Genomic DNA, 57,671 nt, shown 5'->3' with positions numbered 1-57,671 from the left:
TCAGGTCGAGGCGATGACGCTCGGCGACCGGATCGCGGTGTTCAACGGCGGGCGCATCGAGCAGGTCGGCTCGCCGCTGGCGCTGTACGAGCAGCCGGCGAACCATTTCGTCGCGTCGTTCCTCGGCTCGCCGTCGATGAACTTCCTGCCGTGCCGCGCGCACGGCGGCGCCGATGCGACGCGTTTCGACGTGCCGGGCGGCTCGCTCGCCGCGGCGCCGGACGCTGCACGTGCGTGGCCGTCGGGTTCGCTGCAGCTCGGCATCCGGCCCGAGAACCTCGTGGTCGGCGCGCCCGGCACGGGGCTCGACGGCCGCGTCACGCACGCCGAGCACCTGGGCGACGCGACGATCGTCTATGTCGAACTCGCGGGCCACGACCGGCCGCTGTCGGTGCGGCAGAACCGCGACGCGTACACGGTCGCGGCCGGGCAGCCGGTCGGCGTGCGCTTTGACATGCGGCACGCGCACTTCTTCGACGACGCGGGCCGCGCGCTCTGAGCCCGGCTCGCCGGCAGTTCCGCCCGCCGTACCGGCGGGCGGCCGAACGCATGCATAACAACAGAATTTCGATGACGACAGTAAAACTGGTACAGGGCGCGAACGCGATCCTGGGAGAGGGCCCGCTCTGGTGCGAACGCTCGGCGTCGCTCTACTGGATCGACATCAAGCGCACCGCGCTCTATCGCTACACGCCCGGCCACGGGCAGACCGGTTTCTGGCTGTTGCCGGAGCTGGCCGGCTGCGTCGCGGGCGTCGACGACGGGCGGCTGCTGGTCGCGTTGAAGAGCGGCCTGCACCTGTTCGACCCCGCGCACGGCACGCTCGAACGGCTGGCCGATGCCGCGCATGCGCGGCCATCGCTGCGCTACAACGACGGCGCGGTCGATGCGCGCGGCCGCTTCTGGGTCGGCACGATGGCCGACGACGGTGACGGCCCCGGCGATCTGCATTGCTTCGAGCATGCGCGTGCTTCGCGCGTCGCGGTGGCCGGCTTCGCGTGCGCGAACGGGATGGGCTGGAGCCCGGACGGCACGACGATGTACGTGACGGATTCCGGCCGCCGCACGATCTTCGCGTACGACTTCGACGTGGATGCCGGGCGGTTATCGAATGCGCGGCCGTTCGCGACGTTCGGCGACGCGCGCGGCGTGCCGGACGGGCTCGCGGTCGATGCGGAAGGCGGCGTGTGGTCGGCGATCTGGGACGGCTGGCGGCTGCATCGCTATGCGCCGGACGGGGCGCTCGACAAGGTCGTCGAAATGCCGGTGCAGCGGCCGACCAGCGTCGCGTTCGGCGGCGCCGATCGCGCGACGCTGTTCGTGACGTCCGCGTCGGTCAACGTGAGTGCGGACGGATTGCTGCGCGGGCCGCTCGCGGGCAGCCTGTTCGAGACGCGCCCGGGCGTGGCCGGGCTCGAGCAGCATTGCGTCGCGCGCGCGTGGCTGGGTGACGCGGTTGCGGCCGTGCCGCGTTGATCGAGCGGTAAGCAGTAAGCGGCGAGCGCTCAGCGGCGGCGCGCGTCGCGCGGCCGCACCGTCGATTCGCGCACGACGAGCCGCGATTCGAGCATCGTATGCGGGGCCGGCGACTTGCCCGCGAGCGCATCGAGCAGCGTCGTCATCGCGACTTCGCCCGCGCGCTCGGTTTCGGTGTCGATCGACGTCAGCGTGGGCGACGTGAGCTTGCCGAGTTCGAGGTTGTCGAAGCCGCACACGGCGACGTCGTGCGGGATCGCGATGCCGAGCCGTTCGGCCTCCTTGATGAAGCCGGCCGCGATCATGTCGTTGTAGCAGATCACCGCATCGGGCGGTTCGGCCGACAGCATCACCGACGCGCACACGCGCTCGCCGTCGGCCACCGTCGCGCGCGGCACGCTGAAGGTGCGCAGCGGCAGGCCGGCACGCGCGAGCACCTGCTCGGCGCCGGCGCGGCGTTCGTCGTCGCCGCGCGCGTTGGGCAGGCTGATGTACGCGAAGCGCTGGTACTTCTCCATCAGCAGGTGCTGCGCGAGCATTTCGCCCGCGCGGACCGGATCGGAGTACAGCGTGAGCAGGCCGTCGCGCGGCGCGGAGCCGACCGCGACCACCGGCTTGCCGAGGCTCGCGGTCCAGCGCAGGTCGTCGTCGGGCATGCTGGTGTTCAGGATCAGCCCGTCGACGCGCCGGCTCAGCTTGGTCAGCGCGGGCCGCTCGCCCTTGCGGTTCTCGTCGGCATCGACGATCAGGACGACGAAGTCGTTGCGCTGCGCGATCCGGTTCACGCCCTTGACCATCGCGGTGAAGTACGGGTTGAGAATGTCCTGGATCACGACGCCGACCGCGCCGGTCTGGCCGGTGGCCATCGAGCGTGCGAGCGGGTTCGACTCGTAGCCGAGCTGCTCGATCGCCTCGGCAATGCGGCGCTCGACGTCGGGCGAGAAGCGCTTCGTCTTGTTGATGAACTTCGAGACGGTTCCGATGGAGACGCCTGCGGCGGCGGCGACTTCGTTGATCTTGGCCACGATGAAAGTGAGTGTCAGTGCATTTTGCCGGCGAGCATAGCATGCGCGCCGGCGGCGGCGACCGTGCGGCGGCATCGCAGGCGTGCCGCGCGATCGGACTCGGTAGTATCCCTTGGAGGGCCAGAATTTTCTTGAAAAAGCGCAACCGCGCGCCGACAATGAAAACGCTTTCCCAATTCGCGAGCATAGCACGCGCGCATTCCGTCAGAGACATAGCGGAAAACGATGCGCGACAACCGCCGCGAAATTTTTTTGCTGTCGAGGGAAAGCGCTTTCCCCAATCAAACGAGACGTGAACGAAAAGAAGGAGGAGATCTAGATGCGACAGTATGGGTGGATCGCGGCGCTGGCCCTGGCGGTGCCGGCGGTGGCGCAGGCGCAATCGAGCGTCACCGTGTGGGGGCGTGTGGGCGGCGACGTGCAGTACCTGAGCGGTGTGCAGAACGGCCCGCATTCGACGGGCTCGCGCATTTCGGAAGGCAACGACTGGGGGACGAGCATCCTCGGCATCACCGGCAAGGAGGATCTCGGCGGCGGCAACCAGGCGGTGTTCTGGCTCGAATCGTCGATCAACGCGGCGAACGGCAACTACGGCGGCGGCGTGCTGTTCCAGCGCGGCGCGTGGGTCGGCTTCAAGAACGAGCGCTACGGCTTCCTCCGGCTCGGCCAGGGTTCGTTCATCAACAGCTATATCTGGTCGTACGATCCGCTGCTCGAGGAAAACTATTCGGTCGAGTCGCTGACGTCGTACCGGAACGGCCCGAAGCTGTCGAACGGGATCCGCTATGAATCGCCGAAGTTCGGCGGCTTCTCGTTCGCGCTGCAGGCGAACCTCGGCAACAGCTCGAACGGCTGGCTGCGCGGCTCGCCGAACAACGTGGGCGCGACGGGCCTGTCCGACGGCGCGACAGTCGCCTACACGCACGGCGACTTCGAAGTGCGCGCCATCTGGAACGAGATCCGCAACCAGTACGGCCGCGAAGACAACCTGTTCACCGCATCGCAGGAAGCGTTCATCGGCGTGCGCGAGCGCTTCGGCCCCGCGCTGGTGCAGCTCGGCTATACGCGCTACAGCGCGCCCGACACGCCGGCCGGCCTGTCGCGCACCGCGAACTACTACTGGGGCGGCGTGACGTACGACGCGACGCCGTTCCTGCATCTGCAGAGTGCCGTCTATTCGATGAAGATCGACGCGGGCCAGTGGACCGCCGACCACAGCGGCGAGGGGCGTTCGACGATCATCGGCCTCGGCGCGATGTACGACCTGTCGAAGCGCACGTTCCTGTATGCGACGGCCGCGCACGTGTTCAACAGCGCGGGGGCGAACCTGGGCGTGAACCCGCAGTCGCCGGGGCTGGGCAATGGCAACGGGCTCGGTGCGTCGCCGATGCCGGGGCACGGGCAGACGGGCGTCTACGCTGGTATCGAGACGCTCTTCTGATACCGGCGTGACGAAGCCGCGAGCCACAACCGTCAAACAGAGGAATCCTATGCAAGATGTAATGCCATGGCCCGGTGGCGAAGCGCCGGTGCCGCGCCTGATCGCGCTCGACTGGGGCACCACGTCGCTGCGCGCGTACCTGATGGCGGATGCGCGGACCGTGCTCGACGAGCGGGCCGCGCCGAAGGGCGTGATGCAGCTGGGTGTCGCGGGCGCCGCGATCGCCGACGCATGCGATGCGGCCTTCGAGGACGTGTGCGGCGCATGGCTCGATGCGTGGCCGGCGCTGCCGGTCGTCGCGGCCGGCATGGTCGGCAGCACGCAGGGCTGGCGCGACGCACCGTATGCGGACGTGCCGATCGACGCGGCGCGGCTTGGCGCGTCGCTGCAGACGGTGCGTGCGCGGCGCGGCGTGACCGTGCACATCGTGCCGGGGCTGATCCAGCGCGGCGAGCTGGCGAACGTGATGCGCGGCGAGGAGACGCAGATCGTCGGCGCGCTGCACGCGAGCGGCGCGACGCACGGTTCGGCGCTGCCGCGATGGATCGGGTTGCCGGGCACGCATTCGAAGTGGGTCGCCGTGCGGGGCTCGCGCATCGAGCGCTTCCGCACGTTCATGACGGGCGAACTGTACGCGCTGCTGTGCACGCACAGCCTGCTCGGCCGCACGATGCAGCCGTCGGCCGGGTTTGCGTGCGACGCCTTCGAGCGCGGCGTGCGCGCCGCGCAGGCCGGCCATGCGACGGGGCTGCTCGCGACGATCTTCGGCAGCCGCGCGCGGCTGCTGGCCGGCGATCTGGCGCCCGACGAGCAGGCCGACTACCTGTCCGGCGTGCTGATCGGTCATGAGCTTGCGGGGCTGGCGGCCGAAGACGGTGGGCCGGGCGGTGCGGCCCGCGATGAGGCGCCGCGACCGATGCTGATCGGCGACGCCGCGTTGTGCGCGCGTTACCGGCATGCGGCATCGCTGTTCGGCTGGCCGCCCGTCGACACGATCGACGGCGCGGCGGCAGCCGGCCTGTGGGTGCTGGCCGAGCGGGCGGAACTGCTGCCCGCGGCAAGCGAGGAGGGGGCGCCGGTTCGTGTCGACGAACCGGCTGCCGGAATGAGCGGCCGGCGCACGGATCGACCTGCGGTCGACCCGGTGCCGGATCACGAATGCCCTATTTCGGGAGACTGACTTTGAAACACTGGAAGATTGTCGCAGCGCCGCTGATCGGCGCACTCGCAGCATGCGGTGGCGGTGAATCGGCGGACGGCGTCGCGGCCGGGCAGCAGCTGGCTGCCGCGCCCGCTGCCGGAAAGACTGCCGATGAGGTGCCCGGCACGCTGCATGTCGACTGCTCGCTCGGCGCGAACGGAACGGGCTCGCCCGCGACGCTCGGCTCCGCCGCGAATCCGATTCACGATCTCGCGACGCTGAACCGGATCGTGCTCGCGCCCGGCATGCACGTGCGCTTCAAGCGCGGCACGACCTGCGACGGCAGCTTTACGCCCGCACCGGGCAGCACCGGCGCGGCCGGCGCGCCGATCGTCGTCGACGCATACGGCGACCCGAAGGCCCCGCGTCCCGTGATCGCGGCCGGCTGCGCCGATGCGACGGCGGACCCCGACCAGTCGATCACCGAGCAGCACAAGACGCCGGGCGGGTTCAGCGGCTATTACTCGCTGTGCAAGTCGGACAATCCCGCCGTGAACCGTGCGGCCATCTATCTGTACAACACCCAGTACTGGGAAATCCGCTCGCTCGAGCTGACCAACGATGCGACGACGCCCGGCGGGCGCCTCGGGCTGTATGTGCGGCTCGAGGATTACGGCACGGGCAGCCACTATCACGTCGACGACGTGTACGTGCATCACGTGCGCGGCTATCTGAAAGACGTCGCCGGCAATACGGTCGGGTCGTACAAGACGACCGGCGGGATGCTGTTCGAGGTGACCCGCGACAACGAGGTCGTCGGCACGAAGGAGAAGCGGACCGGCTTCGACGATATCGCGGTCGAGAACAGCGAGATCTACAACGTCGACGCGGTGGCGCTGTCGACCCGCTCCGCGTGGATGTGCCGGGAAGGCGGCGCACCGTGCGGCGACTATCCGCCGTACAAGGGCAATTCGGCCTACCTGACGAATCCGGCCACGCAGGCCGCGACGGACTATTTCCCGATGACGCGCGTCGTGTTCCGCAACAACCTGATCCACAACGTCGGCGGCGACGGGATCATCGTCCGCACGGCTACCGCGCCGCAGGTTGAAGCGAATCACCTGTACGACATCTGGATGCGCGCGCCGGGCAACAGCGCCGGTGCCTGGGCGATCAACACGGACGATGCGCTGTTCCGCTACAACGAAGTCAACGGCGTGCGGCTGCAGAACAATATCGAGGCCGGCGACGGGATGGCGTTCGACGCCGATCTCGGTACGCGCAACACGCGCGTGGCCGCGAACTTCAGCCACGACAACGACGGCGGGCTGATGCTGTTCTGCGGATGCGGTTCCGACGGGCTGGGCCACGTCGCGCAGGAAACCGGCGCGATCGTCGAGAACAACCTGAGCCTGAACGACAAGCGGCGGATCGTGTCTGCCGCGGGCTCGGCTGATTCGGTCGTGCGCGACAACGTCGTGATCACGCGCACGCCGGGCCTGGTCACGCCGATCGTCGAAAACCTGAGCTATGCGAACGCGTTCGAGGTGACGGGCAACCGCTTCTACAACGCATCGGACAGCGGCGCGATCTTCCGGACGAAGAATCCGCAAGGCAGTTACGCCAACATCGTGTGGAGCGGCAACACGTACTTCGGCTACGCGACGGATCCCGAATTCACCGGGCCGAACTATCGTCACGGCGCCCAGCCCGATACGGTCCTGCCGTTCGCGGGGCAGGACGTGGACGCGGTCGCCAGCACATGGTCGCGTGCCAGCGGGTTCGACGAGCACAAGTACCGCGCGCCGCACGCACGATGACGGACAGGCCGCCGGCGCGGGGCGGCGCCCTGCGTCGGCCGGTCGCAGCGTGAATGCCGGCCCGACTTGATCGCCGTCAACATTCGAACCCGCCATCCGCCGATGATGGTGACAGGGCCGCGCGATCAGACGCGCGGCCCATCACCCCAACGAGGTTCGCATGTACGAGAAGATCATGGTGGCCGTCGACGGCAGCGTTTCGTCGAAACAGGCGCTTGCCGAGGCAGTGAAGGTCGCGCTGGCAGGCGACGCGCATGTCAGCGTCGTGTACGTGGTGGACAAGTCGGTGCTGTTCACTTACGCGGGCCGTTTCGACCCGCACGCGCTGGTCGAGGAAATCCGCGACGACGGGCGCAAGGTGTTGCGCGAAGCGGAGCAGATCATCGCGCTGGCCGGTGCGAAGGGCGAGGCCGAACTCGTCGAGACCGAGAGCATCGGCGAGGACATCGCGGAGCGCCTGCAGCGCTACGTGAAGGAATGCGGGATCGATCTCGCGGTGGTCGGTACGCACGGGCGGCGCGGCATCCGGCGCGTGCTGCTCGGCAGTGTCGCCGAGCGCTTCGTGCGCGGCTCGAAATGCCCGGTGCTGCTGATCCGCGGCGACGATGACGACGCAGCGGCCGCCGCTGCCGCTGCTTAACGCGGCGGGGGCGAGATGATACGCCGCCAGTCCCGGATCGTCGTTGCGGCGATCGCCGTGTTCGTGTCGCTCGCGGGGATGATGGCCGTCGTGTCGGGGCTGTTGTTCGACAACGCGATGGCGCTGCGCGGCGGTGCGGTCGCGCTGGTCGTCGGCGTGGCCGGCTTCGTCGTGATGCTCAATCCCGGCGCGAAAGGCGAGGAGTGACGGACGCGAGCGGGGCCGGCCTCGTCCGGTAGGGGCCGGTGCCGGTGCCGGTGCCGGACAAGGCCGGCAGCCGCTTTCCACCCGTCCGGCCACAGCCGTTGCGGCGCCAGGCGTCCGCTTGCCTGTCCGCTCGCGTCGCCGGTTACTCGCTTGCCGTACCCGGCGCCTTCGCGCCATCCTGCCCGAGCGGTATCGCCAGCCGCTTCAACGTCTCCGCCAGATCCGCGCTCTCCGGCTGAACCTTCCGCGCCTGCGCGAACGCATCCTGCGCGGCATCCTCGCGGCCCAGCTTCCACAGCACCTCACCCTTGTGCGTCAGCCCGCTCGCATAGGCTTCGCGCGCGCCCTTGTCCGTATCGTCGTCCTTCGCGAAGATCGCGAGCGACCGGTCGAACCACGTCAGCGCTTCGTCGTTGCGACCGAGGCGATACAGTGCCCAGCCCTTGCTGTCGAGCGCATACGCGTCGTTCGGTGACTTCGCCAGGCGCGCATCGATCATCGCCATCGCACGATCGATCTTCAGGCCGGCATTGACGAGGTCGTACCCGACGCTGTTCAACATCTGATCCGAGAAATTGCCGACCTCGAGCGCGGTGTCGATGCGGCTTTCGTCCCGCTCGGCTATCGCCAGCGCGACCATCTTGGCCGCGATTTGTTGCCGGAGTGCGTGGCCGAGGTGCTGGCCGTCGGCGACCAGGCTGCCGAGATACTGCGTATAGAGATCGGGCACGCCCGGATTGCCGGCACTGTTGGCGATGTCCGTGGCGGGCCCTGCACACCAGTCGGTGTCCGCTGGCACGCGCAATACCGTGGGGTGCAACCAGAGCTTGCCGTCCCCCTGCGATTGCGCGAAGACGGTATATCCGTTGGCATCGATGTGCCCGCAGGCCAGGTATGCGCCCGTCACGTCGAGTACGTACGAGTAACGACCGTAGGGTCGCCCCGTATCGATGTCGATCACCTGAAACGTCCCGCCAATGTCGCCTTCGCCCACGACAGGCTGAAGCGCCCACTCACGCTCGGGATGACGGGCGGGCAGGCGAATCCGTACCGTGCGTCCGGCGGCATCGGTCGTGCCGAACACGACGCTTTCGCTGCTTTCCTCATGGGGAGGCAGCCCCGCGATCACCTGCCCGGGCAGCAGCAGCCGGTAGCGTGCATTCGGCAGCGGCCGGTGCGTGACGGGGTCGCGCAGCACGAACTGATGAACGTAAGCCCCTTTGCCGAACGACGCGGTCGGCGGGATATAGGTGCGTGCGTGGGCAGCGGGCAGGACGGCGCAGCTCAAGGCCGCGGCAGCGAGCGCGGCAAGAAGTCGGGATGTCATGAAATTGCGGTGCTTGTTGGTATGGGTTTTATTGTTCGACGGCCGGAAATGGAAATGCACTGAACCCGTTGCGCAACCGTCGACCAGCAACCGGCTGCGGCCTGCGAATCCCGTTACGAATGGCAGGGGCGTTCAACGCATTTCAATGCGGCACCCGCACGCCGCTACGCGATGCACGGAAGCGGCGGACGGATGACGCGCGAATGCAGTGCGCAGCATAGCAGGCCGTGCCGCGCGCTCGCGCCCCAGTGGTTTTTGCCGTTGCGCGCGGATCAACGATATCGTGATTTGTATCAAATCATGATATGTCGTTCCGCCCGACAATCGATTCGACCAGGGAAAAAAGGGCGAACGATTGCCATCTGATCGACCTTTACTTCCGCTATTTCACCTCCTTAAATAATCAGGGTCTGCCAAAAGACCGGAAAAACGAGATCCCCATGAGCCATTTCCTGGACAGATTGCGTTATTTCTCCACCACGAGGCCACGCTTTTCCGACGGACACGGTGCCGTCACGGACGAGGACCGAAAATGGGAAGACGGCTACCGGATGCGCTGGCAGCACGACAAGATCGTCCGCTCGACCCACGGCGTGAACTGCACGGGCTCGTGCTCGTGGAAGGTCTATGTGAAAGGCGGGATCGTCACCTGGGAAACCCAGCAGACCGACTATCCGCGCACGCGTCCCGACATGCCGAACCACGAGCCGCGCGGCTGCTCGCGCGGCGCGTCGTACTCCTGGTACCTGTATAGCGCGAACCGCCTCAAGCATCCGATGGTGCGCAGCGCGCTCGTGAAGCTGTGGCGCGAACGCCGCCGCACGCTGGGGCCCGTCGAAGCGTGGCGCTCGATCGTCGAAGACGACGAAGCACGCCGTTCGTACCAGAGCCGGCGCGGGCTCGGCGGCTTCGTGCGCGCGAGCTGGGACGAGGTCAACGAGATCGTCGCGGCCGCGAATGTCCACACTGTGAAGCAGCACGGCCCCGATCGCGTGGTCGGCTTCTCGCCGATTCCGGCGATGTCGATGGTGTCGTATGCGGCGGGCTCCCGCTACCTGTCGCTGATCGGCGGCGTGTGCCTGAGCTTCTACGACTGGTATTGCGACCTGCCGCCCGCGTCGCCGCAGACCTGGGGCGAGCAGACCGACGTGCCGGAATCGGCCGACTGGTACAACTCGACGTTCATCATGATGTGGGGCTCGAATGTCCCGCAGACGCGCACGCCGGACGCGCACTTCCTCGTCGAGGCGCGCTATCGCGGCACCAAGGTCGTGTCGGTGTTCCCCGACTACTCGGAAGGCGCGAAATTCGGCGACCTGTGGCTGCACCCGAAGCAGGGCACCGACGCGGCGCTCGCGCTCGCGATGGGGCACGTGATCCTCAAGGAATTCCATCTGGCGGGGAAGAGCGACTACTTCACCGACTACTGCAAGCGCTACACCGACATGCCATGCCTCGTGCGCCTCGTGCCGCACGGCGACGGCTACGTGCCCGAACGCCTCGTGCGCGCTTCCGACTTCGACGATGCGCTCGACGAGGCCGCCCACCCGGACTGGAAGACCGTGATGATCGACGATGCGAACGGCGAGTTCGTCGTGCCGGTCGGCTCGGTCGGGTTCCGCTGGGGGCAGCAGGACGAAGCCGACAAGGGCAAGTGGAACCTGCGCGGCGAGACGTCGAAGGGCGCGGCGCTCGCGCCGCGGCTGTCGTGCACGGCCGCGCATGACGACGTGGTCGACGTGCTGTTCCCGTATTTCGGCAACCAGCCGCATGCGCATTTCAATTCGACGCAGCACACGTCCGAGCTGTCGCGCCGGATCGGCGTGCGGCGCATCGCGACGCGCAACGGCGACCTGCTGGTCGCGACCGTCTACGACCTGTTCGTCGCGAACTACGGGCTCGACCAGGGCCTCGGCGGCCGCGACGTGGCCGCGAGCTACGACGACGACCTGCCGTACACGCCCGCCTGGCAGGAAGCGATCACCGGCGTGAAGCGCGCGGACGTGATCTCGGTCGCGCGGCAGTTCGCGGAGAACGCGCACAAGACGCAAGGCAAGTCGATGGTGATCATCGGCGCCGGGATCAACCACTGGTTCCACATGGACATGTCGTACCGCGCGATCATGAACATGCTGATCATGTGCGGCTGCGTCGGCAAGCCGGGCGGCGGCTGGTCGCACTACGTGGGCCAGGAGAAGCTGCGCCCGCAGACGGGCTGGACGGCGCTGTCGGGCGCGCTCGACTGGAGCCGCCCGCCGCGCCAGATGAATTCGACGTCGTTCTTCTACGCGCACACCGACCAGTGGCGCTACGACCCGATGGACCCGGCCACGCTGCTGTCGCCGCTCGCGGACAAGTCGCAGTTCCACGGCGCGCCGATCGACTACAACGTGCGCGCGGAACGGATGGGCTGGCTGCCGTCCGCGCCGCAGCTCGCGGTGAATCCGCTGAAGGTCGGCGCGGCGCTCGGCGATCCCGCGCATGCCGGCGCGGAGATCGCGCAGCAGTTGAAGGCGGGCACGCTGAAGATGGCGAGCGAGGACCCCGATGCACCGGAGAACTTCCCGCGCAACCTGTTCGTGTGGCGCTCGAACCTGCTCGGTTCGTCGGGCAAGGGGCACGAGTATTTCCTGAAGCACCTGCTCGGCACGACCCACGGCGTGCAGGGCGAGGATCTCGGTGCAACGGGCGGCAAGCGCCCCGAGGAAGTGACGTGGCATGACGAAGCGCCGCGCGGCAAGCTCGACCTGCTCGTGACGCTCGATTTCCGGATGTCGACGACCTGCATGTACTCGGACGTCGTGCTGCCCACCGCGACGTGGTACGAGAAGGACGACATGAACACGTCCGACATGCACCCGTTCATCCACCCGCTGTCGGCGGCCGTCGATCCCGCGTGGGAATCGAAGAGCGACTGGGAGATCTTCAAGGGGATCGCGAAACGCTTCTCCGAGCTGTGCGACGGGCATCTGGGCGTCGAGCGCGACGTGGTGCTCGCCCCGATCGCGCACGACACGCCGGGCGAGCTCGCGCAGCCGTTCGACGTGCAGGACTGGAAGCGCGGCGAATGCGAGCCGGTGCCGGGCCGCACGATGCCGAACGTGACCGTCGTCGAGCGCGACTATCCGAACACCTATGCGCGCTTCACGTCGCTCGGGCCGCTGATGGACAAGCTCGGCAACGGCGGCAAGGGCATTGGCTGGGACACGAAGGACGAAGTGAAGCTGCTCGGCGAACTCAACTACAAGGTGGCCGACGGCGCGGCGCAGGGGCGACCGCGCATCGACACGGCGCTCGACGCGGCCGAGGTGATCCTCGCGCTCGCGCCCGAGACCAACGGCGAAGTGGCGGTGAAGGCGTGGCGCGCGCTGTCCGGCATCACGGGCATCGACCATACGCACCTGGCCGCCGCGCGTGCGGACGAGAAGATCCGTTTCCGCGACATCCAGGCGCAGCCGCGCAAGATCATCTCGTCGCCGACGTGGAGCGGGATCGAATCCGAGCACGTGTCGTACAACGCCGGCTACGTGAACGTGCACGAGCTGGTGCCGTGGCGCACGATGACCGGCCGCCAGCAGCTCTATCAGGATCATGCGTGGATGCGCGCGTTCGGCGAATCGCTGTGCGCGTACAAGCCGCCGGTCGATACGGGCAGTTACGCGCACATGGTCGGCACGCGTTCGAACGGCAACCCCGAACGGGTGCTGAACTTCCTGACGCCGCACCAGAAGTGGGGGATCCACAGCACCTACACGGACAACCTGCTGATGCTGACGCTGTCGCGCGGCGGCCCGATCGTGTGGATGTCGGAGGACGACGCGAAGGCGATCGGCGCGGTCGATAACGACTGGATCGAGTGCTACAACTCGAACGGCGCATTGTGCGCGCGGGCCGTGGTCAGCCAGCGAATTCCGTCCGGGATGGTGATGATGTACCACGCGCAGGAGAAGATCGTGAACACGCCGGGCTCCGAGATCACCGGCACGCGCGGCGGCATCCACAACTCGGTCACGCGCATCGCGCTGAAGCCGACCCACATGATCGGCGGTTATGCGCAGCTCGCGTACGGCTTCAACTACTACGGCACGGTCGGCTCGAATCGCGACGAGTTCCTGATCGTGCGCAGGATGAACAAGATCGACTGGCTCGATGGCGAAGAGACCGCGGTCGACCCCACAACGCAAGTCCGGGCGGGAGAAACGTCATGAAGGTACGCGCACAGATCGCGATGGTGCTGAACCTCGACAAGTGCATCGGCTGCCATACCTGCTCGGTGACCTGCAAGAACGTGTGGACGAGCCGCGAAGGGATGGAATACGCGTGGTTCAACAACGTCGAGACGAAACCGGGCATCGGCTACCCGAAGGACTGGGAGAACCAGGACCGCTGGCGCGGCGGCTGGAAACGGCGCGCCGACGGCAAGATCGAGCCGCGTCTCGGCAGCAAGTGGCGGCTGCTTGCGCAGATCTTCGCGAACCCGCACCTGCCCGAGATCGATGACTACTACGAGCCGTTCACGTTCGACTACGCGCACCTGCAGGAAGCCGGCAATACGCGCGCGATGCCGGTCGCGCGGCCGCGCTCGGTGATCAGCGGCCAGCGGCTCGAGAAGATCGAGTGGGGGCCGAACTGGGAGGAGATCCTCGGCGGCGAGTTCGAGAAGCGCGCGAAGGACTACAACTTCGAGAATGTGCAGAAGGACATCTACGGGCAGTTCGAGAACACCTTCATGATGTACCTGCCGCGCCTGTGCGAGCACTGCCTGAACCCGGCGTGTGTCGCGTCGTGCCCGTCGGGCTCGATCTACAAGCGCGAGGAAGACGGCATCGTGCTGATCGACCAGGACAAGTGCCGCGGCTGGCGCATGTGCGTGTCGGGCTGCCCGTACAAGAAGATCTACTACAACTGGCAGAGCGGCAAAGCCGAGAAGTGCATCTTCTGTTACCCGCGCATCGAGGCCGGCCAGCCGACCGTATGCTCGGAAACCTGCGTGGGCCGCATCCGCTATCTCGGCGTGCTGCTGTACGACGCCGACCGGATCAGCGAGGCGGCCAGCGCCGAGAACGAGAAGGATCTGTACGAAGCGCAGCTGTCGCTGTTCCTCGATCCGGACGACCCGGCCGTGATCGCGCAGGCCGAGCGTGACGGCGTGCCGGCTGCCTGGATCGACGCCGCGCGGCGTTCGCCGACCTACAAGATGGCGATCGACTGGAAGATCGCGTTCCCGCTGCATCCGGAATACCGGACGTTGCCGATGGTGTGGTACGTGCCGCCGCTGTCGCCGATCAACGCGGCCGCGAACAGCGGTGATCTCGGGATGAACGGCTACCTGCCGGACGTCGAGTCGCTGCGCATTCCGCTGCGCTATCTCGCGAACCTGCTGACGGCCGGCGACGAGGCGCCCGTGAAGCTCGCGCTCGAGCGGCTGCTCGCGATGCGTGCGTTCATGCGTGCGCGCCACGTGGACGGCATCGACGCGCGTGGCGTGCTCGACCAGGTCGGGCTGTCGCTCGCGCAAGTCGAGGAGATGTATCGCTATCTCGCGATCGCGAACTACGAGGATCGTTTCGTGATCCCGACCACGCACCGCGAGTACGCGGAGAACGCGTACGACCTGCGCGCGTCGTGTGGCTTCTCGTTCGGCAACGGTTGCTCGGACGGCCGTTCCGAGGCGAGCCTGTTCAGCCCGAGGAAGGGCAGCAAGACGATTCCGATCCACGAGGCTTCCCGATGATGAGCACCGCACCCGATCCGACCTATGCAGCGCTCGCGGCGCTGCTCGACTATCCCGACGAGGCGCTCGTTACCGCGCTCGACTCGATCGACGCGCACCTGCTCGCGCACGCGCGCCTGCCGAAAACGGTGCGCGCGGGCCTCGACCAGTTCCTCGCGTACGTGCGCGAGCGCGACCTGCTGACGCTGCAGGAGAACTACGTCGGGCTGTTCGACCGTGGCCGCGCGACGTCGCTGTACCTGTTCGAGCACGTGCACGGCGAATCGCGCGACCGCGGGCAGGCGATGGTCGACCTGCTGCAGATGTACGAGCGGCACGGGCTGTTCCTGAACCAGGGCGAACTGCCCGACTACCTGCCGGTGTTCCTCGAATACCTGTCGCGGCTGCCGGCGCCCGATGCGCGCAAGCTGCTTGCCGAAACCGGCGAGATCCTGCGCGCGCTGGCCGGCCAGCTCGCGCAGCGCGGCAGCCATTACGGCTTCGTCGTCGGGGCGCTGCTGCCGATGGCCGGCCTCGCACCGGCCGACGCGCCGGACGCCACCGGCGACGACGTGGCCGCCGAGCGGCCGAGCGCCGCCGACTACCGCGCGCTCGACGCGTCGTATGCGGACGAGGCCGTGCGCTTCGTCGGCGCGGCCACGCCGGCGGAGGAACCGGTGCGCTTCTACGATCAACGGCCTGCGCGGCGCGCGTAGGCGCGCCGGTTCAACAGGGGAAAGCCATGAACGATTACCTGCATCAATTCCTGTTCGGGATCTATCCGTACATCTGTCTCGCCGTGCTGCTGCTGGGCAGCCTGATCCGCTTCGACCGCGAGCAGTACACGTGGAAAAGCGATTCGTCGCAACTGTTGCGCCACGGCATGCTGCGGCTCGGCAGCAACCTGTTCCACTGGGGCGTGCTGGTCGTCGTGCTCGGGCACTTCGGCGGCTTTCTCGCGCCGCACTGGCTCGTGTCGCCGTTTCTTTCCGCGTCCGGGCACCAGCTCGTCGCGATGGTGGCCGGCGGCGCGGCCGGCGTGGCCGCGATCATCGGGCTGACGATCCTGATCTGGCGGCGCCTCGGCGACCCGCGTATCCGCAAGAACAGTCGCAAGTCCGACATCCTGATCGTGCTGATGCTGTGGGTGCAGCTCGCGCTCGGGCTCGGCACCGTCGTGCTGTCGACGCGCCACATGGACGGCGCGATGTTCGAGCAGCTGACCGACTACGTGAAGGGCGTCGTCACGTTCCGGCCGGATATCGCGAGCCTGCTCGTCGGCGTGCCGCTGACGTACCGGCTGCATATCCTGCTCGGCTTCACGATCTTCCTCGTGTCGCCGTTCACGCGGATGGTGCACATCTGGAGCGGCATCGCGTCGGTCGCGTACCTGATCCGCCCGTACCAGCTCGTGCGCAAGCGCTGAGGAGGCACCATGAACGACGTTCTCTCCGAAGCACCGGCCGCGCTGCTGACGATCAACGGTGTCGTGATCGACGATGTGGCCATTGCGGCCGAGGCCGCGCATCACGGCGACGCACCCGATCCGCTCGACGCCGCACGGCGCGCGCTCGCGGTGCGCGAACTGCTGCGGCAGCGCGCGGTGTCGCTCGCGCTGCTCGACGAAGGCGCGCCGCTCGACGACGCGGCCGTCGACGCGTTGCTCGAACGCGAGCTCACGCACCTGCCCGAACCCGATCGCGCGGATTGCGAGCGCTACTACGCGCAGCATCCGGCGCGCTTTCGCCGCAACGACATCGTCTATGCGAGCCACGTGCTGTTCGCGATGACGGACCGCGTGCCGCTCGCGCCGCTGCGACAGCGCGCGGAAGCCGCGCTCGCCGATGTGGTCGCCGCACCCGACACGTTCGAAGCGCTCGCGCGGGCGTCGTCGAACTGCCCGTCGGCGGAAGTGGGCGGTAGCCTCGGGCAACTGCTGCGCGGCGACACGGTGCCGGAATTCGAGGCCGCGCTGTTCGACACCGACGGGCTCGGCGTGCTGCCGAAACTCGTCAATACGCGCTTCGGCTTCCACATCGTGCGCATCGAGCGCCGCGTGCCGGGCGACGCGGTGCCGTTCGACGAAGCCGCCGCGCAGATCGCCGCGTACCTGTCGGAACGCGTGCGGGAGCGGGCGATGCGGCAGTACGTGGCGATTCTCGCGGGCGACGCGCGTGTCGAAGGCGTCGAATTCGACGGCGCGAACGGGCCGCTGGTCCAGTGAAACGGGGTTTGGCGTATGGCAACTCAACAACAAGGTAACGTGGTGCCGGCCGGCGGCGCGCCGGCGATTCCGCTGCGCGCGTGGTCGGTGCTGGCCGCGAGCACGCTCGCGTTCATGGTGTGCTTCGTCGTGTGGATGATGTTCGGCGTGCTCGGCGTGCAGCTGCGTACCGATCTCGGGCTGAACAGCACGGAGTTCGGGCTGCTCACGTCGACGCCCGTGCTGACCGGCGCGCTGATGCGCTTGCCGCTCGGCACGTGGACCGACCGCTTCGGCGGCCGGATCGTGATGACGGTGCTGCTCGTCGTGTGTGCGGTGCCCGTCTATATCGTCAGCTACGCGACGCAGCTGTGGCAGTTCCTGCTGATCGGGCTGTTCCTCGGTTGCGTCGGTGCATCGTTCGCGGTCGGCACACCGTATGTCGCGCGTTTCTTCCCGCCACAGCGGCGCGGGCTCGCGATGGGCGTGTTCGGCGCGGGCACCTGCGGCGCGGCCGTCAACCTGTTCGTCACGCCGCTGCTGCTCAATGCGTACGGCTGGCGCTTCGTGCCGCGCGTCTACGCGGTCGCGCTGCTCGTCACGGCCGCGATCTTCTGGTTCGCGTCGGCGCCGGATCCGGGCGCGGGCAAGCGCGGCGGCTCGTGGCTCGATTCATTCAAGGTGCTGCGCGACCCGCGCGTGTGGCGGCTGTGCCAGTACTACTCGATCACGTTCGGCGGCTTCACCGCGCTGTCGCTGTGGATTCCGCAGTACCTGAAGAGCGAATACGGGATGTCGCTCGTGATGGCGTCCGCGTTCGCGGCCGGCTTCTCGCTGCCGGGCTCGGTGTTGCGCGCGCTCGGCGGTGCGCTGTCCGACCGCTTCGGCGCGCACGCGGTCACGTGGTGGGGGCTGTGGGTCGCGTGGATCGCGCTGTTCCTGCTGTCGTATCCGGCAACCGACTTCGTGATCCACACGATCGACGGCACCGCGACGCTGAATGTGTCGATGCCGGTGGCCGGCTTCGTCGCGCTGACCTTCGTGCTCGGCGCGGTGTTCGCGCTCGGGATGGCCTCGACCTTCAAGTACGTCGCCGACGATTTCGCGGACAACATGGGCGTCGTCACGGGCATCGTCGGGCTCGCGGGCGGGCTCGGCGGGTTCCTGCTGCCGATCCTGTTCGGCGTGCTGCTCGACCTGCTGCGCGTGCGCACGACCTGCTTCATGTTCCTGTACGGGATCGTGTGGGTGTCGCTGATCCTGATCTACCTGTCGGAAGTGCGGCGCACGCCGGTCACGGGCTGACGGGGTGCGGCCGACACGCGCGGGCGCGATGCCGGAGCGATCCGGTGTCGCGCATCGGCGCCTGTCGCGCCCGGAACGCCGTGCGCGACGTATCCGGCCGCGCGCGCTTCTGTCAAACTCGCGGTCATGAAACCGCGCCTCGCCTCACCGCCTTCTCCCGATTCTGCGCCTGCACCCGCAGGCTTTCCCGACGCCGACGAACTGGCTGCGCTGCGTGCGTGGTACGCGGGCATGACCGTGCGCCAGGCCGTCGCGCGCTACCTGCCCGATCGTCTCGGCGAAGGGCGTTCGGCGCGCGGCGTGATCGGCGTCATCCGCCGCCGTCTCGTGCGCGTCGCGCGGCAGGCCGGCCGGCCCGATCTCGCGGAGCGGCTCGGTCATCCCGACGGTGAGCGTTTGCAGGAGGCGAAGGCTGCCGCCGAAGCGATCGGCCTGCTGCGTCATGCGCGCCCGCCGGTCCCGCAGATCAGCGACGACGTCGATCTGTGGCTACCCGCGCGCGCGGTCGTCGCGCTGCGTGCGCACGGGATCGCGACGCTGGCCGATCTCACGGTGCGGATTCCGCGCCGGCGCCAGTGGTGGCGCGCAATCGCGGGCCTCGGCGTGGCCAGCGCGCGGCACATCGAGGCATTTTTCGCCGCGCATCCGGACCTGACCGAACGAGCGCGCGCGCTGATCGCGGCGACGCCGCGCGGCAGCATCGTGCCGTGGGAGCAGTTGAAGCTGCCGCACGAGGTCGACGGCTCGGCCGGCACGTTCCGCGCGCCGCGCGCGACCAGCACGCTCGATGCGGACAACGATTACGCGGCCGTGCACGCGTGGTTGTCGCTGCATGAATCGGCCGCGACACGGCGTGCGTACCGGAAGGAGGCCGAGCGGCTGATCCTGTGGGCGATCGTCGAGCGCGGCCGCGCGCTGTCGTCGCTGACGACCGAGGACGCGGTCGCGTATCGCGCGTTCGTGCGGCGCCCGACACCGCACGAACGCTGGGTCGGGCCCGTGCGGCCGCGCGGTGCGCCCGACTGGCGGCCGTTCTCGGGCGCGCTGTCCGCACGCTCCGCGGCGTACACGCTGTCGGTGCTCGGCGCGCTGTTTCGCTGGCTGATCGAGCAGCGCTACCTGCTCGCGAATCCGTTCGCGGGCGTCAAGGTGCGCGACACGCGCGGCGCGAACGCACTCGACACGTCGCATGCGTTTACCGAAGGCGAGTGGCTGCTCGTGCGCACGATCGCCGACGGGCTCGAGTTCCGCAAGGGCACGAAGGCTGCGCCGCAGTCGGGCTGGACGGCGGCCGCCGCGCAACGGCTGCGCTTCATTCTCGATTTCGGCTATGCGACCGGGCTGCGCGCGAGCGAGCTGGTCGGCGCGACGCTCGGCAACATCGAGACCGATGCGCACGGCGACGCGTGGCTGAAGGTGATCGGCAAGGGCAGCAAGGCCGCACGTGTCGCGCTGCCGCCGCTCGCGCGCACGGGGCTCGACCGTTTTCTGGTCGCACGCCGGCTGCCGGTCACGCCGTCGCGCTGGCGGCCCGACACGCCGCTGATCCCGAGCCTCGCGGAAGAGGGCGAGGCCGCGATCACGAGCGTGCGGTTGTGGAAGGTGATGCAGCGTTTCTTCGCGCAGACGGCCGATCAGGTCGATGCCGACAATCCCGCGCTCGCGCAGAAGCTGCGGCAGGCGAGCCCGCACTGGATGCGTCATACGCATGCGACGCATGCGCTGGCGCGCGGCGCGGAGTTGACGACCGTGCGCGACAACCTGCGACATGCGTCGATTTCCACGACGTCGATTTATCTGCATGGCGACGATGTGAAGCGGGCGCGGCAGATGTCGAGTGCGTTCGCGGCCGACAAATAACGGCGTCGTGCGGATCGGGCAGGGGCTGCCTGCGCGTCGTCAGGTCGCCTGTCGGCTTGCGTCCGGCTGTGCGAGGTGCTGCGCCGCGCGCGCCACGACCGCATGACGATCGGGCCGCACGCGCTCGAACAGCGCGGACACCGACGCGAGCACGTCCGGTGCGGCCCGCTCCGGACGCCCGCAGTCGAACGGCGGCTCGGGCGCGTATTCGATGCCGAGCTGTACCGCTTGCGCGTAGGCCGGGCCGGCGATGTCGGCCATCACCGACAGCGCCATGTCGATGCCGGCGGTGACGCCGCCACCGGTGATGACCGGGCCGTCACGCACCACGCGGCCGGTGTCGACGATCGCGCCGAACGGCGGCAGCAGGTCGCGCCACGCCCAGTGGCAGGCGGCCCGCCGGCCGTGCAGCAAGCCGGCCGCGCCGAGCACCAGCGACCCGCTGCACACGGAGGTAACATAGCGGGCGCCCTGCGCGAGCCGGCGCACCTCGCGAACGAACGCATCGTCGGCGATCGCGTCGATCACGCCGAGCCCGCCCGGCACGCAGACGAGATCGGCGTGTGCGATGTCGGCAAGCCGCTCGATCTCGGCGATAAGCAGGCCGCTGTCCGCGCGAATCGATCCGCCGCGCACCGAAGCCCGGTGAATCCGCGCGCCGGGCAGACGCCAGAACACTTCGTCCGGCCCGGTGAAATCGAGCTGCGTGACATGATCGAACAACGCGAATACGACGATGAACGGTGGGGTGGCCATCACGATTTCCCGAAGACATGAATGGCCTGTAGCATCGGGCCGCGTGCCGTCCGTCGCAATGTCATTTCTCCCGCACTTTCTGCCATGACCCATCGCGTCGCCATGCTCGTGTATCCCGGCTTCCAGTTGCTGGATGCCGCCGGGCCCGTTGCCGCGTTCGAGATGGCCGACTACGCGCGTGCGCCGTATTACGCGGTTCGCATCGTCGCGGTGCAGCCGGGGCTGGTCCGCAGTTCGTCGGGCGTGAGCTGGCACGCCGAGCCGTTGCCGGACGCGGCGGACCTCGATACGTTGCTGGTCGCGGGCGGCGATGGTGTCGATGCCGCGATGGCAGACGACGCGACGTGCGCGTTCGTCCGGCGCTGCGCGGCGCGCGGCATCCGCGTGGCGAGTGTCTGTTCGGGCAGCCTGCTGCTGGCCGCGGCCGGTTTGCTGGACGGCCGGCTGGCGACGACGCACTGGGGCTGCGGCGAGCGCTTCGCGCAGGCGTTTCCGCAGGTCCGGCTGGCGCTCGACCGCATCTACGTGAACGACGGGCCGTTCTGGACGAGCGCCGGCATCACGGCCGGCATCGACCTGACGCTCGCGCTGATCGGCGAGGATCGCGGCGAGCGGCTGGCGCGCGCGGTCGCGAAACGGCTGGTCGTGTACTACCGGCGCCCCGGCGGGCAGTCGCAGTTCTCGGCGCTGATCGAACTCGACAGCGCGCAAGGGCGCTTCCAGCCGTTGCTCGACTACATTCGCCGCAATCTCGGCGCGCGCTTGCGCGTGAGCGACCTGGCCGAGCAGGCGTGCATGAGCCCGCGTCAGTTCGCGCGGGCGTTCCAGACGGAAACCGGCGTCACGCCGGCCAAGGCGGTCGAGAAACTGCGCGTGGAAGCCGCCCGCGCCGCGCTGGAAAGCGGTGCGGCATCGCTGCAGCGTGTGGCGAACGAGTGCGGGTTCGGCGATACGGAGAACATGCGGCGCAGTTTCCAGCGCTGGCTGGGCGTTGCGCCGTCTGCGCTGCGATCGTAGACGGGCGTGGTCGCACCGTCGCACCGTCAATCGCGATCGTCTCGCTCAGTCGTGAGCCGTCATGTAATTGTCAGGGCGCAGGGCGTTGCGGGTTGGGACGACCCGTCGCCGGTGCCTGAATGTGCGTTCCGCAGACGAATGGATGACGCACGACAGCGCATCTGCGAATCAGGCGGAACGGTCCGGCGCACGCCACGGTCATAACCATTTTTCCGGGAGCAGTGAATGGCATCGAGCCAAAGCACAGTCGATTTCATCGTCGAGCAGATGGCGGCAGCCGGTACGGTATCGGCACGCAAGATGTTCGGCGAATACGGTATTTATTGCGACGGCAAGATGGCCGCGCTCGTCTGCGACGATCGGCTGTTCGTCAAGCCGACGCCCGAAGGCCGCGCGTTTCTCGGCACCTGCGAAGAAGGTTCGCCGTACCCGGGCGCGAAGCCGCACCTCGTCATCTCCGGCGAACGCTGGGACGATCGCGAATGGCTGTCGGCGCTGATCCGGATCACCGCCGCGCAGTTGCCGGTGCCGGTGAAGCGGAGCCGATAGCGGCCCTTTCGCGTGCAATGTTGCGCTGCGGCCAGGCGTATTCTGTGACACATGTGCGCGACCATCGCGCGCCAGGCGGGAGCACAAGAATGAAGACATCCGGACATCCGCGCGGCATGTGGCTGGCTCGCCGCGCGTGGCACGCGCTCGTCGCGGCCCTGTGCGTTGGCTGGAGCGCGCAGTCGTTCGGCGCGGACGATGCGGCGACGCTGCTCGACCGTTACCGCAGCCTCGGCCCGCAACTGAAGGACAACGCGTTTCACCGGCCGCTGGTCCTTGAATCGGCGGAAGCGTCGTCGTCGCTGAAGGGCGACATCTACGCGGTGGTCGATTATCCGTACGCGGTCGTGAGCAGCCAGCTCGACGAGCCTGCGCAGGGGCCCGCGAACTGGTGCGCGGTGCTGATCCTGCACTTGAACACGAAGTACTGTCATGCGTCGAGCGGCAGCAACGGCCCGGTGCTCGACGTGAACCTCGGCCGCAAGATCCAGCAGAAGCTGTCGGACACCTATCGCGTGCAGTTTCGCTATCGCGTGGCGGCCGCGACGCCCGACTATTTCCAGGTCGACCTGACCGCCGACAGCGGCCCGATGGGCACGAAGGACTACCGGATCGCGCTGGAAGCCGTGCCGGTCGGCGCGTCGCGCACGTTCCTGCATCTCACGTATTCGTATGGCTTCGGCACGATCGGCCGCATGGCGATGAAGACCTACCTCGCGACCGTCGGCAGCGACAAGGTCGGCTTCACGACCGTCAGCGGCGGATCAGCCGCGCAGCCGCAGTACATCGGCGGCGTGCGCGGGCTGCTGGAGCGCAACACGATGCGTTATTACCTCGCGATCGACACGTATCTCGCGACGCTCGACAAGCCGCTCGACCAGCGCCTCGCGCGCTGGTTCGATGCGACCGAGCAGTATCCGCAGCAACTGCATGAGGTCGAGCGCGGCGCATATATGCAGATGAAAGCGCAGGAGGTGCAGCGGCAGCAGGCGGTGCGGTAAGCAATGTGCATGCGTGATGGCGTGCAGCAAGCGGACAGCCTCGTGTACGGCGCCCACGTGGCTGGGGTGACGTGAAAGAATCCTTGGGCGCGAGTTGCGGACACAATTCGGCACTGTTTTGTCTGGAGCGTGTCGGGGTCGATTATTCGCAATCACCATCCGGAAATCACGTAATGCTTCGCGCGCTATCTGTTTGTCCGTGTGACTAGGCAGAATCAGCGAATTCGACGGAAGAGTGTCTTGTCGCGCTTCCGCGTGACTGTGGAATAAGATCCTGTCGTGATCGAACGAAGGGGACTGAGGGCGACGAGGGCGCAACGGCTTAGGGAACCTGTCCGGATCTGTTCGAATCACGCTTGGCGTAACCGCCGAAGGTCACGTTCAAAAAATAATCACGAAATTCGCATCGGGGAAATCATATGGGAGCAATAGGAAACAGCCTGGTCGGTATAGGTGTGCTTGCATCGCTGATCGGTATTGGCGGTTTTGTAGACACGCGCAAGGTAGATCGAAGATTCAAGACCGGCTATAAGAACAACGAGCCGGATTCTAGAAATTTTGTCCGGTCGGGCAAGATTTTGTTATGTGGTATCGGTCTATTTGTATTCGGACTAGTGGTTAACCGCATATCGGATTCGGACGTGCCAGCGACCGGAAACGACGTGACGCACGAAGTCCGGGCAGCGGGGGATTTTCCCACCGCAGATTCAGCTAAACCAACAAACGAGAATGTGCTGTCGGAGGTGCATGCATCAGCTGAACCGGCATCGAGTGTGTCCAAGTCTGAGCGTCCGTCATTCGAAATATCCGAGCAGAACAGCGGCGCCTCCGAAGCGCCGGCCGATCGTGCCGTGCAAACACGTACTTTTGCGACCGGTTTCGACTGCTCACGAGCATCGCACGATGACGAAGCGGCTGTCTGTCATGATCCGGGTTTGGCCGCAATGGACCAGCGGTTGGCTCAGCTGTATGCGGCTGCATTGCAAACCGTCTCGGATCCGGAGGCTCTCCGGCAATCCGAGTCAGACTGGATCGCCACCCGACATCAATGTGGCAAGGACCTTGATTGCTTGCGTCGCGTATACGGCGAGAGAATTGGTCAATTCGTGGGATCGGTAGGTTCGAAGCCTTTGCTTCCCGAGGACGGGAAATAGATTCGCTTCGGCGCGGAAGGCCCAGGCGCGCGGTGAACGCCGCGCCCGGAACACTTACTTCAGTGTGCGCACGACTGTTTCCATGCCGGGCGTATGGTCCAGTTCGGCCACCACCTTGAGCGGTACCTCGCCCACCCCCATTGCCCGTTCGATCAGCAAGTCGTCGCCATGTTGGGCCAGCAACGCCTGCAACCGGCCGAACTCGCCACACCAGAGCGTTTCGACATCCTTGTCGCGAGCAACGTCGCGATTCGCGACGAGGGAGACGGCCCGAACCTGCAGGCGACCGGCCTGAGCCTGACCGCCGACTTCGACACCATAATCCGGCAGCGAAGGTTTCTTGACGACGACCCGGCCGTCCTTCGCCCATGCGGTGGCCATACCCTCATGCACTTCGTAGCCGAGTCGCGCCAGGCCGCTCAGGATCGCGTTGCGCCGAGCCTCCGCTGCCTGTTGCTGTCGCACCTGCGCGATCAGGTCCTGCCCGGCTCGGGTCAACTCGGCCACGACGTCCGGCGAGGTGGCGATATCGCATTGTCGAGCGCGTTCGACAAAATTCGCCGCGTCTGCCGTGTGGCAAGCCCGAAGCTCCGCCGTCAGTTCTTCCAGTGCCGCGATCGCCGCGCGCCGTGCGCGGGCGGCCTCGATGGCACTCGACAGGTCGAGGATCAGGCTGTCGAGCAACAGGCTCTTGCGCGCGTCGTTCACCTCGTCTTCGAGCGCATCCAGTCTCGACGAGAACCCGGCGACGGCTTGCGAATCCAGAAATACCCGTGCCTCTCCGATCTGTCGATCGAGACGGTCGATGGACGGATCACGAGACGCCGCCCGTTGCGCGGCTTTCCAGGTCTCGAAGTCCGCCGATGCTTCGGCGGGCATCAGGCGATTCGCCAGCGCCCGTTGCGCATCGCTGAGTGTGCGTCCCACAGCCGGCGTCAGCAGGGCGAACCCTTGCGCGAGCAGCGCATCGGCATGCTCGAGCAGGTCGCCCGAGCGCAGGCGATCGAGCTGGCCATGAAGCTCGGCTGGAATCTCGATCCCTTTCGCTTCCAGTGCGCCGAGCAAGGTCGCCGCGCTGTGCCGTCCTTGCCGCCGGCGTTTCGCTGCCTGCTCGGCCTGCTCGACTGCCACCTGTTGACGCCGGACGAGATCGGCCTTCAGGAAAGCAATCTCGTCGGGCACTTTCTTCTGCAAATCCACGAACGCGTCGGCGGCGATCAATGCGCCCAGCGCTTCACGCCGAGCCCGGGTCGCCGCGATCTCATCGTCCGACAGCACGCCGGTACGTCGGCCTTCGGCAATCCAGGTGGCGATGGCCTGGTCGAGGCGCTGCAGATGTCCTTCGCAGATCGCGACGATTTCCTCGCGTGTCACGATCCGGACGACTTTCGGGCCGCTCATGCCATCACCTCCTGGTTCAGCGCCTGCGCGACGGCGGCTTTCAGGCGAGCCTTCTCTGTCTCCGGTGCGTGATACCAGGCTTGCGACGACACGCGATGCAGTGTCGGAATGGCGCGTCCCAGCACGGACGGCCGCCAGATTTCCCGGGCACGCGCATGTTCGAGCAACGGATGACGCGGTGCATCGCATTCGATGCCGATCGCATAAAGGCCGGTTTCCGGATTGGCGATCGCAAAATCAAGCCCGAAGGCGTCGCCTTCCTGTGCGGGCACCGGTGACAGGCCGAGCGCCTGCAGATAAGCCAGCACATCTTCCGCGAAGCCGTCGACGGCACCCGTCTGCCGCAACTTCGCATGTGCCCGTTCGCTGCTCATGCGGCCAAGCAATGCGCGGCCGGCAGGCAGTTCACCGTTCGACATGGCGCGTGCGTATTCCATATAGCCCTGAAGATAATCGCGCGGAATCGCCGGCTTGCGCTGCGTCGTGAGCATGTCGGAGATCTCGCGGATCGGCATCGACGTGATGAGCACGACTTTATGGCGGGCACGCGTCACGGCCACGTTGAGACGCCGTTCGCCGCCGCTCTGGCCCAGCACGCCAAACAAGCGCCGGAAGGTGCCCTGGCCGTTGCGCCCGAAGGTCGTGGAGAAGACGATGATGTCGCGTTCGTCGCCCTGGACATTCTCGACGTTCTTCACGAAGACGGCCATGTCCTCGCCGCGATCGGTTCGCTCGAGTTCCTCGCGATACGCGTCGCGGAATGCTTCATCCTCTTCCGCGCGCTGCTCCAGGCGCTCCAGGATGAGGTCGGCCTGCTTGCGGTTGAACGTGACCACACCGACGGACGGGCGCTGTGCGTAAGGCTGTTGCCACAGTTTCGCCAGATAGGCGACCACGCGATCCGCTTCGTCGCTGTTGGTCTGCTGCTCGTAAAGGCCATTCACCTGGATGAGTTCGAGCGGCTTCACCTCGCGCACCGTGGCATCCGGGTGACGGACCGGCACACTGAGGTTGTTCTCGTAGAACGCGGCGTTTGAATAGCCGATCAGCTCCCGATAGGCCGAACGATAGTGGATCTGCAGCGTCGACACGGGCAGTGCGCTCCGTGCCAGTTGCAGCACGTCAGGGCAGTCCTTGATTTCGCGTCGGTTCCAGGTGTCCTCGAAGCGCTCGCGTTCGTCTTCCGTCGCGGCCTCGTCAGGTTGCTCGCCGTCGAAGATGTCGGTCTCGTCGCTTTCCGCCCGGCTCGAAAAGAACGCCGTCGGCGGCATTTGCTTCTCGTCGCCGCTGACGATCGACAGGTTGCCGCGGAACAGCGTCGGAATCGCGTATTCCACCGGCATCTGCGAGGCCTCGTCGTAGACGACGGAATCGAACAGCCCCGATTTCAGCGGCAGTACGCGGCTCGCGACGTCGGGGTTCATCAGCCAGACGGGCCGCAGCGCCATCAGGCCCAGCCCCGTACCGAGTTCGATGAATTCGCGCAGGCGCCGGGAGCGCCGGCCGGTCAAACGCGTCACGTCCTCCCAATCGCGCGCCGAACCCAGTCGGCCGTGGTCGATGCCGTTGCGAAGCATCTCGCGGTTCAGGCGCCGCATTTCCGCGTCGGCGGCCGCGAGTGCGTCGATCTTGGCGGCCGTTTCGCTCTGGTCGAGCAGCAGCTCGGGATGGTCCTGCTCCATGCGCCGCTTCCATCCGAGCCGCGCCTCGCGGTTGACCATGCGCCGCACGGCGTCGTCGAGGTGCTCTGGCGGCACGCGCGTCAGCGCGTCTTCGTGGTCGCGCATGATCGCAAACACGTCGAGTGCGTCGGCGCTGACATGCCGTGCCCGGGTGCGGAATTGCTGATACGCGGCCAGCGTCGGCAACGCATCGCCGATTCGGTTCAACGGCGCCTGATAACTGATGTTGTCAGCGATGGCCTGCCGACAGGCGGTGACGAGTTCTGCCGAGAGCCACTCATCGAGCAGCCTCAGCGCCCGAAGGCTATGCTGGCGCGCGTTGTGCCGCACGAACGCGGTCTCGAAACCGTCGAGCAACTGTTCGACGGGTGCCCGATCACCGGTCATCACGGCCGAGTCGAACTCGTCGCCGCGTGGCGCGATTGCCAGATGCTGCGCGAGTTCGCGGATTTCTTCGAGCTGGCGCAGGCGGGTCAGGCAGGCATCGGCGAGCGCCGGCCCGCAGGCCGGCTCGACCGTCTCGAGGTGCAATGCCCGGCTGATCGTGTTCAAGGTGTCGCGCAGCGGCCGCCAGGCCTTTTCGAGCCGGGTGGCGGCCAGCAGCTTGCGGAGCGTCTCGTCGGTCGCGGGCGCGCCGCAGCCGGTGACGAACTTCATCAGGCGGCCACGCCGCAGATACGTGACCGGGTTCAGGCGGCGCAAGAGAGACGGGGCGCGAGTCGCCAACGTCGCCTGGGCTTCGAGCTTGCGGAGCGCGGGATCCGGCAGGAGTGCGACGGCAGCCGACAGCACCGCATCGAAGCCGCTGGTCTCGACGGCCAACAGATCGCGATGCAGGGTGCCGAGCGCCGTGTAATACCGATGGCCTTCCGCATCCGCATTGCCGGCCGGTCGGAACAAGGGCAGCCATTGAGCCAGCCGTTTGCGTTGCGTCTCGTCCAGCGCGACGAGGCGACCGGCGTTCGCATCGAGCCAGGCCCGATACGGGGCGGGGTCGTCGACATCGAAGCGCGCGGGATGCGCGGCGAGCGTCTCGATCCGCAGGCGCTCCGCGTCGCGGAAGTCCGCGAAGATCGCATTGAACGCGTCGAGCGTGGCGGCATCGGTCGCGAACGATTTCACTTGTGCCAATGGGCTGCCCTCGAACTTCGACGGTAGCCAGTAGCGGGCGAGCGGTGCGCAGTGTTCTTCCAGCGTAGTCAGTGCCGAAATATCCAGCGTGGCAAGCCGGGTACGCAACTGCGGCACGCTGACCGGCGGCGTGCCGGCTTCGAGCCGGATCAGTTCGCCGAGCAGCGCCCGATAGCTGAGGCCGGTCGATTCGTCGACGTGATGCAGTGCGGCATGCTGGCGGTCGAGTTCGCCCTCGAGGGCCTCGATTCTCGCGGCCATGCGTTCACGCTGGCGTATCGCGCCGTGGTCGAACACGGCGCCGCGAAAGATCGCATCCAGTTGCTCGCGGACGGCTCGAATCGTCGGCTCGCGGTCCTTGTTGACGTCGTTGAGCATCACGATGCGATCGCCCAGGCCTTCCGCGACGAGACGCTTGCGAACGACTTCCAGCGCGGCATGCTTCTGGCAGACGATCAGCAGGCTGCGGCCTTGTCCGATCGCGTCGGCGACCATGTTGACGATCGTCTGGCTCTTGCCGGTACCGGGCGGCCCTTCGACCAGCAATCCGGGGCCCTGACGCGCCTGCAGGATCGCCGCTTCCTGCGACGGATCGCTTGCCACCGTCAGGAATCGGTCGAGCTCGGTCGACGTGGCCTCCGACGCATCGTAGTCGGATTTGTCCTTGAGCCGCAGCATCGATTCGAGCGCCGTGCCGGACGGCGACAATTGCTTGAGCTGGCGCAGATCCTCGCCGATGGCCTGGCCGGCGAAGTCGACGTGAAACAGCACGCCGGCACAGGCGAGGCGCGTCGCGCCGGCGGGCACGTCGAGGGTCGGCAACGGCAGCGCACCGAGTTTGCGGCTTTCCACGTCGGCCAGCAGGCCGAACGCATCGACCACGTCGGCCGCTTTCAACGCGGAACGTCCGAGCACCTCGTCGGCTGCGACACGCCACGCCTTGACGGCCTCGCGTCCCAGCAGGCCCTCGAGTGCCGGATTCAGGCGAACCTCCTCGCGCTCGCCGTCGAAAGCCATTGCCACCTGGCGTCGCGTGCCGAGCTCCATCAGCAGTTTGACCGGCCACAACAGGACGGGGGCGATGCGCGGGCGCGTCGTGCTGCGATGATCCTTGTAAAGCAGGAACGGGAAGCCGAGATAGAGGCCGTCAATGCCGGTATCCCGCTTGTAGAGCGAGGTCTGCCGGTACAGCGTGTTCAACCGGCCTTCGAGCGTTCCGCCGGCACCGAATACGGCCGGGTCCACCGATACCGTCTGGACATTGCGCTGGAGCAGATGGTCGAGCAGCGCGGTGCTGGCGAATCGCTCGCCGTTCAGTTCGTGAAGATCGACCCGCCCCGTGGTCTTGCCGATGGTCATCCGCACCAATGGGCCGCGCAATACGGTCGTGGCGACTTTTTTCTCGAAGAAGTCGAGGATCTGCGACACGTATTGCTGCTTCTGCGGCTCCAGCCACTGCTCGGCGGGCACCGACAACAGAACGACCACTTCGTGCAGCGGCAAGCGACGTTCCAGCCGGAACTGCTCCGCCCATTCGTCGACTGTCGGGTTTCCGGTTCGCGCGAATCCGGCGATGCGCTCGTCGACGGCATGGAACAGGTCGACGCGCGGCAGCGCAAGCGCGATCCGGGCAGCCTGGCGATCGAAGACCAGAATTTGCTCTCGCTCCGCGAGGGCCGCCGCCTGGTCGAGGATCTCGTCGACCGAGCGAAACTGCGAAATGGCCGCGCTCAGCAGAACGATCAGGTCTTCCTCGCTGAGGATGCGGCGTTCCGACAGCGACAGCAGGCCGTGATGATCGGAATCCGGCAACAACAGGCGTCGCTCTTCCCATTGCGCGGCCAATTGGGCGCGCGACGTGGAAAGCAGCGCGATGCGCACCAGGTCCTCGTTCAGTTCGATGCCCAGTTGCGCGGCCCGGTGTCGCACTTCGTCGGCTCGAGCGCGTAGCCTGGACAGCCAGCTTTCCGTGCCCAGCCGCGCCAGGAACGTCGGCACCGGCCCGGTCACCAGGTCGTAACCTTCCAGCGGGTTGTGCAGCAACCAGCCGGGCGTGACGATGTCGCCGCGCAGAATGAGCGGCATGTCGGGATTCAACAGCTTGAGCGCGATCATCAGGCGGCCATCGTCATCGACGCCGTCGAGTTGCGCGACCTGACGCAGGCCGGCCAGCACTTTCGCGCCGGCACCGGCTTGTTCCGCCCATGTCAGGACAACGCCGCGGTTCAGGTGATCGCGCGCCGCTTCCCAGTTCTCGCGCTCCGCCGCGGCGAGCGCGAAGATCGCCGGCTTGCGATATTGCCGGGCGCCCAAGGCGATGCTGGCGCCTTCGTCGCCATCGGCATCGATCGTTGCTGCCGACGGCGCATCGACCGGTTTGCCGTCCAGCCAGGCCTTGACTTGCGGCCACTGCCAGCGTTGATGCCGGTCACGCGCGAGCAGGCCTCGCAGCAACAGGTGAAGCGAGGGATCCAGATCGTCCGGCAACGTGACGCCGTTGGCCAGCACGTGAATCAGAAACGCGCGCGGGTTGATGCCCTCGAAGCAGCGGCCGTCGGTCAGCTGCTCGAGCAGGATCATGCCGAGGCTCCACCAGTCCGATGCCGCGGCGACACCGCCTGCAATGGCCTCGGGCGCCATATAGCGCGTCGTTTCGAGCGGCGAGACGATATCGAGATCGAATTCGGACAGCCGTGCCGAACCGAAGCCGCTGATGACGAGATCCAGCGGTTCGCGGCTGCGCACCAGCAGCGTGCCGGGCCGCAGGTCCCGATGCCGCAGCCCCACGTCCGAAAACGCCTGCAGGGCCTGGCCCAGTTCATCGACCACCCGGCGGATCGTCGCGCGATCGCGTACGGCCATGCCGAGATCCGCCAGCGTCCCGCCACTCATCTCCTCGGCGACTTCGTACGCTCGTTGATCCCAGCGTCCGGTAGCGATGATCTCCGGTACGTGCTCGCGCGGCAGGCGGCGCACCACGTCGTAGACTGCCGGGTCCGGTTCCGCGCCCGGTCGATACAGCGTCAGCACGGCCTGCCTGCCGGTCGCGTCCTGCTGGGCCACGTAGCGTTCGCGCACGCCGTCCGTGCTGGAAATCTGACGCAACAACCGCCAGCCGTCGATCCGCGTTTCTTCGATGGGCGGCGGCGCGTCCTCCGCCGAGCTGCCGGCAGGAACCTCGGTGCCGGAGCCGAGCCGCTGCGCGTCGGCGGGCGCGGCCGGATCCGCGCCGCATTCGAGGCACATGAGGTCGCCGTTGTTCATCGGATGTCCGTTCGTACACGACAACGAGGGCGGCACGGCGGATCCGGTTGTGTCCGCAACCCCTTGCTGGCTGACCGTCTCGACCGTGACGACATCCTGGGGGCGCCAGCCGTTCGCCCGGATCGGTACGCCTGACAAGTCCCAGTTGCAAACGGCATCGCCGACCGTGCCGGCACAGTACCACTCGTCCACCGACCGCTCGGTTCGGCAATTCGGGCAAAAACGCATCATGGCTGACATTTCCTGTCTTATCTGTTTCTCGCCTTGTCGGCACTGATCCGGACGTGATGCCCCTGATCGGTCAATAGGTCTCTCAATCGATGAAAATCGTCCCGGCCCGGTATCCCCGCGAACCAGACGCTACCGTCCTCGTCGAACATGACGTCCAGGGCCTTGCCGGTGTGCCGTGGCGCGCCCTCGTACTGCGCAAAACGCGCGTGGCCGAGTGCCGTCAGGCAATGCAATCGCTGGTTGTCGCTGCCGCGCAGCGCGCGTGTCTGCGGCGCGTCGATGTCGAATGGATCGGAGATCAGCGCATCGATCAGGCCGTCGGCGCGTGCCAGCGTATCGGCCAGCGATTCGATCGGGTGGCCGCTGTAGACGAGGATGTCGCCTGCCGACAGTTGCCGCAGGCCATGCAGGAGCGCAATCAGCGCATCGGGCTGATCGAACGGCTCGCCGCCCGAGATCGTGATGCCGGTGGCGTCGGGCAGCCAGGCTCGGACCTGCGCCAAGAGGGCATCGACGGTGGTTTCGCCCCCGGCGTGTGCCCAGGTATCCATCGAAATGCAGCCCGGGCATCGGATCGTGCAACCTTGAAACCAGATGCCGATCCGCTGCCCCGGCCCGAGCGTCGTCACGGGAAAGTGCAGGCGCGAAACACGAATGTCCATGGCCTACTGCTTTTGCAACTGGAACGAACCCGAGTCGATGCCCGAGATGACGAATCGATCGCCGGCGGCCGCATCCTGATCGAACAGGCCGCGTGCCAGCGGGTTGAGCAGATGCGCTTCGATCTGGTTTCGGATGCCGCGGCCGCCGTTGGATAGATCGCCGAGGCATTGCGCCTGCAGCGCGATCCTGGAACCGGCGTCCAGGTCGACGGCGATACCCTGGGAGGCGACGTCGTCGAGCACGGCACGAACCATCTGCTCGAAGATTTCCGTCGCGACATCCTCGCGGATGAAGTCGAAGACGATAATGTTTTCGCCGATGCGGTTCAGGATTTCGGGCCGGTTCAGGACCAGCTTGAAATGCCGCTGGATTTCCCCGAGCACCTTCTTCTGGATTTCCGCAAAGTCGTTGCCTGGCTGGATATTCGCCACGCGCTGACCCGATTCGTCCTGGCGGTAAATGCCGAGGTTCGACGTGAAAACGATCAACGCTTCGGAAAAGTACACGCGGTCGCCGCGCCCTGACGTCAGCACGCCGTCATCGAGGATTTGCAGAAACTTGTCGAGAATGCGCGGATGCGCTTTTTCGATTTCGTCGAAGAGCACCACGCTGAACGGGCGTTCGCGAATCGCATTCGTCAATTCTCCGCCGACGTCGTAGCCGACGTAGCCGGGCGGCGCGCCGATGAGGCGCTGGTCGGCATGTTCCGCGCTGAATTCCGACATGTCGAAGCGGATGTAGGCGCTCTCGTCACCGAACAGCAGGCTCGTGATCGTCTTGGCGAGTTCGGTTTTCCCGACACCGGTCGGGCCGGCGAGGAAGGCGACACCGCGCGGCCGGTTGCCTTTCCGCTGAGAACCCACCCCCGTCATGGCGCGCTTGACGAGATCGAGCATGTGCGTAACCGCGTGCGCTTGCCCTTTGACCCGGCGGCGAATGAACGCGTCGGCGTGACGGATCTTGTCGCGGTCGATTTGCTGCCACGGATCCTCGGTGACGCCCACTTTATAACGCCGCACGGCGTCGGCAATTTTATCGAGGGGCACCTGCTCGACGCGGGCGAGCGTGGCGATCGCATTCATGTCGGCGAGCAGCAATCCCTCGGACCCGTCGACGAAGGCGGATGCCGCCTCGGCAAGACGATCCGGCGTAGCGGCCTGGGCACCGGGTACGCCGCGCAGCAATGCACCGGCCAACGCCCGACGGGCGGCGCTGTCGGGTTTCGACACGGGAATATGCCGGATGCGCGGATTGTCGATCAGCAACCAGTCCGGCAGATCGCCTTCCTTGTCGACGATCCAGATCACGGTATTGAAAAACGGACGTCGCAGTTCTCCGGCGGGGCGGGGGGCGGCCGTATGCGCCAGCACCAGTGCGCGCGTGAACAGCGTGTGCTCGGCGGGGGTCAGCGTTTCGGCGCGAATCGCCAGTCGAGAAGCAAAATCGACGACGAGGGCAATCGGCGGGCCGGGCAGCGCGACCAGACGTTCAACGCATGCGGTGAGCGCATCGATGCCGCCCGGTGCCGTGCCATCGGCCGGTGTCAGGCCGAGACGTCGCAGGGTTTCATCGGCAGGCTCCGTGGGCGACACCCGGCTGTCGGGCACCGTGAAGCCTGAAATCGGATTCCAGACGACAAGCTGCGCATAACCCGCCTCGCGGAGATTGTCGCCGAGCGTATTCACCAGCGACTGCGCCGTCACCACTTCGGGGGCAACTTCACATGCCTGTAAATCGCGGACGTTTCCCGAGAGCACGAACTGGCTTTTCAACGGGAGGAAACGCAGCAGATCCCGTAACCATCTGGGTTTGACGTAGGCAGGCATGTCGTGATGGCGCGCAAAGAAAGCGAAAGCAAAACGTTATCATAGCCGCCCGACCGATATATACCGAATGAATAGGGCTACCGGAAACGAGTCGATAGATTTATAGGCGTCGAGCAATGAATCTCGACGGCCCTGTTCATTTCCCGGTTTAGCCCAGCAACCCCGCGACGACATCGACGATCCGCTGCAGCAGCGCTTCGTCGTAAGGCAGCCACGGCACCGCGCGCAGCGGCGACGGCGGGGGTTCGATCGCGGGCTCGACGGGTTCGCCGTCGCGCGTCACGCGCCCGGTCGCGCAATGTACCGACCACGCGCCGACGCGCACATGGCGTTCGTCGAGCGTCATCCGGCCTTGCGCGATCGGTTCGGCGAACACGAGCGCGAGCACCTGCTTGCGATGCCGCGCCATCGCGCCGAGCGGCAGGTCGGACAGCCGGTGCAGGCGCTGCTCGCGCTCGTTTCGCGCGGCGCGCTGGCGCACCGGGTCCGCCTGCGTGTCGGCCGCGCGCGTCGCGTCATCGTCGAGCGCGAATGCGGCGACGCTGACGAGCAGGTCGACCGCGCGCGCCACCTCCGAGAACACGACGGGATCGATTTCGCCGATCGGCGCGGCCATCCAGCGCCGCTCGAGCCTGCGTTCGACGTGCAGCCGGCCCGACGTGCCCTGGCCGTCCGTGCCGGGAAAGAGCCGCGCAGCGACGTTGAAGGTCGCGCGCACGTCGCCGAACTCGCGTGCGAGGCCGTCGTCGTACGCGCGGATCGACCAGCCTTCGCGGCGCGCGACGCCGAGCAGCGGGCGGCTCGCGAGGACATGACCTTCGAACATCGCGGAATCACTGGTCGCGGCGTCTTCGTCGGCCGGCACGTAGAACTCGCGGAATGCCTGTCGAACAGGTTGCCGGATCGCACGGCCGACGATCGCGCGCTGCCACGCGAGCCGCTCGTCCGCATCGGCCAGCAGCGGATGCCAGAGCCGGATCTCGCTGTCGGCGTCGAGTTCGCACGCCGCGCCGGCGGCATCGCGCAGCACGATCTTGCCTTTCGCGATGTCGGGCATGAACGAGACCGTCGCGCCGTCGCGCGCGCGTGCCTGCCAGATCATGCGGGTCGAGAACGCGGCGCCGGCCGGCGCATCGACGAGGCGCTCGCGCCATTCGGCATGGCCCAGCGTCATCGACTGCCAGAAACCCGCTTCCATGCAGGTGGCGAGCATCGTGAGCTGCTTCTTGTCGGGCTTCGCGTCGAGCGTCATGCGAAGCGCGGTGTGCGGCCGTTCGCCGAGCGCGCGTTCGGCAGGCTTCAGGTTGCGCGCGAGCTTCTTCTGCACGCCCGCGTGACGCACGGTGGCCAGCGCATCGCGCAGCGCACGCAGGCTCTCGGGTGTCGGGATCGTCTCGACCGCATGGCCGAGCGCGATCGCAAGCGATTGCGACGGCGCGGTTTTCGCGGCGGTCGGCGCGACACACACACCGGTCAGCAGCGGCCCGATCAGCGGGGGGAGCCACGGCGCGTCGCGATAGGCCGCGACGCGCGCCGCGCGCGCGACGACCTGCGCGTCGTCGGTCGTAAACGCGCGATCGGCCTGATAGGGGACGTCACCCGCGTGAATCGCGGCGACGTGCCGCGCGGCTTCGGTCAGCGTATCGCGCGCGAAGTCGACGTAAGCGGGTTCCTCCGCGAGCGTGGCGGCCGGATCGTCGGCATCGAACCACAGCCGCTTCGGCGCGAAATAACCGTCGTTCGTCGCGGCCAGCGCGAGCAGCGCGGCCGGCCCGAGTTCGGGCAGCACGTCGAGCTCGCGCACGCGCGCCGGTGAATCGGCATTCAACTGCGCATACGCGTCGCGCAAGGCCGTGATGTCGCGCTGGCCGGCGAACGAGTGGAGCGCATATTTTCCATACACGGAGAGTTTTTGCAGGCCGTCGTTCTGCGGTTCGTCGAGGATGCGCGAGAGTTCGGCCTGCAGCGCGGGCGCGGGCAGCGCATCGAGACACGACAGTTCCTGTAACGCGCGCCGCCACGCGCCGGCCGGAATGTCGCGGAACAGTTCGAGCGCGGCCTCGGCATCGACGAGTGGCGCGAGATCGAGCGCGTCGATCTGTGCGCGCAGCCAGCGTGCGAATGTGGCGCGCGGATCGTCGCGGGTGTAGTCGTGCTGCGCGACGAGTTCCTCAGTGCGGCGCAGCGCGGGCCACACCGCGCCGAGCCCGTGTGCGTCGAGCGTCGACAGGTCGAGCGGCGCGCCGGTGAAGCGCGGGTGGTCGGCGGTGTCGGTCAACCGTGCGACGAGCTGGGCGACGACAGGCGGGTGGACGGATTCGGTCATGATGTTGGGCGGCTCTCGCGTGGCGGGATCGGATCGGCGTCAGTGGTGTCAGCGCAGCCGCAGCCGCTCGACCATCTCGTGGATGACGATATGGCGGATCGCGCGCAGCAGGTGCATCTCGCCGCCGAGCGTCGCTGTGTTACATCCCGACGGCGAAATTCAAGAAGAAACCGTGCGATCGACGAGTTTTGGGCGGCTGACGGGCGGAATTGTATGAAAAACCGTGAGATCGCACAGTTTTCATTCCCGATTTGCCCGGCAACGTGTCCCGGCCACCCCGTGCGTTCGTCACCGCTGTCCTGCCGTTCCGTAAAGTCACGAACCTCCGCCCGGCGCCGCTGCGCGCGGCTTGCCAAGGCTGCGACCCATTCATAAGACATACAGTTTTCGCACGCCGGGCGATTCGCGCCGAACTGTACTCTTGTTCGCGTGATCGATGTGTGTACTCGTCGCCAACTGTTCTGCTCTTAAGATTCCATCATCAAGTGCACAGTGCCGCAGATCCAGTCGTACCGGAACCCTGTCGGCGCATCTTCAAGAGAGAGCCAGTGCGATGGAAAAGGCAAAACCGGAGGGAAAGATCAGGAATCACGACGGCCCGGTCGGCGGGCGAAACACGTGCGTGTCGGGCGCACACGGCAGGGCGGAGCGGCTGCGCAGGCCGGCGGGAGGCGCGCGATGAAACTCTATGAAAAACTCGCGGACGACATCGAGCGCCTGATCCGCCAGGGCGTGTACCGGCACGGCGACCGGATTCCGTCAGTGCGGCAGGCGAGCCAGCAGCACCGGATCAGCATCACGACCGTGCTGCATGCGTATCTGCTGCTGGAAAGCCGCGGGCTGCTGGAGAGTCGCCCGCAGTCGGGCTATTTCGTGAACCTGCGGCGCGACGACAGTCATGCGCCGGTGCGCGAGTTGCGGCCGTCGAAGCCAATCGCGATCTCGTCGTCGGTCGACGTGAGCCGGCTCGTGCTGTCGACGCTGCGCTCGATCGGCACGGACGACGCGGTGCCGCTCGGCTCGCCGTACCCGGACCCGAGCCTGTTCCCGTTCGAAAAGCTGAACCGCTACGCGTATGCGGCCGGCCGCGACAAGTCGCTGTGGGGCGTGACGGACGGGCTGCCACCCGGCCATCCGCGGCTGATCCGGCAGATTGCGCGTCGCTACCTGGAAAACGGGATGTCGGTGGACCCGAACGAGATCATCGTGACGGTCGGCGCGACGGAGGCGATCAACCTGTGCCTGCAGGCCGTTGCAAAACCGGGCGACACGATCGCGGTGGAGTCGCCGACGTTCTACGCGATGCTGCATGCGATCGAGCGGATGGGGATGAAGGCGATCGAGGTGGCGACGCATCCGGAATACGGGATCGATATCGCGGCGCTGGCCGCGATTGCGAAGTCGCAGCCGATCGCGGCGTGCATGGTGATGCCGAACTTCCAGAACCCGCTCGGCTTCCAGATGCCCGACGAGCGCAAGCGCGAACTGGTCGAGTTCGCGACGAAGGCCGGGATGCCGCTGATCGAGAACGGCGTGTACAACGAGCTGTATTTCGGCGACGCGCATCCGAGTTCGCTGAAGTCCTACGACCGCAGCGGGATCGTGCTGCACTGCTCGTCGTTCTCGAAGAGCCTGACGGCTGCGTACCGGATCGGCTGGGCGCTGCCGGGCCGCTATCGCGACCAGGTCGAGAAGCTGAAATTCCTGAACACGCTCGCGACGCCGTCGTTGCCGCAGCTCGCGATCGCGGAGTTTCTCGAACGCGACGGCTACGAGCATCACCTGCGACGTCTGCGCAAGGCGTATGCGCAGCAGGCGAACCTGATGCGCGCGATGGTGTCGCGGTTCTTTCCGGAGGGCACGCGCATCTCGAGCCCGGCGGGCGGGTACGTGCTGTGGGTCGAGCTGCCCGCGCAGGTCGATGCGATGCGGTTGTACCAGCTCGCGCTGGAGCAGGGGATCACGATCGGGCCCGGCTACATGTTCTCGATCACGGACAGCTACCGGAACTTCATCCGGCTGAACTACAGCAGCCCGTGGTCGCCGGAGATCGAGCAGGCGGTGATCACGGTCGGGAAGCTGGCCTCGGCGTGCATGCGGTAGACGGGGGCGTGCCTGCCTGGCGCCGATAGGCGTAACCCGGGGGGGTCCAGGCGTCAGCGATTGAGCTCCTCGAGCCGCACGCCATTGGTCCTTGGGCCGAACGCGCCGATGACGACGACCACGATGAGCATGAACACGGTGATCCCGGTGAACACGCCGGGCACGCCGAAGTCCTTCAGCAGCGCAGCGATGATGAAGCCCGACATCATCGCGCCGGCGCGGCTGGCCGAATACGCGATGCCGCTCGCGCGGGAGCGCACCTCGGTCGGGAACAGCTCGCACTGATACGCGTGATACGCGACGGAGATCGTCTGCCCGGCGAGGCTGATCAGCACGCCGAGCACGATGAGCGGCACGACGGTCCTGACCTGCGCGAACGCGAGCCCGCAGACGATCACGGCCAGCGCACCGCCGACGATCAGGTGCTTGCGCTGGATGCGGTCCGCATAGCGCATCGCGAGCAGCGGCCCGGCCGGCATCGCGAACGCGATGACGAACGCGTACAGCAGGCTCTTCGTGACGGTGATGCCCTGGCCGATCAACAGTGTCGGCACCCAGTTCGCGAATCCGTAGTAGCCGATGGCCTGGCAGAAGTTGAACGCGACGAGCATCAGCAGGCGGGTGCGATAGGGTGCGCGCCACAATGCCGCGAATGCCGCGCGGGGTACTTCGGGTGCCTCGCTCGCCGGTGCGGGCGGCGGCAGCGGCATGCCTGACTCGCGCTCGGCGATCGCTTCCATCCGGCTCACGATCCGCTCGCTTCGCTCGGCGTCGCCGCGCGCGGCCAGCCACCGCGGGCTTTCGGGCACCGCACGGCGGATGAACCAGACGATCACGGCGCCGGCCGAGCCGGCCAGCACCACGATGCGCCAGCCGTCGAGACCGAACACGGTCGCGGGCACGAGCCACCACGACAGGATCGCCGCGACCGGCGCGGCGGCGAACATCACCACCTGGTTGAACGCGATCGCGCGGCCGCGCATCTGCTGCGGGACGAGTTCGGTCACGTAGGTATCGATCGTGACGATCTCCAGCCCGACGCCGATGCCGGTGATGAAGCGCCACAACAGCACGCCTTCGGGCGTCGTCTGGAACGCCATGATGGCCGAGCCGATCGAGTACCACAGCAGCGAGTACGTGAAGACGGCGCGGCGTCCGTAGCGGTCCGGCATCCAGCCGAAGCCGAACGTGCCGACGAACAGCCCCGCGAAGGTCGCCGCGATGAAGGCGGCGATGCCGGTGAAGCCGAAGAATGCCTGCGTGGTGGTCTGCAGCAGGCCGCTCCTGGCCATGCCCGGTGCGATATAGCCGGTGAAGATCAGGTCGTAGACTTCGAAGAAGCCGCCGAGGGAAATCAGCAGCACGAGCATCCACTGGTGCCGGGTGACCGGCAGCCGGTCCATGCGCGCGGAGATGTCCGTGCCGGTGCGGATGCCGGTACGTACCTGCGGCGTATCGAGCGGGGTGCCGCCCGCGGTGACGGTCTGATGCATGGGTTGTCTCCTGATCTTCTGACCGGCGGCATGCTTCTCCGAGCTGCCTGCCTTGATAACGGTTATAGGCGCACGCGACGTGGACGGAGCGCCGGAATCCTGGCGGCCTGCGGCCCGTTGCGCGACCGGGCCGGCACCGACGCCGGCTGGCCGTTGCCGCGCCGGCATCGGCTATCGCTCATGCGACCGCGCGGCGTTTCAGCCGTGCCAGCACTTCCTGCGTGTGCTCGCCGACGCGCGCGAGCGCCTGACGCACGCCGGGCCGTCGTCCGCCCATCGTGATCGGCAGCAGCACGACATCGGTCGTGTCGCCGTCGTCGGTCTGCATCGGCACCAGTCCGCCGCTCGCTTTCAGGTGCGGATCGTCGAGCAGTTGCTCGGGACGGACGATCGGCGCATATGGAATGCCGGCCGCTTCGAGTTTCGGCGACAGGTCGGCGGCGCGATGGTCCTTCAGGATCGCGCCGAGCCGTTCGAGCAACCGCGGCCGCACGGCGACCCGCTGCGCGTTGGTGGCGAAATCGGGTTCGGCGGCGAGCCCGGGGCAGGCGAGCACGTCGCACAGCGTGACGAACTGCCGGTCGCTCACCGCACCGATGAACAGCTGTTCGCCGTCCGCGAGCGCGAACACGTCGTAGACGCTCCACGCCGACACGCGCGCCGGCATCGGCGGTGGCGGTTCGTGTGTCATCGCGTATTGCTGCATGTGCTGCGCGCACAGGAACACGCAGTTCTCGAACAGCGCGCTCTGTACTTCCTGCCCGCGCCCGGTGCGTTCGCGTTCGCGCAGCGCGGCGAGTACGCCGATCGCACCGAACATGCCGCCCATGATGTCGTTGACCGACGTGCCGGCGCGCAGCGGTCGGCCGACCGGCCCCGTCATGTACGACAACCCGCCCATCATCTGCACGACTTCGTCGAGCGCGAGGCGCCGGTCGTACGGGCCGGGCAGGAAACCCTTGTGCGTCACGTAGACGAGCGCCGGGTAGCGGGCCGACAGCGTGTCATAGTCGAGGCCGAGCGTCGCCATCAGGCCCGGGCGGAAATTCTCGAGCATCACGTCGCAGGTGCCGATCAGCTCGACCGCGGCCTCCTTGCCCTCGGGCGTATGGAGATCGAGCACGACGCTCTTCTTGTTGCGGTTGAAGGAACGGAAGAAGCCGATGCCGAGGCCGGGCAGGTTGCGCGTCTTGTCTCCGCCGGGCGGCTCGACCTTGATCACTTCGGCGCCGAGATCGGCGAGGATCATCCCGCACGTCGGCCCCATGACCATGTGCGTGAATTCGACGACGCGAATGCCGTCGAGTGGAAGTCGGGTGTCGTGGTTCATGATGGGTTCAGGCGATGGTGGTGGCCGCAGTGGTGTGGGTGGCCGGCAGGCCCGCGCGCCACAGCGCGCCGTGCAGCGTTTCGCCGTCCAGCCAGCGCGCGACCTTCGCGCGCAGCGTCAGCAGCGCGGCAATGTCGATGCCGGTCTCGATTCCCATGTCGGCAAGCATGAACGCAAGGTCTTCGCTCGACGCGTTGCCGCTCGCCCCCGGCGCATGCGGACAGCCGCCGATGCCGGCGAGCGTCGCGTCGAAGCGGGCGACGCCCGTTTCGAGCGCCGCGTACACGTTCGCGAGCGCGAGGCCGCGGGTGTCGTGAAAGTGGCCGCACCAGAAGCGCTCGCCCGCGGCGGCGCGCGCCTTGCCGAACAGTTCGCCGACGGCGGCCGGCCCCGCGTAGCCGACCGTATCGGCGATGCTCACGCGGTCGGCGCCGGCATCGAGCAACGCATGCAGGTAACGCAGCACCGCCGATTGTTCGACGCGGCCCTGGATCGTGCAGCCGAATGCGGTGCCGATGCCGCCTTCGATCAGCGCTTTCGAGCCCGCCGCATCGCGCGCGGCGCGGATGCGCGCCACTTCGGCGACGACTTCGTCGGGGGTCTTGCGCAGGTTCGCGATGCTATGCGCGCGGCTCGCCGAGAGCGGCACCAGCATCAAGTCGGCGCCCGCGTCGAGCGCGTGCTCCGCGCCCTTGAGGTTCGGCACCAGTACCGACACGCGCAGGCCGGGCAGCGTCTTCGCATACGACACGAGCTCGGCCGTATCGGCCAGTTGCGGGAGCAGGCGCGCCGGCACGAACGATCCGACCTCGATTTCTCGCTGACCGGCCGCGTATGCGTCGCCGATCCACTCGATCTTGCATTTCGTCGGAAGAATGCGCGGGATGCTTTGCAGCCCGTCGCGCAAGCCGACTTCGCGAATGACTGCATGCTGGGGGAACGACCGCATGTCGCTTGTCTCCGTTGATTTCGCCCGTGTCGATGCACCGGCGTCGTGCTAACTTTAGACATTCCTGATGGACATTAAAGCGGTATTTCGGAACCGTTACGTTTCCGAAATGGAATGTCTGAATGCTTGATTGCCTGGAGACGGCAGATGCGCGACATCGACCTGAAAACGCTACGGCTGCTGGTTGCCGTGTGCGATCACCGCAATATGGCGCGGGCGGCGGAGGCGGTTCATATCGAGCCGTCGGCGATCAGCAAGCGCATCGCGCAACTCGAAAGCGACCTGGGCGTGCCGCTGCTCACGCGCTCGCGGCGCGGCGTCGAGCCGACGGCCGCGGGCAATGCGCTGCTCGAGCATGCGCGCAGCGTGCTCTTCACGATGGAGCGCATCGCGAGCGATATCGCTGCGTTCGGCGGCGGGCTGAAGGGGCGCGTCAGCATCTGCGCATCGGCGTCTGCGATCGCGGAGGCACTGCTCGACGACATTTCGTCGTTCATGCGCGAGCCGGCCAACGAGAACATCCGGGTCGACGTGGAAGAGCGGTTGTCGTCCGAACTCGTGCGGCAGTTGCGCGAGGGCGCGGCGAGCGTGGGCGTGTGCTGGGACAACGTCGATCTTCAGGGCCTGCAGCATCGGCCGTATCGGCAGGACCGGCTGGCGCTGGCCGTGCACCGCGATCATCCGCTCGCGAACGAGCCGTCGCTGAGCTTCGAGCAGACGCTGGGCTACGAGCATGTCGGCCTGCTGCCGACGACCGCCGTTCACACGCTGTTGCAGCGCGCGGCCGCCGATGCCGGCACGACCGTGTCGTATCGCGTGATCGTGTCGGGGTTCGATGCCGCGTTTCGCGTCGTCGCGGCCGGGCTCGGGATCAGTGTCGTGCCGATGGAAGTGGCCGATACGTATCGGCCGGTGTTCGGCATCAAGGTGATCCCGCTCGTCGATGCGTGGGCGAAGCGCCGGTTCGTCGTCTGTTTCAGGAGCTTCGATGCGCTGCAACCGGCGGCACAGCGGATGGTCGACTATCTGTCGAGCCGGGCCGCGATGCCGGGTGCGCGCGGCTGATGCGCAGCGCGAACGCGTGCGGACTGCAACGGGCGGTCGATGTCACGCCGGGTTCGTTCCGGCGCATCGTGATTTCAGCCGCCCGTCACCGGCGGAAAAAACGCCACCTCGCTATCCTCCCGCACGACGAAGCCGCCCGTCACCATCTCGAGATTGACGGCCGCGCGCACGGGCCGGTCCATCCGCAGCGCTTCCGCGCTGCGCGCGTCGCGTGCGGCCAGCGTGTCGCGCAGTGCGTCGACGGTGAGTTCGCACGCATCGATCTCGACGATTTCCTCGTCGCGATCGAGTTGTTCGCGAATGCTTGCAAAGTATTTGATCGTCAGTTTCATCGCGATGTCTTGAAAGGAATCGGCGGAATCGGAAAGGGTGCAGCGCGCACGTTCAGCCCCAGCGGCGCATTGCCTGGTCGTCGTGCGCCTTCGCCTCGACCCAGCCGGATACGCCATCGTGGCGGATCTCCTTCTTCCAGAACGGTGCATGGGTCTTCAGGAAGTCCATCAGGAATTCGCACGCATCGAACGCGGACCCGCGATGCGCGGCGGCCACCACGACCAGCACGACCGCCTGGCCGAGCGGAATGCGCCCGACGCGATGCACGATCTTGATCGCTTCGAGCTGCCAGCGGGCGCTGGCTTCTTCGACGATGCTCCACAGGGCCTGCTCTGTCATCGTCGGATAGTGCTCGACCTCGAGCGCGACGACATCGTCGACATCGCCTTCGTTGCGCACGACGCCGAGGAAATTGACGACCGCGCCAACATTCGGATTGCGAACGATCGGCGCGAGCTCGGCGCCGGCGTCGATCGGCGCGTACTGCACGCGCACTTCGAAACCGGCGGTAATCGCCGGTGGCGGCTCGGGGTGCGGCTCGGTCGCGCTGTCGGGAGCGGGACTGCCGGCGTGCAACGGATCGTCCGGCAGCCCGGCACGGGATTCGGTGAAAGTCGTCATGACGATTCTCCTGTTGTCGGTGCGTTCTGTGTCGCGCGGCGGCCCCTCAGCCGCCGACCAGCGACATGCGCACGGTCGGATAGGTCTTGCCCGGCGCGCGGGCCGGACGTGCGGCCCGGCGCTCGGAATAGCGGTCGTCGCGTTGCGCCCAGCGATCGCGCACCGCGGCGGCGAGTTCGGCGGTCGACGCTGCATCGTCGAGCCATGGCCGCAGGTCGGTGCCTTGCGTTGCGAACAGGCACGTATAGAGCTTGCCGTCGGCCGACACGCGGGCGCGCGAGCAGGTGCCGCAGAACGGATGCGACACGCTCGCGATGAAGCCGACTTCGCCCGCGCCGTCGATGTGCGCGCAACGGATCGCGGTCGCGTCGTGTGCCGGTTCGCCGACGAGCACGAGCGGATAGTGCGCATCGATCAGCGCGCGCATCTGCGCGGCCGGCACGACCTTGTCGCCGGACCAGAAGCTTGCGCCGCCGACGTCCATGTATTCGATGAAGCGCACGGCCACGCCCGACTGCCGGAAGTGGCGCACGAGCGGCAGGATCTGGTCGTCGTTCACGCCACGCTCGATCACCGCGTTGACCTTGACCGGCGCGAGCCCGGCCGCCTGCGCGGCCTCGATGCCGGCCAGCACGCGCGACACGGGCACGTCGGCATCGCTCATCCGGCGGAACACCGCGTCGTCGAGCGCATCGAGGCTGACGGTCACGCGCGACAGCCCCGCGTCGCGCAGCGTGCGCGCCTTCGCGGCCAGCAGCGAGCCGTTGGTGGTCAGTGCGATTTCGACGGGCTTGCCGTCGACGGTCGTCAGCGCGGCGAGGCGCTCGATCAACGCTTCGAGGTTGCGTCGCAGCAGCGGCTCGCCACCCGTGATGCGGATTTTTTCGACGCCGAGCGACGTGAACGCGCGGGCGATCTTTTCCAGTTGCGCGAACGACAGCCGCTCGGACGATGGCATGAACGCGTAGTCGGCGCCGAAGCTTTCGCGCGGCATGCAGTAGCCGCAGCGGAAATTGCACTGGTCGATCACGGACAGGCGCAGGTCGCGCAGCGGGCGGCCGAGCGTGTCGGACGTGCGGGGGAAAGCGCCGGGCGATGCGCCGCCGGAAGGTGCGGCAGCGGCCGGCGCGGCGGAAACGATGGCATTCACGATCGGTTCGTCGGCCTGCAAGAAGTAAGCGGTGGGGCGTCGCCGGTCGGCCGTGCGTGTGCGGATGTGCACGCGCACGGCGCGTGACGAGCCTCTTGGTGAGGATAGTCCGTCGGGTTTTTCCGGCAGGGACACAATCGCGCCCGAATTGCAGGAATACAGTTCGCCGAGCGGCCGGTGCGACCTGCGCGGCCTGTGTGGCGAATCGCGCGGATCGGGCGCGTGTCCGGCGTCGCGTTCATGCGAGCCAGTGCGCGAATTCGTAATACGGTACCGCGTCGCCGCACGCGATGCGCTGCCCGGCCGGCAGCCGGGCAAGGCCGCTTGCCTGCACGAGCGACTGCAGCGTGCCGGCGCCTTGCTGGCGCAGCGTATCGAGTGCGGGCGTGCCGTCGAGGCCGACGGTGCAGTGCACGCGCACGAAGCGCTCGCGCTGCGCATCCGGTTCGAAATCGACGTCGATCGGCAGCGACGGCACGATCGGCAGGCGTGCATTGCGCCCCTGCAGGCGACGGATCAGCGGCGCGACGAACAGCGCGAACGCTGTCATCGCTGCGCCCGGATTGCCGGGCAGCAGCACCACCGGATGCGTGTCGAGCCGGGCGAGTGCAACCGGCTTGCCCGGCTTCATGCGTACGCCTGCGACGATGAACGACGCGCCGAGCGCGTCCAGCGCGGGGCGCAGCAGATCCTTGTCGCCGACCGACGCGCCGCCGACGCAGATCACGAGGTCGCAGCCCGCGTGCAGATCGCGCAGCGCGCGATCGACGGCGGGCGCGGTGTCGGCCGCATGCAGGCTCATCGCGACCTCGGCGCCGGTTCCCGCGACCAGCGCGGCGAGCATCGGCGCATTGCTGTTGTAAATCTGTTGCGGCGCACGGGGCTGCCCGCACACGACGAGCTCGTCGCCGGTCGTCAGGATGCCGACGCGCAGCGCCCGGCGCACGTCGACGCGCGCGAGCCCTTGCGCGGCGGCGACGCCGACATGCATCGCGCCCATCCGCACGCCGGCCGGCACGAGCAGGTCGCCGGCGTGCACTTCCTCGCCCCGGCGGCGGATGTGCGAGCCGCTGCGCTGCGGCGCATCGAACGCGACCCAGCCGTCCTGCTCGCGTGCGTGCTCCTGCATCACGACGGTGTCCGCGCCCGGCGGAATCATGCTGCCGGTGAAGATGCGTGCGGCCGTGCGCAGGGCCAGCGGCGCCGGCGTGTCGCCCGCATAGCAGCGCTGCGCGACATGCAGCGGCTCGCCGTGCGCGAGATCCGCGTGACGCACGGCGTAGCCGTCCATCGCGCTCTGGTCGGCCGGCGGCTGGTCGAGTACGGCGATGAGCGGCGCGGCCAGCACGTGGCCGGCGGCTTCCGCGACCGGGACGGAGATCGTGGCCTCGAGCGGCGCGAACGCGCTGGCGAAATGGTGCTGCGCGGTATCGAAATCGGTCAGTGGTTTCATCAGGAGAGAGCCGGATGCGCTTGAGCGAGCGCCGGTTGATCAGGTTGAACGGCGTCGGGCGACACGTACTCGACGAAGCCGTCGTTGCGGCAGAAGCCGAGCAGCCGCACACCGGCTTCGCGGGCGACGTCGATCGCGAGCGACGTCGGCGCGGAGATCGTCGCGATCATCGGGATGCCGACCCGCGCGGCCTTGCGCACCAGTTCGTAGCTTGCGCGGCTCGACAGGAACACGAAGCCTTCGTGCAGGTTCGCGCGGCGCCGCGCGAGCCGGCCGATCAGCTTGTCGAGCGCGTTGTGGCGGCCGACGTCCTCGAACACGTCGAGCACGGCGCCGTCGCGATCGCACCAGGCGGCCGCGTGAATGCCGCCCGTCTCGCGCATCAGCGTCTGGTGGGCCGGCAACTCGCGTGCGGCGCGTGCGATCGCTTCCGCGCCGATACCGGCGGCGGTGCCGGCGGCGGCGATACGCGGCGGGTGCAGGTCGAGCTGCGCGATGCTTTCGATCCCGCATACGCCGCAGCCCGTGCGGCCGGCCAGTGCGCGCCGGTGCGCCTTCATCGCCATGAACGCCTGCTGCGATACGGTCAGCCGCACTTCGGCGCTGCCGGCCCGGCATTCGCTTTCGATGTCGAATACGTCCGACGCGCGCTCGACGATGCCTTCGCTCAGCGCAAAGCCCAGGCCGAACACGTCGAGGTCGATCGGGGTCGCCATCATGACCGTGTGCGCAATATCGTTGAACACGAGTGCAACCGGCGTTTCGTCGACGACGCGGTCGACGGTGTCGCGCGCTTCGCCGGCACGGTGACGTGTCACATGACACGCGGTGCTGCCGGTCGGATCGTCGCGGCGGATGCAGGACTCCATGCGGTTTTCTCCAGTCGGATCGGCCGGTGGGCCGGCCGGGGCGGGCGCGTATGCCCGACCAGGGGATTCGATGCTGCCGGGCGGGGGGCGACCGAGGGGCGCACCGTGGCCGCGGGCAGGCTTTGCATCGGATGTTAACGGGGATGAAAGGTGCGCCGGATATACAGCGCCGCAATGCGGAAAGCAGTACAGCTGACCATCCCGCAGGCACGAAATGTGTTTTCCGTACACACATCTTCGGCAGCGGAGGCAGCACAGTTTCAACGCACGTTCGAACGATTGCGAGTATCGTTGCAAACGCGATATCGTCATTCACGCTTCGATGCCATGCGAGTGACCGTTTGTGTTCGCATGTGTTGTCGCCAAGCCGTCGCGCGATTTCCTGCTTCGAGCGTACGTCCTCACAACCACGAGCAAATTACGGTCATGGAAATCTTCGATGCGTTCCATCTCGCCCGATTGCAATTCGCGTTCACGGTGTCGTTCCACATCGTGTTTCCGGCGATCAGCATCGGCATGGCGAGCTTCCTGGCAGTGCTGGAATGGCGCTACCTCGTCACCGGCGATGCCGCCTACAAATCCATGTTCCAGTTCTGGTCGAAGATCTTCGCGATCGGCTTCGGGATGGGCGTGGTCTCCGGCGTCGTGATGGCGTACGAGTTCGGCACCAACTGGGCCGGCTTCTCGCGCGTCGCGGGCAACATCACGGGCCCGCTGCTCACGTATGAAGTGTTGACGGCGTTCTTCCTCGAAGCCGGTTTCCTCGGCGTGATGCTGTTCGGCTGGCAGCGCGTGAGCCCGCGCGCACACTTCTTCGCGACGCTGATGGTCGCGGTCGGCACGCTGATCTCGACGTTCTGGATTCTCGCGTCGAACAGCTTCATGCAGACCCCGCAGGGCTACAAGATCGAGAACGGCCTCGTCGTGCCGGTCGACTGGTTCAAGATCATCTTCAACCCGTCGTTCCCGTACCGCCTCGTACACATGACGATTGCGGCGTTCATCGTCGCGGGCTTCATCGTCGCCGCTTGCGGTGCGTGGCACCTGCTCAAGGGGCGCCGCGACGAGCCGGTGAAGCGCAGCTTCTCGATGGCGCTGTGGATGCTGCTGATCCTCGCGCCGATCCAGATCGTCGTCGGCGATGCGCACGGGCTGAACACGCGCGAATACCAGCCGGCGAAGATCGCCGCGATCGAGGGGCTGTGGGAAACCGAGAAGGGCGGCACCGCGCTGAACCTCTTCGGGTTGCCCGACATGCAGGCCGAAACCACGCGCTATGCGATCCAGGTGCCGCACCTCGGCAGCCTGATCCTCACGCACAGCTGGGACGGCGAGATTCGCGGGCTGAAGGAATTCCCGCCGCAGGATCGCCCGTATTCGCCGATCGTGTTCTGGACGTTCCGGATCATGGCGGGCCTCGGGATGCTGATGCTGCTCACCGCGCTGCTCGGGCTGCTGTTGAGAAAGGGCGGGCGCCTGTATGAAACGCGCTGGTTCCAGTGGTTCGTGGTGGCGATGGGGCCGTCGGGCATCCTCGCGCTGCTGGCGGGCTGGATCACGACCGAGGTCGGGCGTCAGCCATGGACCGTGTACGGCGTGCTGCGCACCGTCGATTCGGTTGCGCCGCTCAGCGCGCAGCAGGTCGGCGTGTCGCTGCTGATCTTCGTGGTCGTGTATTTCCTGGTGTTCGGAACGGGTATCTATTACATGATGAAACTGATGAAGCGCGGGCCGGCTGCCCAGGCCGGGTATATCGAGCTGCACCGGCATCCGGGGCTGCGCAAGAGCGCGCTGTCCACGCCGCTGAACGTGACCGAAGCGGAGTAAGCCATGCAAATCGATCTTCCTGTCATTTGGGCCGCGATCATCGGCCTCGGCGTATTCATCTACGTGATGCTGGACGGCTTCGATCTCGGTATCGGCCTGCTGTTTCCGTTCTTCGACGCGAAGGCCGAGCGCCAGGTGATGCTCGACACCGTTGCGCCGGTGTGGGACGGCAACGAGACGTTCCTGGTGCTCGGCGGTGCGGGGCTCTATGGCGCGTTCCCGGTCGTGTACTCGACGCTGCTGCCGGCGAACTACCTGCCGCTGGTGCTGATGCTGGTCGGGCTGATCTTCCGCGGTGCGGCGTTCGAACTGCGCGCGAAGGCTACCCGCACGCAACACATGTGGGATCTCGCGTTCATCGGCGGCTCGGCACTTGCCGCGTTCTGCCAGGGAATCGTGCTCGGTTCGCTGCTGCAGGGCATCAAGATCGAGAACAACCAGTTCGCGGGCGGGCCGTTCGACTGGCTGTCGCCGTTCAGCCTGCTGTGCGGGATCGGCGTGCTCGTCACGTATGCGACGCTCGGCTGCGGCTGGCTGATCCTGAAGGTCGACGGCGAACTGCAGCGCAAGATGCGCCTCCTGATGAAGCCGCTCGCGGGCGTGCTGCTCGCCGTGATGGGCGTGGTCAGCCTGTGGACCGTGATCGGGCTGCCGGCTGTCGCGCATCGCTGGTTCGGCAGCGGCAACCTCGGCTGGTTCCTGCCGGTGCCGATTCTCGTCATCGCGTGCGTGTGGGGCATCTTCCACACGGTGAAGCGCGAGCACGAGGCCACGCCGTTCCTGCTGACGCTCGCGCTCGTGTTCCTCGGCTACACGGGGCTCGTGATCAGCATCTGGCCGAACATCGTGCCGCCGTCGCTGACGATCTGGGACGCCTCGTCGAGCCATTCGAGCCAGAAGTTCGCGCTCGTCGGCACGGTGATCGTGCTGCCGATCATCCTCGTGTACAACGCGATGCAGTACCGCGTGTTCCGCGGCAAGGTGCGCGAGGGCGATATCGGCTATCACTGAGCGGCTATCACTGAACGCCGCATGATGTGACGGGCATGGCGGGCGCGGGCGTATCATCACGCGCAGCGCGGCACACTTGCCCGGCATTTACCCGACAGCGGCCCGCCACGCGCGGGCCGTTGCGCATCGGGCGCAGATGCGCCGTTCGATGCATCCCCTGGCAGTCGAGAAAACACCATGATCGTCCGACCACAACAAAACTGGCTCAGGATGCTGTTCGTCTGGAACGGCTCCGTGCTGCAATCGATCATTCCGCAGCTCGTGTTCATGGCGGTCGTCAGTACGCTGGCGGTCTTCACGAACGGGCGCATCTTCGGCGAAAAGATCCCGCTCAACACCGCGCCGTTCACGCTGTTCGGGCTCGCGCTCGCGATCTTTCTCGGGTTTCGCAACAGCGCGAGTTTCGAGCGCTTCAAGGAGGCGCGGCATCTGTGGGGCAACCTGCTGATCGCGGCGCGTACGCTGACATCGCAGTTCAATCGCTACCTGCCCGACAGCGTGAGCGATGCCGAGCGCAACCGGCTCGCCGACCTGCTGATCGCGCTCACCTATGCACTGAAGCATCAGCTTCGTCATACCGATCCGACGGCGGACCTGCAGCGCATTCTCGGCGCGGAACGCACGACTGAGCTTGGCGGCAAATGCTTCAAGCCCGTCGCGATCCTCGACGAGCTGCGCGGCGGCATCGTCCGCGCGCTGGGTCGCGCGCCCGGTAGCGACGCGACCTGCTGGATGTTCGAGACGCAACTCGACGAGGTGGGCAAATCGGTCGGCGGGTGCGAACGCATCCTGTCGACGCCGATCCCGTTCTCGTACAGCGTGCTGCTGCATCGCACCGTGTATGCGTATTGCGTGCTGCTGCCGTTCGGCCTCGTCGATTCGACGGAGTTCTTCACGCCGCTGATCTGCGTGTTCATCTCGTACACGCTGATCGCACTCGAAGCGATCGCGAGCGAGGTGGCCGAGCCGTTCGGCCTTGCGCCGAACGCGCTGGCGCTCGACGCGATATCGCGCACGATCGAGCGGTCGGTGCTCGAACTGGGCGACCGCCCGCTGCCGGAGGAATTCGTGCCGGCGTCGACGTACCAGATCACGTAAGCGGGGGCGCGCAAGCGCGGCAGTCGCGGATCGCGTCGATCAGCGGCAGCAATTGCGTGACATCGTTGACGTTCGCGTCGGTCAGGATCGCGGCGAGCGGCGTGCCGTTGGCGTCGGTGACGATGTGGTGCCTGGAACCGGGTCGCGCGCGATCGGTAGGGTTTGGCCTGGCTTTTGGCCCGCCCCAACGGCGGGAATCGATCGCGAATCGACAGCGGCTCGCGAGAAGTCGGTCTGGTCTGCTGCTCGCAGCTTCGCGAGCAGCAGCTCGTGCAAGCGGCCTCACACGCCGGCCGCCTGCCAGTCGCGTAGTCGTCGCCAACAGGTCACGCCCGAGCCGCACCCCATCTCGGCAGGCAGCTCGCGCCAGCGAAGCCCCGTCTCGAGAACGAACGAGATGCCAGTCAGCGCGGCGCGATTCGAAACAGGCAGGCGGCCCGGGTTCGTCTCGCGCCGGGGCTTGGAGGGTGACAGCAGCGGTTCGATCAGTGTCCACAATTCGTCGTCGATGATCGGCTTGCCCATCTCCTCGGTCCCGGTTGTTCCGATGCCTGAGGCCAGCAGCTCGCAGCGAAAGTCAACAGCCCCACGGACCCTTTATGAAACCGTCTCCAAGTGAACGTTCGCCACTACTTGGTGGCAAACCCGCGACTTGAGATTGATATCGAATTTCCGTCAGGGTCCTTTGCGTTTGCAAAGCTGTAGCCATCTGCACCATGAGATGCGCCGAATTCAAGCCCTCTCCTTGCACATTGGTCCTTGAAACCCTCAATGTCTTCGATATCGAACACCAACTTTACGGACGCCTGTCCAGACTTCAAGCCCTTTCCGGCTTGATGAACCATGATGATGGCGCCCCCATGCGGCGAAACCAGTTCGGCTATCCGACCATCGGGGTCGAACTTGCACTCGAAGCCAAAGTGGCGTTCATAGAAAGCGCAGGTCGCCTGGACGTCCTTCGCATACAGCATTATCCGGCTCAATGTCGGTCGCATTCTTTCCTCGGTATCTTTGGATTTGCTCACGATAATGACGTGGAGAAGCATAAGATCCACCTCACAGGTGGGCCGTCTTGCTCACATGAATTGTCACCGATTTAGACGTAACCGTGAATGTCATGAGTTGGCCGGTACAGGTGCGCTATGCCGGTTGTAGCAGACGAACCTCACGTCGTGGCAAGCGGTGTATCTGAAAACATAAGGATGGCAAACGATATGCGCTTGATAATTCGTGTGGCATATGGACATCTGGGGCAACCCGGTGCGGTGATTCTCGATGCGCGCGCGTAGCAATCAACGTGCGGTAGCGGTCCGCGTGCGAGATGTCACGGCTAAGCGTTGACGTCCCCGGTCACCCGATCCCGAGCGTCTCTAGGCCGAAGGATCTTCTCGACCAGGCGTGCCGACATCTCGCGGCTCAACAGCCTTTGCAAATTGGCAAGCAGCCGATTTTGCGTCCCGACAATCCGATAGCTCCGGTTGCGATCGAGCGCCCACAAGGCATCCTGCACGACGTTTGCGACAGGCATTGGCGAGCCGACAGCTGCCTCCTTGGCACCCACGACCTCAAAAAAGGCGGTTTGCGTTGCGCCGGGACACAGCGCGACGACACGAATGCCGCGATGCCGGTTCTCGGCCCATACCGCTTCGGAAAACGACAAGAGAAAGGCCTTGGTGGCGCCGTATACGGCCATATAAGGATCCGGCTGAAATGCGGCTGTCGATGCGACATTGATGACCGCACCATCCGATCGTGCCTGCATCCCCGGCAGCAGAAGATGAGTCAGCTCGATCGCGGCCATGCAGTTCACGAGGACTTCATCGCGTTGACGCGTCCACGGTATCGTTTCGAAGCGCCCATAAGCCGCAAAGCCCGCATTGTTGACGAGGACATCGACAACCGTACCGCTAGCCTTCAGGTGATGATCGATCGTCTGGACGGCGCCGGCGGCGCTCAGGTCAACCGTCAGGAAACCGGCGTCGCACGCATGGTCGCGTTGCAATTCCGCGACCAGATCATGCAGTTTGTCGTGAGAGCGGGCGACAAGCAAAAGTTTCGCGCCACGTCTAGCCAACGCATAGGCGAATGCGCGTCCGATACCCGACGATGCACCGGTGACGAGTGCTGTCTTTCCGCGAAAATCGAAACGATTACTCATGGCCTGCTGATGGAGTGGAAGGTGAGTGGACTGTAAACCGTTGACTTAAGGCAACGGTCAAGCCTTAATGACGGTCCACGACATTGGAGGGAGGTCGCATGCTTATCGGCGAACTGTGCAAGCGGGCGGGTGTATCGCGGGATACCGTGCGCTACTACGAGCGGATGGGGTTGCTGGACAAAGCAACACGACCTCACACGACAAATACGTACAAGCGCTATTCCGAAGTCTCGTTACAGCGGATACGGCTGATCGTCCACGCGAAGGCACTGGGCTTCACGCTCGCGGAAATTGGCGACGTCATCCACGTGTGGGATAGCCCGACGTTCGGCGTTGCGCAAAAAGCCGCATGCCTGCAAGCCAAGCTCGATGAGCTCGACGAAAAGAGCCAGGCATTGGTTACGTTGCGTGCAGGGCTGCTGAATGCGCTGGCCAAAGTAGGCAGCGAATGTGTCGATGGGGAAATCGCACGATGACGGCGCGCGCGACGAAGACATTGAGTCGCGGAGAGGGGCCCATGCGAGTTGTCACGGGTGTCAGCAGGCGCAGGGAAGCCGTCGCGGCTCAGTCGCTGATCGATGCTCTGGCGGCATGGGGGTCAGCCTGGTGTCGTGGCGGCCGGTGATCGGGCAGCGGCTGGGGAAGCAGATCGCCGCGGCGGGGTGTCGTGGGAGATGACGCGACAGAGGGGCTGTCGAATTCCTGAACTTCGTTCAGTTGGCGACTCGGCACCGGATGTCGTGCATCACGTGTGCTCGATCAACATGACGGCGGTGGTTCCGGGTTCGAGTGCTTCGAACACGTGGGCCTCGTCGGCCGAATCGCTCGCATGGTCGCCGGCGGATAGTTCGACGGGGCGCCCGGCGGGCCCCAGTCGGGCACGTCCGCGACAGAGGACGACATGCTCAATCGTTCCCGATGGATGCGGCTCAGACAGCCGTGGCGCACCTGGCTCGACCGCGAGCCGGTAGAGGTCGCGCTGAACGCCCGCAGGACAGACAGCCAGCAGGGTGGCGGCGTAGTGAGCCTGCTCCGAAGCCACGGTGGGGCCTTCATTGGCGCGGATGACCTTGACGTGGCTTCTCGACTGGCTGTCAACCGCGTCACGTGCGCTGCTTCCTGGCCGCGCCGGAGAACCGACAGGATGGTATGACGCTCAGCCGTGGGGGGCAGGGGCCACGTTCATGGCAGGCAGGATATCAGTTGATATTTAAGACAGATCCCATTACGATTGCATTTCAAATATCACTCGATATGTGAAACGCAGGGCGCGATTGTGTCGCCGAACATCTGCAGCGGGGATCGTCCGGGGCGGAAGATTGGTTCGGCGCGGGGCGCGCACTGTGTACCGGTGCGTGGCGACGTGTCGTTGCGCTCATGTCGCGTGTTTCGATTCGCCGGCGCGAGCCGCTTGTCGATCGAATGAATGCCGTCGTCGCGTGGTGCCGTGAAAAAGTCAGTTAGTGATACGAATCATGTGAGTTGACGTGAGAGTGCGGGGCAGGGATCAGAAGATGAGCGCGAGCAAGACTTATGCAGAGCTCGTAGTCGAGCTGGCCGAACTGGACGAGGAAATCGAGCAGGCACGCGCGCGCGAACGCGTCGATGCGATCGCGCAGGTTCACTCGCTGATGGATACCTATGCGATCAAGCATCGCGACCTGGTCGGCCGCAATGGTAGTCGGGGGCCGTACATCGTGAAAGTGCTGCCGGCGCGCTATCGCGATCCGGCGAGTGGAAAGGAGTGGAGCGGGCGCGGCAATGCGCAGCTCTGGATCAGGGGCAAGGATCGTCGTCAGTTCGTCATCGCCAAATTGCCGTCCACCTTCAAGAAGACCAGGGCCAACTGACCGACGGAAAGACGTGGGATCTGGCGGTGAGCCAGTTTGCCGAATCAGTGCCGTATGACGACGCTCCGTCCACTCGCGACGCGGCGTTGGCGGATAATTTGCAACAGGGATAGGCGATCCTCACGTCGAGACTGGAAGAAAAAGTCGAAAGCATGAATGCGCGGAACAGCTTGATCGGGATGGTCGATTGATTCGCGGGGCCTGTGCCGGGCGCATACCCTTTATTTTTTGTGCATGGAGGATTCTGAGCAATGCCAAAAGTAGGCTTGATACTGACCCCCGGTTTTGCGGACTGGGAATATGCTTTCATTGCGGGAACTGCGTCGCCGTTCTATGGGATCGACGTCAGATTTTTCGCCCCTGTTTCAGGGCCGTTCCGTTCACAAGGCGGATTGATGGTGACGGTGGACGGTAGTCTGCAGCAATGCCTGGAGTGGAAGCCGGACGCTGTTGTCATCATCGGCGGAGTGATTTGGGAAAGCACGGGCGCCCCTGATTTGCGGGAATTTCTCCGCACCCTCCGGACAAACGGTTCGACAGTTGCGGGTATCTGTGGAGGAACGCTGGCGCTTGCGCGAGCCGGTCTGCTCGACACTGTTCCCCATACGTCGAACAACGTCGATTTCTTGCGAGAAAACTGCGCTACCTATGATGGCGCCTCACTTTATCGCAACAGCCCGGTAGCCGTTGTTGCTGACGGCATCATAACTGCACCCGGTCCCGCGCCGGTCAGCTTTACCTGCGCCGTGTTTGAAAGCGTAGGTCTATCTCCGGAGATCGTCTCGCAGTTCAGATCAATGCTGGCGGCGGAGCATAGGTGATTGTTTGACAGCTTGCTGAAAGTACCCGTCTGAACCTCACCAGGAATTGTAGAGGCAGGTTGGTTCAAGTTAATGAAGGCACTTCAGCATGACCTTGCCCGTTTTTCACGTACGGCACGTCATGCAGCGATGGGGAGCGTTTCGTATTCGACAGGGGGAGGCAGTCGATCCAGTCGACGATATCCAGGCGAGCCTGAGCCCGAGCCTCGTAGCGCGTTTGGTAGATGCGTTCGACCTTCAGAGTCTTGAAGAAGCGGGGGTGTCAGAATTTCCGTGTTCAAGACGGGTTGAGATTCACACGGATGGTCGAACGAACCGATCCTCGTAGAGGATGGCGAATTGGTTCATGGCTGCCTTCCAATCGTGAGCAGCACGCCCCCA

General features: G+C 66.4%; 44 protein-coding genes and 2 pseudogenes (1 of these 46 running past the window's edge). 26 read left to right on the top strand and 20 right to left on the bottom strand.

The features are described from left to right. Window positions 1–499, top strand: the 3' end of a protein-coding gene (locus LGN19_RS35095; RefSeq protein ID WP_226219766.1) for an ABC transporter ATP-binding protein. 581 nt of this gene lie to the left of the window's left edge; 499 of the gene's 1,080 nt are visible here — the last part of the coding sequence; its start codon lies off the left edge, out of view; it ends in the stop codon at window positions 497–499. Between the two features lie 71 nt (window positions 500–570). Then, window positions 571–1,476, top strand: coding sequence for an SMP-30/gluconolactonase/LRE family protein (locus tag LGN19_RS35090; RefSeq protein ID WP_174957391.1), 906 nt, complete (start codon window positions 571–573; stop codon window positions 1,474–1,476). 29 nt (window positions 1,477–1,505) lie between these two features. Here the strand turns inward: LGN19_RS35090 and LGN19_RS35085 are convergent, their stop codons facing one another. Then, on the bottom strand, window positions 1,506–2,501 hold the full coding sequence (locus tag LGN19_RS35085; RefSeq protein WP_226219765.1) for a LacI family DNA-binding transcriptional regulator: 996 nt from the start codon (window positions 2,499–2,501) through the stop codon (window positions 1,506–1,508). Window positions 2,502–2,820: 319 nt separating this feature from the next. Between LGN19_RS35085 and LGN19_RS35080 the strand changes: the two genes are divergently transcribed. The 5 genes from LGN19_RS35080 to LGN19_RS35060 all read left to right on the top strand — a co-directional run bounded on the left by LGN19_RS35080 (window position 2,821) and on the right by LGN19_RS35060 (window position 7,750). Further along, complete coding sequence (locus LGN19_RS35080; RefSeq protein WP_122950507.1) at window positions 2,821–3,942, top strand: porin; 1,122 nt, start codon at window positions 2,821–2,823, stop codon at window positions 3,940–3,942. Window positions 3,943–3,991: 49 nt separating this feature from the next. Beyond that, a complete protein-coding gene (locus LGN19_RS35075) occupies window positions 3,992–5,122 on the top strand; it encodes a 2-dehydro-3-deoxygalactonokinase (RefSeq protein WP_226219764.1) in 1,131 nt (376 codons plus the stop codon). A 2-nt stretch (window positions 5,123–5,124) separates the two neighbouring features. Continuing rightward, complete coding sequence (locus LGN19_RS35070) at window positions 5,125–6,903, top strand: right-handed parallel beta-helix repeat-containing protein (RefSeq protein ID WP_226219763.1); 1,779 nt, start codon at window positions 5,125–5,127, stop codon at window positions 6,901–6,903. A 160-nt stretch (window positions 6,904–7,063) separates the two neighbouring features. Beyond that, window positions 7,064–7,543 carry a universal stress protein gene (locus LGN19_RS35065; RefSeq protein WP_122950510.1) on the top strand — a complete coding sequence of 160 codons (480 nt, stop codon included), beginning with the start codon at window positions 7,064–7,066 and terminating at the stop codon, window positions 7,541–7,543. A 15-nt stretch (window positions 7,544–7,558) separates the two neighbouring features. Then, entirely contained in the window at window positions 7,559–7,750 is a 192-nt protein-coding gene (locus tag LGN19_RS35060; RefSeq protein WP_122950511.1) for a DUF2964 family protein, read from the top strand. A 142-nt stretch (window positions 7,751–7,892) separates the two neighbouring features. Here the strand turns inward: LGN19_RS35060 and LGN19_RS35055 are convergent, their stop codons facing one another. Then, the gene (locus tag LGN19_RS35055) at window positions 7,893–9,077 is read right to left on the bottom strand and encodes a tetratricopeptide repeat protein (protein WP_226219762.1); all 1,185 of its coding nucleotides are present in this window, start codon (window positions 9,075–9,077) and stop codon (window positions 7,893–7,895) included. A gap of 440 nt (window positions 9,078–9,517) precedes the next feature. On the opposite strand from LGN19_RS35055, the gene LGN19_RS35050 reads away from it, so the two are divergent. The 7 genes from LGN19_RS35050 (at window position 9,518) to LGN19_RS35020 (ending at window position 20,158) form a co-directional block, all read left to right on the top strand. Then, entirely contained in the window at window positions 9,518–13,285 is a 3,768-nt protein-coding gene (locus tag LGN19_RS35050) for a nitrate reductase subunit alpha (RefSeq protein WP_226219761.1), read from the top strand. Further along, on the top strand, window positions 13,282–14,811 hold the full coding sequence (narH, locus tag LGN19_RS35045) for a nitrate reductase subunit beta (protein ID WP_122950513.1): 1,530 nt from the start codon (window positions 13,282–13,284) through the stop codon (window positions 14,809–14,811). The genes LGN19_RS35050 and narH overlap by 4 nt, the downstream gene beginning before the upstream one ends. Continuing rightward, window positions 14,811–15,506 carry a nitrate reductase molybdenum cofactor assembly chaperone gene (narJ, locus tag LGN19_RS35040; RefSeq protein ID WP_226219799.1) on the top strand — a complete coding sequence of 232 codons (696 nt, stop codon included), beginning with the start codon at window positions 14,811–14,813 and terminating at the stop codon, window positions 15,504–15,506. The genes narH and narJ overlap by 1 nt, the downstream gene beginning before the upstream one ends. Before the next feature lie 26 nt (window positions 15,507–15,532). Next, window positions 15,533–16,216, top strand: coding sequence for a respiratory nitrate reductase subunit gamma (gene narI / locus LGN19_RS35035; RefSeq protein WP_043192090.1), 684 nt, complete (start codon window positions 15,533–15,535; stop codon window positions 16,214–16,216). Window positions 16,217–16,225: 9 nt separating this feature from the next. After that, a complete protein-coding gene (locus LGN19_RS35030) occupies window positions 16,226–17,014 on the top strand; it encodes a peptidylprolyl isomerase (protein ID WP_226219760.1) in 789 nt (262 codons plus the stop codon). Between the two features lie 15 nt (window positions 17,015–17,029). Further along, a complete protein-coding gene (locus tag LGN19_RS35025) occupies window positions 17,030–18,298 on the top strand; it encodes an MFS transporter (protein WP_122950515.1) in 1,269 nt (422 codons plus the stop codon). Between the two features lie 126 nt (window positions 18,299–18,424). Continuing rightward, window positions 18,425–20,158, top strand: a complete 1,734-nt coding sequence (locus LGN19_RS35020; RefSeq protein ID WP_226219759.1) for a site-specific integrase — start codon at window positions 18,425–18,427, stop codon at window positions 20,156–20,158. A gap of 39 nt (window positions 20,159–20,197) precedes the next feature. Here the strand turns inward: LGN19_RS35020 and LGN19_RS35015 are convergent, their stop codons facing one another. Then, window positions 20,198–20,914, bottom strand: coding sequence for a DJ-1/PfpI family protein (locus LGN19_RS35015; protein ID WP_226219758.1), 717 nt, complete (start codon window positions 20,912–20,914; stop codon window positions 20,198–20,200). Between the two features lie 84 nt (window positions 20,915–20,998). On the opposite strand from LGN19_RS35015, the gene LGN19_RS35010 reads away from it, so the two are divergent. From LGN19_RS35010 to LGN19_RS34995, 4 genes are all read left to right on the top strand, one after another. Continuing rightward, entirely contained in the window at window positions 20,999–21,931 is a 933-nt protein-coding gene (locus LGN19_RS35010; protein WP_226219757.1) for a GlxA family transcriptional regulator, read from the top strand. 225 nt (window positions 21,932–22,156) lie between these two features. Then, window positions 22,157–22,480, top strand: a complete 324-nt coding sequence (locus LGN19_RS35005; protein ID WP_174957380.1) for a TfoX/Sxy family protein — start codon at window positions 22,157–22,159, stop codon at window positions 22,478–22,480. Between the two features lie 89 nt (window positions 22,481–22,569). Beyond that, complete coding sequence (locus LGN19_RS35000; RefSeq protein ID WP_174957379.1) at window positions 22,570–23,481, top strand: hypothetical protein; 912 nt, start codon at window positions 22,570–22,572, stop codon at window positions 23,479–23,481. A gap of 455 nt (window positions 23,482–23,936) precedes the next feature. Then, complete coding sequence (locus LGN19_RS34995) at window positions 23,937–24,635, top strand: lysozyme inhibitor LprI family protein (RefSeq protein WP_226219756.1); 699 nt, start codon at window positions 23,937–23,939, stop codon at window positions 24,633–24,635. A 54-nt stretch (window positions 24,636–24,689) separates the two neighbouring features. On the opposite strand, the gene LGN19_RS34990 is transcribed toward LGN19_RS34995, so the two are convergent. From LGN19_RS34990 to LGN19_RS34970, 5 genes are all read right to left on the bottom strand, one after another. Continuing rightward, a complete protein-coding gene (locus tag LGN19_RS34990) occupies window positions 24,690–26,036 on the bottom strand; it encodes a hypothetical protein (protein WP_226219755.1) in 1,347 nt (448 codons plus the stop codon). After that, a complete protein-coding gene (locus LGN19_RS34985) occupies window positions 26,033–32,344 on the bottom strand; it encodes an AAA domain-containing protein (protein WP_319000677.1) in 6,312 nt (2,103 codons plus the stop codon). The genes LGN19_RS34990 and LGN19_RS34985 overlap by 4 nt, the downstream gene beginning before the upstream one ends. A 17-nt stretch (window positions 32,345–32,361) precedes the next feature. Continuing rightward, window positions 32,362–33,006 (bottom strand): 4Fe-4S single cluster domain-containing protein, encoded by a 645-nt coding sequence (locus tag LGN19_RS34980; protein WP_174957376.1) that lies wholly within the window; start codon window positions 33,004–33,006, stop codon window positions 32,362–32,364. Window positions 33,007–33,009: 3 nt separating this feature from the next. Then, window positions 33,010–34,833: an AAA family ATPase gene (locus LGN19_RS34975; RefSeq protein ID WP_175220654.1), complete on the bottom strand. Its 1,824-nt coding sequence runs from the start codon at window positions 34,831–34,833 to the stop codon at window positions 33,010–33,012. A 148-nt stretch (window positions 34,834–34,981) separates the two neighbouring features. Then, on the bottom strand, window positions 34,982–37,159 hold the full coding sequence (locus tag LGN19_RS34970) for a DUF4132 domain-containing protein (RefSeq protein ID WP_226219753.1): 2,178 nt from the start codon (window positions 37,157–37,159) through the stop codon (window positions 34,982–34,984). Between the two features lie 678 nt (window positions 37,160–37,837). On the opposite strand from LGN19_RS34970, the gene LGN19_RS34965 reads away from it, so the two are divergent. Beyond that, complete coding sequence (locus LGN19_RS34965; protein WP_174932707.1) at window positions 37,838–39,262, top strand: PLP-dependent aminotransferase family protein; 1,425 nt, start codon at window positions 37,838–37,840, stop codon at window positions 39,260–39,262. Between the two features lie 53 nt (window positions 39,263–39,315). On the opposite strand, the gene LGN19_RS34960 is transcribed toward LGN19_RS34965, so the two are convergent. The 3 genes from LGN19_RS34960 to LGN19_RS34950 form a co-directional block, all read right to left on the bottom strand. Next, a complete protein-coding gene (locus tag LGN19_RS34960) occupies window positions 39,316–40,755 on the bottom strand; it encodes an MFS transporter (RefSeq protein ID WP_226219752.1) in 1,440 nt (479 codons plus the stop codon). A 178-nt stretch (window positions 40,756–40,933) separates the two neighbouring features. Beyond that, window positions 40,934–42,085, bottom strand: a complete 1,152-nt coding sequence (locus tag LGN19_RS34955) for a CaiB/BaiF CoA transferase family protein (RefSeq protein ID WP_122950530.1) — start codon at window positions 42,083–42,085, stop codon at window positions 40,934–40,936. Between the two features lie 7 nt (window positions 42,086–42,092). Continuing rightward, window positions 42,093–43,034: a hydroxymethylglutaryl-CoA lyase gene (locus tag LGN19_RS34950; protein WP_122950531.1), complete on the bottom strand. Its 942-nt coding sequence runs from the start codon at window positions 43,032–43,034 to the stop codon at window positions 42,093–42,095. A 147-nt stretch (window positions 43,035–43,181) separates the two neighbouring features. Between LGN19_RS34950 and LGN19_RS34945 the strand changes: the two genes are divergently transcribed. Beyond that, window positions 43,182–44,099 (top strand): LysR family transcriptional regulator, encoded by a 918-nt coding sequence (locus tag LGN19_RS34945; protein ID WP_174957371.1) that lies wholly within the window; start codon window positions 43,182–43,184, stop codon window positions 44,097–44,099. Window positions 44,100–44,173: 74 nt separating this feature from the next. On the opposite strand, the gene LGN19_RS34940 is transcribed toward LGN19_RS34945, so the two are convergent. The 5 genes from LGN19_RS34940 to fdhD all read right to left on the bottom strand — a co-directional run bounded on the left by LGN19_RS34940 (window position 44,174) and on the right by fdhD (window position 48,525). After that, complete coding sequence (locus tag LGN19_RS34940) at window positions 44,174–44,431, bottom strand: MoaD/ThiS family protein (protein ID WP_174957370.1); 258 nt, start codon at window positions 44,429–44,431, stop codon at window positions 44,174–44,176. Between the two features lie 52 nt (window positions 44,432–44,483). Next, a complete protein-coding gene (locus LGN19_RS34935; RefSeq protein WP_226219751.1) occupies window positions 44,484–45,053 on the bottom strand; it encodes a molybdenum cofactor biosynthesis protein MoaE in 570 nt (189 codons plus the stop codon). 46 nt (window positions 45,054–45,099) lie between these two features. Beyond that, window positions 45,100–46,224 (bottom strand): GTP 3',8-cyclase MoaA, encoded by a 1,125-nt coding sequence (gene moaA / locus LGN19_RS34930; RefSeq protein ID WP_226219750.1) that lies wholly within the window; start codon window positions 46,222–46,224, stop codon window positions 45,100–45,102. A gap of 217 nt (window positions 46,225–46,441) precedes the next feature. Next, window positions 46,442–47,656 carry a gephyrin-like molybdotransferase Glp gene (gene glp, locus LGN19_RS34925; protein WP_226219749.1) on the bottom strand — a complete coding sequence of 405 codons (1,215 nt, stop codon included), beginning with the start codon at window positions 47,654–47,656 and terminating at the stop codon, window positions 46,442–46,444. Next, window positions 47,656–48,525 carry a formate dehydrogenase accessory sulfurtransferase FdhD gene (fdhD, locus tag LGN19_RS34920; protein WP_226219748.1) on the bottom strand — a complete coding sequence of 290 codons (870 nt, stop codon included), beginning with the start codon at window positions 48,523–48,525 and terminating at the stop codon, window positions 47,656–47,658. The genes glp and fdhD overlap by 1 nt, the downstream gene beginning before the upstream one ends. A gap of 426 nt (window positions 48,526–48,951) precedes the next feature. On the opposite strand from fdhD, the gene LGN19_RS34915 reads away from it, so the two are divergent. The 3 genes from LGN19_RS34915 to LGN19_RS34905 all read left to right on the top strand — a co-directional run bounded on the left by LGN19_RS34915 (window position 48,952) and on the right by LGN19_RS34905 (window position 52,461). Continuing rightward, a complete protein-coding gene (locus tag LGN19_RS34915) occupies window positions 48,952–50,352 on the top strand; it encodes a cytochrome ubiquinol oxidase subunit I (RefSeq protein ID WP_122950538.1) in 1,401 nt (466 codons plus the stop codon). Between the two features lie 3 nt (window positions 50,353–50,355). Then, window positions 50,356–51,363 (top strand): cytochrome d ubiquinol oxidase subunit II, encoded by a 1,008-nt coding sequence (gene cydB / locus LGN19_RS34910; RefSeq protein WP_122950539.1) that lies wholly within the window; start codon window positions 50,356–50,358, stop codon window positions 51,361–51,363. Between the two features lie 177 nt (window positions 51,364–51,540). Continuing rightward, complete coding sequence (locus LGN19_RS34905) at window positions 51,541–52,461, top strand: bestrophin family protein (protein WP_089454338.1); 921 nt, start codon at window positions 51,541–51,543, stop codon at window positions 52,459–52,461. Window positions 52,462–52,477: 16 nt separating this feature from the next. Here LGN19_RS34905 and LGN19_RS34900 read toward each other — a convergent pair. The 3 genes and pseudogenes from LGN19_RS34900 to LGN19_RS34890 all read right to left on the bottom strand — a co-directional run. Further along, window positions 52,478–52,986 (bottom strand): annotated as a pseudogene (locus LGN19_RS34900) (IS5 family transposase); the annotation flags it as partial. A gap of 104 nt (window positions 52,987–53,090) precedes the next feature. Continuing rightward, entirely contained in the window at window positions 53,091–53,507 is a 417-nt protein-coding gene (locus tag LGN19_RS34895; RefSeq protein ID WP_226219747.1) for a VOC family protein, read from the bottom strand. 284 nt (window positions 53,508–53,791) lie between these two features. After that, complete coding sequence (locus LGN19_RS34890) at window positions 53,792–54,619, bottom strand: SDR family NAD(P)-dependent oxidoreductase (protein WP_226219746.1); 828 nt, start codon at window positions 54,617–54,619, stop codon at window positions 53,792–53,794. Between the two features lie 98 nt (window positions 54,620–54,717). Here LGN19_RS34890 and LGN19_RS34885 point away from each other — a divergent pair, with 98 nt between their 5' ends. The 3 genes from LGN19_RS34885 (at window position 54,718) to LGN19_RS34875 (ending at window position 57,290) form a co-directional block, all read left to right on the top strand. Continuing rightward, a complete protein-coding gene (locus tag LGN19_RS34885; RefSeq protein ID WP_226219745.1) occupies window positions 54,718–55,095 on the top strand; it encodes a heavy metal-responsive transcriptional regulator in 378 nt (125 codons plus the stop codon). Between the two features lie 1,038 nt (window positions 55,096–56,133). Continuing rightward, the gene (locus tag LGN19_RS34880) at window positions 56,134–56,469 is read left to right on the top strand and encodes an H-NS family nucleoid-associated regulatory protein (RefSeq protein ID WP_226219744.1); all 336 of its coding nucleotides are present in this window, start codon (window positions 56,134–56,136) and stop codon (window positions 56,467–56,469) included. A gap of 251 nt (window positions 56,470–56,720) precedes the next feature. Next, the gene (locus tag LGN19_RS34875) at window positions 56,721–57,290 is read left to right on the top strand and encodes a DJ-1/PfpI family protein (protein WP_226219743.1); all 570 of its coding nucleotides are present in this window, start codon (window positions 56,721–56,723) and stop codon (window positions 57,288–57,290) included. Between the two features lie 64 nt (window positions 57,291–57,354). Here LGN19_RS34875 and LGN19_RS34870 read toward each other — a convergent pair. Then, window positions 57,355–57,543: pseudogene (locus tag LGN19_RS34870) on the bottom strand (IS3 family transposase); the annotation flags it as partial. Between the last annotated feature and the right edge of the window lie 128 nt (window positions 57,544–57,671).

Origin of the sequence: Burkholderia sp. AU30198, from assembly GCF_020419825.1 — a bacterium.
Lineage (GTDB): Bacteria > Pseudomonadota > Gammaproteobacteria > Burkholderiales > Burkholderiaceae > Burkholderia.
Note: the sequence above shows the minus strand (reverse complement) of the source record. Positions and strands in the feature narration are given on the sequence as shown.

Excerpts from the sequence above, each read along its gene's own strand:
- LGN19_RS35015 (WP_226219758.1), bottom strand. The coding sequence starts at position 20,914 with ATGGCCACCCCACCGTTCATCGTCGTATTCGCGTTGTTCGATCATGTC.
- LGN19_RS35065 (WP_122950510.1), top strand. The coding sequence starts at position 7,064 with ATGTACGAGAAGATCATGGTGGCCGTCGACGGCAGCGTTTCGTCGAAA.
- LGN19_RS35010 (WP_226219757.1), top strand. The coding sequence starts at position 20,999 with ATGACCCATCGCGTCGCCATGCTCGTGTATCCCGGCTTCCAGTTGCTG.
- LGN19_RS35050 (WP_226219761.1), top strand. The coding sequence starts at position 9,518 with ATGAGCCATTTCCTGGACAGATTGCGTTATTTCTCCACCACGAGGCCA.
- fdhD (WP_226219748.1), bottom strand. The coding sequence starts at position 48,525 with ATGGAGTCCTGCATCCGCCGCGACGATCCGACCGGCAGCACCGCGTGT.
- LGN19_RS35075 (WP_226219764.1), top strand. The coding sequence starts at position 3,992 with ATGCAAGATGTAATGCCATGGCCCGGTGGCGAAGCGCCGGTGCCGCGC.
- LGN19_RS34985 (WP_319000677.1), bottom strand. The coding sequence starts at position 32,344 with ATGATGCGTTTTTGCCCGAATTGCCGAACCGAGCGGTCGGTGGACGAG.
- LGN19_RS34880 (WP_226219744.1), top strand. The coding sequence starts at position 56,134 with ATGAGCGCGAGCAAGACTTATGCAGAGCTCGTAGTCGAGCTGGCCGAA.
- narI (WP_043192090.1), top strand. The coding sequence starts at position 15,533 with ATGAACGATTACCTGCATCAATTCCTGTTCGGGATCTATCCGTACATC.
- LGN19_RS35090 (WP_174957391.1), top strand. The coding sequence starts at position 571 with ATGACGACAGTAAAACTGGTACAGGGCGCGAACGCGATCCTGGGAGAG.
- LGN19_RS35030 (WP_226219760.1), top strand. The coding sequence starts at position 16,226 with ATGAACGACGTTCTCTCCGAAGCACCGGCCGCGCTGCTGACGATCAAC.
- LGN19_RS35020 (WP_226219759.1), top strand. The coding sequence starts at position 18,425 with ATGAAACCGCGCCTCGCCTCACCGCCTTCTCCCGATTCTGCGCCTGCA.
- LGN19_RS34875 (WP_226219743.1), top strand. The coding sequence starts at position 56,721 with ATGCCAAAAGTAGGCTTGATACTGACCCCCGGTTTTGCGGACTGGGAA.
- glp (WP_226219749.1), bottom strand. The coding sequence starts at position 47,656 with ATGAAACCACTGACCGATTTCGATACCGCGCAGCACCATTTCGCCAGC.
- LGN19_RS34940 (WP_174957370.1), bottom strand. The coding sequence starts at position 44,431 with ATGAAACTGACGATCAAATACTTTGCAAGCATTCGCGAACAACTCGAT.
- LGN19_RS35005 (WP_174957380.1), top strand. The coding sequence starts at position 22,157 with ATGGCATCGAGCCAAAGCACAGTCGATTTCATCGTCGAGCAGATGGCG.
- LGN19_RS34960 (WP_226219752.1), bottom strand. The coding sequence starts at position 40,755 with ATGCATCAGACCGTCACCGCGGGCGGCACCCCGCTCGATACGCCGCAG.
- LGN19_RS34890 (WP_226219746.1), bottom strand. The coding sequence starts at position 54,619 with ATGAGTAATCGTTTCGATTTTCGCGGAAAGACAGCACTCGTCACCGGT.
- LGN19_RS34955 (WP_122950530.1), bottom strand. The coding sequence starts at position 42,085 with ATGAACCACGACACCCGACTTCCACTCGACGGCATTCGCGTCGTCGAA.
- LGN19_RS34990 (WP_226219755.1), bottom strand. The coding sequence starts at position 26,036 with ATGAGCGGCCCGAAAGTCGTCCGGATCGTGACACGCGAGGAAATCGTC.
- LGN19_RS34945 (WP_174957371.1), top strand. The coding sequence starts at position 43,182 with ATGCGCGACATCGACCTGAAAACGCTACGGCTGCTGGTTGCCGTGTGC.
- narJ (WP_226219799.1), top strand. The coding sequence starts at position 14,811 with ATGAGCACCGCACCCGATCCGACCTATGCAGCGCTCGCGGCGCTGCTC.
- LGN19_RS34950 (WP_122950531.1), bottom strand. The coding sequence starts at position 43,034 with ATGCGGTCGTTCCCCCAGCATGCAGTCATTCGCGAAGTCGGCTTGCGC.
- LGN19_RS35000 (WP_174957379.1), top strand. The coding sequence starts at position 22,570 with ATGAAGACATCCGGACATCCGCGCGGCATGTGGCTGGCTCGCCGCGCG.
- LGN19_RS34905 (WP_089454338.1), top strand. The coding sequence starts at position 51,541 with ATGATCGTCCGACCACAACAAAACTGGCTCAGGATGCTGTTCGTCTGG.
- LGN19_RS35025 (WP_122950515.1), top strand. The coding sequence starts at position 17,030 with ATGGCAACTCAACAACAAGGTAACGTGGTGCCGGCCGGCGGCGCGCCG.
- LGN19_RS35055 (WP_226219762.1), bottom strand. The coding sequence starts at position 9,077 with ATGACATCCCGACTTCTTGCCGCGCTCGCTGCCGCGGCCTTGAGCTGC.
- narH (WP_122950513.1), top strand. The coding sequence starts at position 13,282 with ATGAAGGTACGCGCACAGATCGCGATGGTGCTGAACCTCGACAAGTGC.
- LGN19_RS34965 (WP_174932707.1), top strand. The coding sequence starts at position 37,838 with ATGAAACTCTATGAAAAACTCGCGGACGACATCGAGCGCCTGATCCGC.
- LGN19_RS35080 (WP_122950507.1), top strand. The coding sequence starts at position 2,821 with ATGCGACAGTATGGGTGGATCGCGGCGCTGGCCCTGGCGGTGCCGGCG.
- LGN19_RS35060 (WP_122950511.1), top strand. The coding sequence starts at position 7,559 with ATGATACGCCGCCAGTCCCGGATCGTCGTTGCGGCGATCGCCGTGTTC.
- LGN19_RS34885 (WP_226219745.1), top strand. The coding sequence starts at position 54,718 with ATGCTTATCGGCGAACTGTGCAAGCGGGCGGGTGTATCGCGGGATACC.
- LGN19_RS34970 (WP_226219753.1), bottom strand. The coding sequence starts at position 37,159 with ATGACCGAATCCGTCCACCCGCCTGTCGTCGCCCAGCTCGTCGCACGG.
- LGN19_RS34980 (WP_174957376.1), bottom strand. The coding sequence starts at position 33,006 with ATGGACATTCGTGTTTCGCGCCTGCACTTTCCCGTGACGACGCTCGGG.
- LGN19_RS34975 (WP_175220654.1), bottom strand. The coding sequence starts at position 34,833 with ATGCCTGCCTACGTCAAACCCAGATGGTTACGGGATCTGCTGCGTTTC.
- cydB (WP_122950539.1), top strand. The coding sequence starts at position 50,356 with ATGCAAATCGATCTTCCTGTCATTTGGGCCGCGATCATCGGCCTCGGC.
- LGN19_RS34935 (WP_226219751.1), bottom strand. The coding sequence starts at position 45,053 with ATGACGACTTTCACCGAATCCCGTGCCGGGCTGCCGGACGATCCGTTG.
- LGN19_RS34915 (WP_122950538.1), top strand. The coding sequence starts at position 48,952 with ATGGAAATCTTCGATGCGTTCCATCTCGCCCGATTGCAATTCGCGTTC.
- LGN19_RS34895 (WP_226219747.1), bottom strand. The coding sequence starts at position 53,507 with ATGCTTCTCCACGTCATTATCGTGAGCAAATCCAAAGATACCGAGGAA.